This is a genomic window from Ruminococcus sp., from assembly GCF_024684275.1.
On record NZ_JAIKXF010000029.1, the window covers coordinates 1 to 57,671 of the forward strand.

At 45.7% G+C, this 57,671-nt stretch carries 47 protein-coding genes (1 of these 47 running past the window's edge); 29 read left to right on the forward strand and 18 right to left on the reverse strand.

The window, feature by feature from the left end:
- Positions 1–94: 94 nt before the first annotated feature.
- Complete coding sequence (locus K5677_RS03525; RefSeq protein ID WP_296724839.1) at positions 95–427, reverse strand: phage integrase SAM-like domain-containing protein; 333 nt, start codon at positions 425–427, stop codon at positions 95–97.
- 94 nt (positions 428–521) lie between these two features.
- Between K5677_RS03525 and K5677_RS03530 the strand changes: the two genes are divergently transcribed.
- The 5 genes from K5677_RS03530 to K5677_RS03550 all read left to right on the forward strand — a co-directional run bounded on the left by K5677_RS03530 (position 522) and on the right by K5677_RS03550 (position 4,237).
- Positions 522–944 carry a hypothetical protein gene (locus tag K5677_RS03530; protein ID WP_296724720.1) on the forward strand — a complete coding sequence of 141 codons (423 nt, stop codon included), beginning with the start codon at positions 522–524 and terminating at the stop codon, positions 942–944.
- A gap of 751 nt (positions 945–1,695) precedes the next feature.
- The gene (locus tag K5677_RS03535) at positions 1,696–2,478 is read left to right on the forward strand and encodes an alpha/beta hydrolase (protein ID WP_296724721.1); all 783 of its coding nucleotides are present in this window, start codon (positions 1,696–1,698) and stop codon (positions 2,476–2,478) included.
- A 171-nt stretch (positions 2,479–2,649) separates the two neighbouring features.
- Positions 2,650–2,814 (forward strand): hypothetical protein, encoded by a 165-nt coding sequence (locus K5677_RS03540; RefSeq protein WP_296724723.1) that lies wholly within the window; start codon positions 2,650–2,652, stop codon positions 2,812–2,814.
- 54 nt (positions 2,815–2,868) lie between these two features.
- Complete coding sequence (locus K5677_RS03545; protein ID WP_296724725.1) at positions 2,869–3,129, forward strand: hypothetical protein; 261 nt, start codon at positions 2,869–2,871, stop codon at positions 3,127–3,129.
- Positions 3,130–3,310: 181 nt separating this feature from the next.
- Entirely contained in the window at positions 3,311–4,237 is a 927-nt protein-coding gene (locus tag K5677_RS03550; RefSeq protein WP_296724728.1) for a hypothetical protein, read from the forward strand.
- A 613-nt stretch (positions 4,238–4,850) separates the two neighbouring features.
- On the opposite strand, the gene K5677_RS03555 is transcribed toward K5677_RS03550, so the two are convergent.
- The 3 genes from K5677_RS03555 to K5677_RS14420 all read right to left on the reverse strand — a co-directional run bounded on the left by K5677_RS03555 (position 4,851) and on the right by K5677_RS14420 (position 7,988).
- On the reverse strand, positions 4,851–6,272 hold the full coding sequence (locus K5677_RS03555; protein WP_296724730.1) for a sodium:alanine symporter family protein: 1,422 nt from the start codon (positions 6,270–6,272) through the stop codon (positions 4,851–4,853).
- 535 nt (positions 6,273–6,807) lie between these two features.
- On the reverse strand, positions 6,808–7,563 hold the full coding sequence (locus tag K5677_RS03560) for a carboxymuconolactone decarboxylase family protein (RefSeq protein WP_296724732.1): 756 nt from the start codon (positions 7,561–7,563) through the stop codon (positions 6,808–6,810).
- A gap of 17 nt (positions 7,564–7,580) precedes the next feature.
- Positions 7,581–7,988 carry a hypothetical protein gene (locus tag K5677_RS14420; RefSeq protein WP_366848844.1) on the reverse strand — a complete coding sequence of 136 codons (408 nt, stop codon included), beginning with the start codon at positions 7,986–7,988 and terminating at the stop codon, positions 7,581–7,583.
- A gap of 372 nt (positions 7,989–8,360) precedes the next feature.
- On the opposite strand from K5677_RS14420, the gene K5677_RS03570 reads away from it, so the two are divergent.
- From K5677_RS03570 to K5677_RS03615, 10 genes are all read left to right on the forward strand, one after another.
- Positions 8,361–10,424 carry an EAL domain-containing protein gene (locus K5677_RS03570; protein ID WP_296724734.1) on the forward strand — a complete coding sequence of 688 codons (2,064 nt, stop codon included), beginning with the start codon at positions 8,361–8,363 and terminating at the stop codon, positions 10,422–10,424.
- 542 nt (positions 10,425–10,966) lie between these two features.
- Positions 10,967–11,542, forward strand: a complete 576-nt coding sequence (locus tag K5677_RS03575) for a sigma-70 family RNA polymerase sigma factor (protein ID WP_296724737.1) — start codon at positions 10,967–10,969, stop codon at positions 11,540–11,542.
- Positions 11,539–12,654, forward strand: a complete 1,116-nt coding sequence (locus K5677_RS03580) for a PASTA domain-containing protein (protein ID WP_296724739.1) — start codon at positions 11,539–11,541, stop codon at positions 12,652–12,654. Before K5677_RS03575 ends, K5677_RS03580 begins: the two co-directional genes overlap by 4 nt.
- A gap of 415 nt (positions 12,655–13,069) precedes the next feature.
- Positions 13,070–13,402, forward strand: coding sequence for a PadR family transcriptional regulator (locus K5677_RS03585; protein WP_024860438.1), 333 nt, complete (start codon positions 13,070–13,072; stop codon positions 13,400–13,402).
- Positions 13,389–14,009, forward strand: coding sequence for a DUF1700 domain-containing protein (locus K5677_RS03590; RefSeq protein WP_296724742.1), 621 nt, complete (start codon positions 13,389–13,391; stop codon positions 14,007–14,009). Before K5677_RS03585 ends, K5677_RS03590 begins: the two co-directional genes overlap by 14 nt.
- Positions 14,002–14,874 carry a DUF4097 family beta strand repeat-containing protein gene (locus tag K5677_RS03595; protein ID WP_296724744.1) on the forward strand — a complete coding sequence of 291 codons (873 nt, stop codon included), beginning with the start codon at positions 14,002–14,004 and terminating at the stop codon, positions 14,872–14,874. The genes K5677_RS03590 and K5677_RS03595 overlap by 8 nt, the downstream gene beginning before the upstream one ends.
- A 5-nt stretch (positions 14,875–14,879) precedes the next feature.
- Positions 14,880–15,086 (forward strand): hypothetical protein, encoded by a 207-nt coding sequence (locus tag K5677_RS03600; protein WP_296724751.1) that lies wholly within the window; start codon positions 14,880–14,882, stop codon positions 15,084–15,086.
- A gap of 361 nt (positions 15,087–15,447) precedes the next feature.
- Positions 15,448–15,588 (forward strand): hypothetical protein, encoded by a 141-nt coding sequence (locus K5677_RS03605; RefSeq protein WP_296724754.1) that lies wholly within the window; start codon positions 15,448–15,450, stop codon positions 15,586–15,588.
- A complete protein-coding gene (locus tag K5677_RS03610) occupies positions 15,588–15,896 on the forward strand; it encodes a hypothetical protein (RefSeq protein WP_296724756.1) in 309 nt (102 codons plus the stop codon). The genes K5677_RS03605 and K5677_RS03610 overlap by 1 nt, the downstream gene beginning before the upstream one ends.
- Before the next feature lie 2 nt (positions 15,897–15,898).
- Complete coding sequence (locus K5677_RS03615) at positions 15,899–16,585, forward strand: hypothetical protein (RefSeq protein ID WP_296724759.1); 687 nt, start codon at positions 15,899–15,901, stop codon at positions 16,583–16,585.
- A gap of 148 nt (positions 16,586–16,733) precedes the next feature.
- Here K5677_RS03615 and K5677_RS03620 read toward each other — a convergent pair whose 3' ends face one another.
- Positions 16,734–18,710 (reverse strand): serpin family protein, encoded by a 1,977-nt coding sequence (locus tag K5677_RS03620; protein ID WP_296724763.1) that lies wholly within the window; start codon positions 18,708–18,710, stop codon positions 16,734–16,736.
- A gap of 319 nt (positions 18,711–19,029) precedes the next feature.
- Between K5677_RS03620 and K5677_RS03625 the strand changes: the two genes are divergently transcribed.
- The gene (locus K5677_RS03625; RefSeq protein ID WP_296724766.1) at positions 19,030–23,001 is read left to right on the forward strand and encodes a leucine-rich repeat protein; all 3,972 of its coding nucleotides are present in this window, start codon (positions 19,030–19,032) and stop codon (positions 22,999–23,001) included.
- Positions 23,002–23,102: 101 nt separating this feature from the next.
- Here the strand turns inward: K5677_RS03625 and K5677_RS03630 are convergent, their stop codons facing one another.
- A complete protein-coding gene (locus K5677_RS03630; protein ID WP_296724768.1) occupies positions 23,103–23,981 on the reverse strand; it encodes a M15 family metallopeptidase in 879 nt (292 codons plus the stop codon).
- Positions 23,982–24,217: 236 nt separating this feature from the next.
- Between K5677_RS03630 and K5677_RS03635 the strand changes: the two genes are divergently transcribed.
- Entirely contained in the window at positions 24,218–24,640 is a 423-nt protein-coding gene (locus K5677_RS03635) for a GNAT family N-acetyltransferase (protein ID WP_296724771.1), read from the forward strand.
- Between the two features lie 4 nt (positions 24,641–24,644).
- A complete protein-coding gene (locus K5677_RS03640; protein ID WP_296724773.1) occupies positions 24,645–25,121 on the forward strand; it encodes an ATP-binding protein in 477 nt (158 codons plus the stop codon).
- Positions 25,122–25,157: 36 nt separating this feature from the next.
- On the opposite strand, the gene K5677_RS03645 is transcribed toward K5677_RS03640, so the two are convergent.
- From K5677_RS03645 to K5677_RS03665, 5 genes are read right to left on the reverse strand one after another with little or no spacing between them, the layout of a single operon-like run.
- Complete coding sequence (locus tag K5677_RS03645; RefSeq protein ID WP_296724781.1) at positions 25,158–26,459, reverse strand: HAMP domain-containing sensor histidine kinase; 1,302 nt, start codon at positions 26,457–26,459, stop codon at positions 25,158–25,160.
- Positions 26,456–27,136 (reverse strand): response regulator transcription factor, encoded by a 681-nt coding sequence (locus tag K5677_RS03650; protein WP_296724783.1) that lies wholly within the window; start codon positions 27,134–27,136, stop codon positions 26,456–26,458. Before K5677_RS03650 ends, K5677_RS03645 begins: the two co-directional genes overlap by 4 nt.
- Before the next feature lie 25 nt (positions 27,137–27,161).
- Positions 27,162–28,607, reverse strand: coding sequence for a C45 family autoproteolytic acyltransferase/hydolase (locus K5677_RS03655; RefSeq protein WP_296724787.1), 1,446 nt, complete (start codon positions 28,605–28,607; stop codon positions 27,162–27,164).
- Between the two features lie 10 nt (positions 28,608–28,617).
- The gene (locus K5677_RS03660) at positions 28,618–29,376 is read right to left on the reverse strand and encodes an ABC transporter ATP-binding protein (protein ID WP_296724790.1); all 759 of its coding nucleotides are present in this window, start codon (positions 29,374–29,376) and stop codon (positions 28,618–28,620) included.
- A 13-nt stretch (positions 29,377–29,389) separates the two neighbouring features.
- Positions 29,390–31,807 (reverse strand): ABC transporter permease, encoded by a 2,418-nt coding sequence (locus K5677_RS03665; protein WP_296724792.1) that lies wholly within the window; start codon positions 31,805–31,807, stop codon positions 29,390–29,392.
- Positions 31,808–32,008: 201 nt separating this feature from the next.
- Between K5677_RS03665 and K5677_RS03670 the strand changes: the two genes are divergently transcribed.
- Positions 32,009–33,304 (forward strand): hypothetical protein, encoded by a 1,296-nt coding sequence (locus tag K5677_RS03670; RefSeq protein ID WP_296724795.1) that lies wholly within the window; start codon positions 32,009–32,011, stop codon positions 33,302–33,304.
- A 107-nt stretch (positions 33,305–33,411) separates the two neighbouring features.
- Here K5677_RS03670 and K5677_RS03675 read toward each other — a convergent pair whose 3' ends face one another.
- Positions 33,412–34,845: an efflux RND transporter periplasmic adaptor subunit gene (locus tag K5677_RS03675; RefSeq protein ID WP_296724798.1), complete on the reverse strand. Its 1,434-nt coding sequence runs from the start codon at positions 34,843–34,845 to the stop codon at positions 33,412–33,414.
- A 547-nt stretch (positions 34,846–35,392) separates the two neighbouring features.
- On the opposite strand from K5677_RS03675, the gene K5677_RS03680 reads away from it, so the two are divergent.
- The 3 genes from K5677_RS03680 to K5677_RS03690 all read left to right on the forward strand — a co-directional run bounded on the left by K5677_RS03680 (position 35,393) and on the right by K5677_RS03690 (position 37,391).
- Complete coding sequence (locus K5677_RS03680; protein WP_296724799.1) at positions 35,393–35,752, forward strand: YccF domain-containing protein; 360 nt, start codon at positions 35,393–35,395, stop codon at positions 35,750–35,752.
- A gap of 25 nt (positions 35,753–35,777) precedes the next feature.
- Positions 35,778–36,293 (forward strand): putative ABC transporter permease, encoded by a 516-nt coding sequence (locus tag K5677_RS03685; protein WP_296724801.1) that lies wholly within the window; start codon positions 35,778–35,780, stop codon positions 36,291–36,293.
- Positions 36,294–36,509: 216 nt separating this feature from the next.
- Positions 36,510–37,391 carry a DegV family protein gene (locus K5677_RS03690; protein ID WP_296724804.1) on the forward strand — a complete coding sequence of 294 codons (882 nt, stop codon included), beginning with the start codon at positions 36,510–36,512 and terminating at the stop codon, positions 37,389–37,391.
- A 123-nt stretch (positions 37,392–37,514) separates the two neighbouring features.
- Here K5677_RS03690 and K5677_RS03695 read toward each other — a convergent pair whose 3' ends face one another.
- Both K5677_RS03695 and K5677_RS03700 read right to left on the reverse strand, forming a co-directional pair.
- On the reverse strand, positions 37,515–38,441 hold the full coding sequence (locus K5677_RS03695; protein ID WP_296724806.1) for a SufD family Fe-S cluster assembly protein: 927 nt from the start codon (positions 38,439–38,441) through the stop codon (positions 37,515–37,517).
- Positions 38,442–38,452: 11 nt separating this feature from the next.
- Positions 38,453–39,181, reverse strand: a complete 729-nt coding sequence (locus K5677_RS03700) for an ATP-binding cassette domain-containing protein (RefSeq protein WP_296724809.1) — start codon at positions 39,179–39,181, stop codon at positions 38,453–38,455.
- A gap of 454 nt (positions 39,182–39,635) precedes the next feature.
- Here K5677_RS03700 and K5677_RS03705 point away from each other — a divergent pair, with 454 nt between their 5' ends.
- Positions 39,636–39,899 carry a hypothetical protein gene (locus K5677_RS03705; protein ID WP_296724811.1) on the forward strand — a complete coding sequence of 88 codons (264 nt, stop codon included), beginning with the start codon at positions 39,636–39,638 and terminating at the stop codon, positions 39,897–39,899.
- A 45-nt stretch (positions 39,900–39,944) separates the two neighbouring features.
- On the opposite strand, the gene K5677_RS03710 is transcribed toward K5677_RS03705, so the two are convergent.
- The gene (locus K5677_RS03710) at positions 39,945–40,451 is read right to left on the reverse strand and encodes a GNAT family N-acetyltransferase (RefSeq protein ID WP_296724812.1); all 507 of its coding nucleotides are present in this window, start codon (positions 40,449–40,451) and stop codon (positions 39,945–39,947) included.
- A 249-nt stretch (positions 40,452–40,700) separates the two neighbouring features.
- Between K5677_RS03710 and K5677_RS03715 the strand changes: the two genes are divergently transcribed.
- The 6 genes from K5677_RS03715 to K5677_RS03740 are packed head-to-tail and all read left to right on the forward strand — an operon-like array spanning position 40,701 to position 51,463.
- Positions 40,701–42,044: an FHA domain-containing protein gene (locus K5677_RS03715; protein WP_296724814.1), complete on the forward strand. Its 1,344-nt coding sequence runs from the start codon at positions 40,701–40,703 to the stop codon at positions 42,042–42,044.
- A 12-nt stretch (positions 42,045–42,056) separates the two neighbouring features.
- On the forward strand, positions 42,057–42,836 hold the full coding sequence (locus K5677_RS03720) for a serine/threonine-protein phosphatase (protein ID WP_296724817.1): 780 nt from the start codon (positions 42,057–42,059) through the stop codon (positions 42,834–42,836).
- A gap of 16 nt (positions 42,837–42,852) precedes the next feature.
- Positions 42,853–44,556, forward strand: a complete 1,704-nt coding sequence (locus K5677_RS03725) for a serine/threonine-protein kinase (protein ID WP_296724820.1) — start codon at positions 42,853–42,855, stop codon at positions 44,554–44,556.
- A gap of 15 nt (positions 44,557–44,571) precedes the next feature.
- Positions 44,572–44,967, forward strand: a complete 396-nt coding sequence (locus K5677_RS03730) for a hypothetical protein (protein WP_296724822.1) — start codon at positions 44,572–44,574, stop codon at positions 44,965–44,967.
- Positions 44,964–45,902, forward strand: a complete 939-nt coding sequence (locus K5677_RS03735; RefSeq protein WP_296724825.1) for a hypothetical protein — start codon at positions 44,964–44,966, stop codon at positions 45,900–45,902. The genes K5677_RS03730 and K5677_RS03735 overlap by 4 nt, the downstream gene beginning before the upstream one ends.
- Entirely contained in the window at positions 45,899–51,463 is a 5,565-nt protein-coding gene (locus tag K5677_RS03740; protein WP_296724827.1) for a hypothetical protein, read from the forward strand. Before K5677_RS03735 ends, K5677_RS03740 begins: the two co-directional genes overlap by 4 nt.
- Positions 51,464–51,543: 80 nt before the next feature.
- On the opposite strand, the gene K5677_RS03745 is transcribed toward K5677_RS03740, so the two are convergent.
- From K5677_RS03745 to K5677_RS03755, 3 genes are all read right to left on the reverse strand, one after another.
- On the reverse strand, positions 51,544–54,147 hold the full coding sequence (locus K5677_RS03745; protein ID WP_296724829.1) for an EAL domain-containing protein: 2,604 nt from the start codon (positions 54,145–54,147) through the stop codon (positions 51,544–51,546).
- Between the two features lie 191 nt (positions 54,148–54,338).
- Positions 54,339–56,885 (reverse strand): alpha/beta hydrolase-fold protein, encoded by a 2,547-nt coding sequence (locus K5677_RS03750; protein WP_296724831.1) that lies wholly within the window; start codon positions 56,883–56,885, stop codon positions 54,339–54,341.
- A 171-nt stretch (positions 56,886–57,056) separates the two neighbouring features.
- Positions 57,057–57,671 carry the 3' portion of a metallophosphoesterase gene (locus tag K5677_RS03755; RefSeq protein ID WP_296724834.1) on the reverse strand. The gene runs 489 nt beyond the window's last position, so 615 of the gene's 1,104 nt are visible here — the last part of the coding sequence; its start codon lies off the right edge, out of view — the gene reads right to left on this strand; its stop codon occupies positions 57,057–57,059.

Below are 57,671 nucleotides of genomic sequence, written 5' to 3' on the forward strand. Positions count from 1 at the left end.
TCTGATTGGCTTCGCCGCACATTTTCGGCTTTTTGTCAATACCTTTTTGCAAAAATTTACATTATATTCATAAAAATAGTCACAGGATCTTTGTTCACCCTGTGACTATTTTGTTTTTCCTTAGCTTAATGACATTAGGCAGATTGCGGAACAGCTTTTTAACCTCGTCAAGAGTGTATATTTCCTTTTCCGATTGTTCAGTTTTCTGAACTACTACGCGCCTGCAAGGATTGTCCGTCATCATACCCATTCTGACAGCACAGTTGAACACATCGCTTATAAAATTCAGGTGATGCACAGCCGTTTTCCTTGAAAGTGCCTTACCATTGTTCAGGTTTTTCTCATTCACAAGCAGACCGGTGATGAATTTTTGTATGTCGCGTGACGTTATCTTGTCCAGTCGCTTGTGACCAAGCGCAGGATATATACGCTTGGGGACTTGAGTCTATGCCGAATGATATGAGAAGTATATTTTTCGATAAAAATGCTGTTCATAAATAAACTTTTGAAAAAGCAGGGCTATGCCTTCCGTACACGGTTATCAGAAGCAGAGCGTATATATAAGAGCTATTATAAGCAGTAAATACGGGAAGCTGTTCCTCTCGGAAAAAGAAACTGCGGAGTTGATCGACGATCTTGGTGATGTTCCTGATATACCGCTAAACGATTATCTTATATCAGTGCCTTCAAGAAATCATGAATACAATGACAAGTTCATAGCTGACATTCGACTGCTGCTTATAGCGATAAGAGAGGGGAAGGAAATAATCTACTCCAATAAAACGAGAACGGCAGTATATGAGAATATGCACGGCTATCCAATAAGAATAGAATACTCTGCATTATATGATCTGTTTCAGCTTTCGCTTGAGGGTTGGGAAACTTGCCATTCCAACCACTTGTTTACCACTTATTTGTACCAAAAACCGTCAAAATTCGCTTGAAGTCACTAAAATTCAAATCGCAGAAATCCGCTAAACACAGCCATTTTCGCATTTTACTGAAAGTTGCAGAAAGGCTCTTGCTCAATTCAAGTCCCCTATGCTCCACCAGAATAAATGGCTGTATTTCGGGAAATTGGAGTGCAGCCATTTTTGCTGCATAAAGCACTACGACACTTACTACGACACTTGTACCGTTTTTAGAGTCGTGAAAGTATTATGAGATATGCTTTGACCTTAATCTTATTATACAAATCTTTACATTTTTATATAGTGAAGTGTAACAAGGTATATTTCGCTAAGTAAAAAAGGCTCTAAAGCAATCGCTTTAGAGCTTTTTCAAAATACGTTATTCAGTTGTTTTCTCCACCGGCTTGGCTGTTACTCTCTTCAAGTAAACCACTATACTTATGATTGTCGTACTCAAGTGCCAACTATTCACGGCATATAAAATTAGAGGACTGTCAATACAATCCTCTTTTATTTTTACTGGCGACTGGGAATGGTTGGCGCTTACCGATTAAAAGGCAGTATAACGATATTAAAGAAGACAGCTCCCTTACGGGAGCTTTAAATATTTCTAAAAGTTGATTATACTTTATGTATTATATCTACAGAGCCATATTACCTGTTATCAAAACCTGAATAATTTTTGAATATTGAAAATAAGCTATTGACAGGCAAAATGATTGATGCTATAATGTTTGCAAGGGGAATACATTATGTATATTAAATATGTGGGAGGGGTATATAAATGTTGCATAATACATTTTATCCTGCTGAGGACGGCAATACGGAGACAATCGTTCTTCTACATGGTTTCGGAGGTAACTCACGTATTTGGAAATATCAGCTGCCTCTGCTCTCAAAACATTACAATGTTCTTACTATTGATCTTCCAAGTCATAATGAAGGTAATTTGCAGCTTTCACAGCTTGAGGTAAGTTTGGACGCGATAAGCAGGGAAATACTTGCTGTATGCGATCAGTATTCTATACGCCATGCTATATTTATGGGAGTATCACTTGGTACGATTTTTGTGAAATATATTCAAGCGTTTTATCCTGAATATGTTGACTTCGGAATCTTGGTCGGTGCAGTGGCTACAGTAAATGCATTGCTTTACGGATGTGCTCATCTTTTTTCAAAAATAGGTGACAAGCTTCCGTTTGCGGCAATTTACCATGTTTTCAGTTGGATCATTATGCCTGGTAAGCGTAATGAGGAGAGCAGAAGTATTTTTCGTAAATGTGCTATCGCTTTGAATAAAAAGGAATTCAGGTTATATATGCATATTTTCAATCAGGCTTTTCGTTTCAGCAAGGTATTTGAAAAGGAACATCATCCAGAAAATATATATATTTCCGGTAAGCTTGACTCCTGTTTTCTGCGTCGAACAGTACGTGAAGCTAAGAGCACCTGCGGTAGGATGATACGGATGGCTTCATGTGGTCATGTATGTAATATTGTACAGAAAGAACGCTTTAATGAGCTTATGTTAAAGGTACTTGATAGGGATTTTACTGTCCCGGGCTGATGCAAATTCGTCAATAGATTCCAGAGCAGCTTCCTCATCTACAGCGGTATAGGCCTTTTTCAGGTCAATCAAGACAACAGATCCTGTTATCTTCACAGAAAGTTTTTCCCTCAGATCTTCAGTTCAACCGCTATGGAGAACTATACAGAGTCTCAGGAGAGCTATGAATCCTTGTTCAAAGATAAGAACAAGTATAACGCTATCATGAGAGCTATTGCAGGAGTATATATCGTGAGATGCGTACATAAAACACAGATAACCATAATCAATGATTTATCCATGAGGACCGCCTACTGGCGGTCCTTCTGTTATCTTGAAAAATGTATCTTCATATGATACAACAAAACAGAACGTATTTTCTGCTTTGCCGCGATTTGAGGTGAGCTTCATGTGTACGTCATTGCGCATAGAGGCAAGAGAAATGGCAGAGGTTCTTATAAAGATAAGAAAATGTCCTTAGCTCAGGAGATTGCGGTTAAGCTCGGAAAGAGCCTTATCATGTCCGGAGAACTTTATCCAGCTGATATAGCACCTGTTCTGGCACCGAATAAGTACAGAAAAATGACTGTATTTCCTATGGCATGGGGATTCACACATAAGGCTATGTACTGGCATCTGCAACTTTCTCTGCAGATTAAGAAAATACCATAAATTTTATAGTCTAAAAATTTTTTTGAGTTTTTTGTCCTATTTGAGATCTTGTGTGCGAGTGTATATTATGAAAGCGATGATACGTATCAAAAACAAAGCGATCAACAGGGGCGATGAGTATGGTGCATAAAGCAGCCAGCGTCCTAAATTTAAAAATTATGAAAAAGAGAGGATGTTTTCTATGAATATCAATAAGTATAATGCAAATTACAATAACCAGAATGGCAAAGAGGCAAGAGGTACAGACAAGTACACAAGTCATAAACACCACAGATATGCAGCAATTGCAGCAGCATTCGCAATCATTGTTGGAGGAATTGGCGGAAGCGTTGCTCTTGGTAAAAAGATGGACAAGAACAGCCAGCATTTTGCTGCTGTTGCTGCGGAAATCACCACCACAGCAGCATCAACATCAGCTATAGAGACTGCTGCGGTTCATACCACTACAGCAACTACGACAACAAGCCTTATAACAACAAATGTTGCATCAGCTGCAACAGAGCCGGCTACAGCTGAAATGACTGCTTTCGTTGAGACAACAGCACCCGAGGAGATCACAACAGCAGCTTCTGATAAAGGACATGGGCCTGCTGATATGGATGCATTCGCACAGGAGTGGCTCGACAATTACAATGAATGGTTAAAGATACCTAACGGATATGTTGAGCACGAAGAGGAGAGTGTAAGCTTTAAAATTGCTGAAGGTTCTTATGTACCTGCAATTGATGCATGGAAAATAACAGACGAAGAATACTGTTCAGCTGATGCAATAAATAAGCATCTGCACGCTTTCTGGGCTCCCGGAAGCAAAGACGATATAGTTCCAGCTGAGCTCACAGAGAAAATAGACAACGGAACTGTTTCATATAACGATTTCTTAAGCGGCATATATTTCACTTATAAGAATGATCTTTACAGCAGAAAATGTAATTCATGGGTAGAAGGAAGAAGAACTTGTCCATCTGCTGAAAAACTGAATGATAATGAAATACTCGTTCGTTTTACTCTTGGTTATGAGGGCGTGACCGAGCAGCAGACTATGCATCTTGTATGGGTCGATGAGCTCAATGACTGGCGTGTTGACGATATATTCTTTGAAGGTGAATAATACAGTAAATCAATAGAAAAAAGCTTCAAAAACAGCTAAAGAAATATTGAAGCAGCCACCATAATACTTTTTATCATGGATTTTCGAATGAGTTTGTAACAGAATAGAAAAACTACTCTGAAATTTTCTAATACTTTTCGAGTCTATCCTAAAATTTGTGTAAACCTCCAAAGTAGTGTATAATAGAAGAAACACTGCTTCGGAGGTTTTATTTACCGAAATAATAACAAAAGGTGTATTTTACACAGCGATAACTCGCACAAAGAAAAAACTAATGATTTACTGGAGTTCCGAAACGATGGAAGCAATTATTTCTGGCTTTCCATCTGAACATAGTGGATTTAAGAGCTTACAAATAATAAAAGATAAACTGTCTCTGACATAAGAACTTGTATAGGGTCAAGATACGATGTAAGCTCTATATAAATACTCAAATCTCATAAAAAATAAGGACGATACCTGACAGAAGTCAGATTTGCTGTCGAGTGCCCTTCGCTGAAGAACATTTATCGCCTTTTCATGTTTTTAGATTCATCAGGCTTTGTGTCATCAACAACAAGAAGAACCGAATCATTCAGCAGATTGCTTGCACGTTAGATATGAAGACTCGTTTTTATTCCTTTACTTTTCCTGCTTTTAGCCTTATTAGATAATCCTTTGTCTCAGAGGTTATAACTCCCGAGAGAAGAATTATCGCTATAACATTAGGTATCGCCATAAGTCCGTTGAATATGTCCGCAAGATTCCAGACAGCTTCAACTGCAAGGTATGGTCCTATGAAAACTGCGGCAATGTATACCCAACGATATACCACTGTTACCTTCATGTTAGCGCCTGTAAGATAAGAAAGACAGCGCTCTGAATAATAGTTCCAGCCAAGTATGGTGGTGAATGCAAACACCGTAAGACACGACATGAGTATGAACGAGGATATCCTCTCGCTGAACGGCAGACCGTAGTCGAATGCGTCCATAGTTATCATAACACCTTTAAGCTCAGAGGTGTTGTGGCTTCCTGACATGATTATGGCAAGTCCTGTCATAGTACAGACGATAATAGTGTCGATGAATGTTCCTGTCATTGTTACAAGCCCCTGACGTACAGGCTCTTTGGTTTTAGCGGCTGCGGCTGCAATCGGGGCAGAGCCGAGGCCTGCTTCGTTTGAGAAGATACCTCTTGCAACACCGCTTTTCATAGCGTACATCATGACAGTTCCTGCCGCACCGCCTACAGCGGCTTTAAGGCTGAAAGCACCTTTGATTATCGATGATACTGCCATGGGTATCTCTGATATATGACAGAAAATTATGGTAAGACAGCAGCCTGCATATGCAATTATCATTACGGGAACTACTATCTCTGAAACTGTTGCGATACGCTTGATTCCGCCAATAACGATAAGTGCGGTCAGAAGAGTTATGACAGCTCCTGCTATTACGGTAGTCCATGTGTATTCCATTCCCAATACTGAAACTGTATGGATTTTCTGTGGATCAAAGAAATTATTTGCTGCTGATGTGATACCATTTATCTGGGTTATAGTGCCTATTCCCATGATACCTGCAAGAAGTCCGAAAACCGCAAACATCTTACCAAGCCATTTCCAGCTCTTTCCAAGTCCGTTTTCAATATAATAGAAAGGTCCGCCGAGAATATTGCCGTTCTCATCCTTTATACGGTACTTTACCGCCAACAGTCCCTCTGCGTATTTTGTAGCCATACCGAAAAATGCGGCAAGCTCCATCCAGAACAGTGCTCCTGCACCGCCTGCCGAAATAGCAGTTGCTACTCCGACTATATTGCCCGTTCCGACAGTAGCCGAGAGAGCTGTGCAAAGTGCCGCAAAGCTCGATACTTCTCCGTTTCCGTCTTCTTCATTCTTCACCATGTACTTCAATGCCTTGCCAAGTTTGTGTACCTGCAGAAACCTTAGCCTGAATGTAAGTAATATTCCGCAAGCCATGATGAGGATAATAAGCGGGAGTCCCCACACATAGCTGTCAATCTGACTGATTATATCGTTGATCTTATCCATTGACACATCTCCTATTTCAAACTTCGTTAAAATTATATCATACTTTTGTGTGAAAGTCAATCGAATATATGTACATATTTGGATTTTGTCCGTGGTATTTCCATATGCCATGATATATAAATGCAGCCTGTAAGAACAGCGTCAGAAAAGACGATATACTGAAAAGCTCCCACAGCCGAAACTGCGGGATATCTGTCAGCATAGGCTTTGGGTTTCGAAGAACGTAAATCATACAAAATCAATTATTTAACTGTGAGAACCGCCCTTTGCGCGCTATCCTTAATGCGAATTAAAAAAATTGCCGGCATCGCATTTGGCAGTCCGCCAAACGCTTACTGGTCGGGGAATCCCCTATTTGGGTGTTGATAACACCGATATGAAATGCGACCACTGAGAATGTTTCTCAGTGGTCGCTGCTTTTAATGTCATTTCTAAAAATCTATTTGGTCACGGGAAAATCAGATAGGTGCGGCAGAGGCAAAAAAGCCTCCGAAGCATTGAAAGTCTGCTACCGATACCGCAGTAGGAGCGTTTGTTATTTCAGACTTCCGTAATCCTCGTCAGAAACAGGCTCACACCATTCTGTGCTGCCGTCTGCGCCCTCTATCTCAATAGCCAGATGTGAGAACCAGCTGTCGGGAGCTGCACCGTGCCAGTGCTTGACCTCCGCAGGGATATTAACTATATCCCCGGGGTGAAGCTCTCTTGCCTCCTTGCCCCATTCCTGATAATATCCTCTGCCGCCTATGCAGATGAGCATCTGACCGCCGCCGCTCGTAGCGTGGTGTATATGCCAGTTATTGCGGCACTTAGGCTCGAAAGTCACATTGAACATAGAAATTTGCTTATCCGATACGGGAGCAAGATAGCTTTGTCCCACAAAGTATTTGCCATAAGGGTTCGGCTCGCCGATAGGGAAGAATATCTCATTCTGAAACCTGTCCTTGTCGGTCTGAACTGGTATATTTTCGTTCCAGACCTCCTTTGCAAGTCCGAATACAGCCCATGCAAAAGCCCAGCTTGTGTAAAATGCAGCGTGAGTGATTATTGCGGCTATCTCCTTTTGGGATACACCGTGATTTTTTGCATTCGTCAGGTGGTATTTCATGGAGCTGTCTGTCACTCCCTGAGACATCAGTGCAACTATGGTAATGATACAGCGTGTTTTCACGTCAATGTCGTTATTGTTCCAGTTTTCACCGAAAAGCACATCATCATTGAAGCGGGCAAAATCGGGAGCAAACTTTCCGAGCTGTTCTCTGCCTGCGGTCTGTACTATCTTTTCAGCCATTTTATTTTCCTCCTATGTCACATACTTGCTTTCAGTATCTTTACTATTTCGTCACGGTCAAGTACCTTATATCCGCCATTTAGGATAAGTGTAGCGTCGGCAATGCCTTCTATCATTTCATCAGCTGCACCCAGCTCTGAGATCTTCATTACAAGCCCGAGCTCTTTCATCCAGCCTTCCATAGCCGCAAGACCGGCTTCTGCAAGCTGTTCATCGGTCTTGCCCTCAGGAGAGATGCCCCATACATTCACAGCGAAACGTGCAAATTTTTTCAGACTATAAATACCATTTTTCCTGACAGAGCCTCCGCCGTAGACCAGCAGAACGTTTTTGCCGTAATTTGCAAGCTCGTCCTTCAGATAACAGAGGGAGTCTTCGCCGAAATAGAGCTTTGTGGGGTTGTGATATGAAAAGTTGCCTAACATGGTTATACCTCCTTGATTATATTATTTAATGTTTGATCATTTTTATATTGATGTGGCAAATAAATCTTGAAGTTCAGACATATCAGATTCATGATTTAGTTGGTACATAAATATTATACCATAGAAACACAGCTATGCCAAATACTTATTTGGCATAGACGGTTATTACAAATAGGCATATCACTGAGCACAGTAAATACTTTTTTGACATTGGAGATTAAATTCAATTTTTTATGAATCACAGGATAATGACCATGAAAATTTTAAGCGATTGTAAATTTTAGATGATTTTGTTTAAATGACTTGAAAATTAAAAGGAAAAATGATATAATATGTGCAAAGCTGTATTCTGTAAGTAAAGGGGGGAGTACCATGTCGGAAAAGAGCAATGACTGCCTGTGGATACATGAGCTGCTGTGCAGACTTAAAGATATTTCAACGGACAGCGAAAGAACGGCGCTTATTGAGCAGTATCGCCGTGATCATGCCGACGATGCAGGAAAGCTCATAATTGACGACGCGGATACTCTCGCTGAGATGCTCATAGGTCTGAAAAACAGCAGCACAGGACATAAGCTTGCTAATCTTTCAGAGACCGAACGTGCTGAATTGCAGGAAACAGAGCATATTATCGACGAAAACCTCTTCGATTACTATTTCCAGCCTATTGTAAGTGCAAAGGACGGCGAAATATTCTCCTATGAGGCTCTTATGAGACCTAAGAGCAGTATGAAGCTCACCCCCTACCATATATTGAAGTATGCGACACTTGTCAACAGACTTCCCGATATTGAGCGCGGAACATTCCTCAATGTACTCGGCATAATAGACCTGCGAAAGGAGGATTTCCTCGGCAGGTCGGTATTTATAAACAGTATCCCTGAAGCCAGACTGGGTATGGACGATTTCAGGCGCGTAACGAAAATGCTTCTGAAGCATTCTGATACTGCGGTTGTCGAGATGACCGAGCAGACAGAGATAGACGACGAGAGACTTGAGGCTCTTAAAGAGAGATACCGGAATATGGGCGTAAAAATGGCTATCGACGATTACGGCTCAGGATATTCAAATGCAGGCAATCTCCTTCGCTATATGCCAAACTTCGTAAAGATAGACCGCTCGCTGCTTACTGATATTCAGAACAGCTCGAAAAAGCGCCATTTCGTAAGAGAAATAATCCATTTCTGCCACGAAAATGACATTCTTGCGTTGGCAGAGGGTGTTGAGACCGAGAAAGAGCTCCATACCGTAATACTTCTTGGAGCAGACCTGATACAAGGTTATTTTACGGCAAGACCTGCACCTGAGATAATCAGTTCTATCCCCGAGGACATCAAGCAGATGATAAAGCGCTATCATCAGGAGCGTGAGGACGGTATCGGACAGCAGGTATATATTGCCGATATATCCGAGCGCATAATCCTCGAAAGACTTATGAAAACAGGTATGAAATGCGTCATAGTCGGTTCTAACGGCAGCGGCGACATCAGTGTCGAGGGCAGTACAGAGCTTGACAGCCAGATACGCATTGAAACGCGAAAGGGCTACAGAGGCAGGATAACTCTTGAAAACGCATGGCTCAGCACTATAAAGAACAAGCCCTGCATAGATATCGGTGAGGACAACGAGGTAACACTTGTGCTCAGCGGCGATAACAAGCTGGATATGGGCGGAATACGTGTTCCCCAGTCATCTAAGCTCACCATAGCAGGTGAGGGCAGGCTTGAAATAAATGTAACAGGCAAGGAATTCTACGGCATAGGCAACGGAGCAGGACTGTGGCACGGCGATATAACCTTTGAGCAGTCGGGCAGAATAACCGTTAATGCAGACGGCGAAAAGGGAGTTGCCATAGGTTCGGGAAACGGCGGCGTTATCAACATCAACACAGGTCAGTACCGACTGAATGTACAGGGCGACGTCAACGTAGGTATCGGAGCTCTTTATGCCGAGAGCGACATGGTGATACACGACTGTGACATCGGTATGGAGATGAATTCTGCAAGAGGAACGGCTATCGGCTCTATCGGCAAGAGCGATTTTATCACTATTTTCAAGACCTCAATAAAGGTATTCATGACGGGTATCGAGCTTGTGGGCATAGGAACTCTTGACGGCGAAAAGACCGAGTTTGCTATCAGAGAAGCCAGCTGCTTCATAACCATAAAGGGGGAGCGCTGCTCGGCTATCGCGGCACTTGAAGGCATCACAGATACTTCTATCGACAGAGCAGCCTTCGGTCTCACCGTATCGGGCAGGCAGGCTCTTGGCATAGGCGGCTTTACGAAGGATACCACTATCCACCATAACGAAGCCGAGGTACATATAAAGGTAGATACGCCCATAGATATAAACAATTATATCGACCGCCAGCGTATAAGCATAGATAAAACTTCCTTTGATATAATGTATAACGGAAAAGAGTTTACACTTTAAAAAGGGACGGCGTTTAGTCGGATATAATATATAGCAGATATTGCCCCGAGGCGTTTAATAATGCTTCGGGGTATTATATCTTTATTTTGCCACTTAGATAAATCATAATATAACGCTAGAACTTGCTGAGCCCATGAACGGGATTCCAAAGGGACTGTGTTCCTTTGGCAGAGTCCAGAGACAGCGTCTCTGGTGGGGGGGCAAGCTTAACAAGCCCGTCCCCTTTGTCGCCGTGCGACATCTCCCCACACTGTGGGGAGTAACCCCGCAGTTACGAAGGCGCTTCGCAAGGGTGAATCCCGAAAACAATCCAGTGAATTGTTTTCGGGAGAGGGACGCCTTGCAAGTGAAGGCGTCCCTTAACGGGGGGGGGCGAGGACACCAGCCCTACACTTTTTCAACGGGCGGATATTATCCGCTCTCTTTTATTGTAAAAACAAAAAAATATATCCCGAAATGTTACGCAGCCCCTGCTGCTGATGAATAGATATTATGAAAGCCAACACAATGCATTGCTAAAGCTTTACAAGAGGTGATGAACTATGACAAATGAAGAAATACAGAATGCAGCGGAAAAATCAAAGGAAAATGCTCAGAGAGCCATCTTTGATCGTTATTTCAGCTATGTATACACTATTATTTTCAGCAAGCTCCGAAGCTGTGCAAGCCGCGAGGATATTGAGGAATGTGTGGGAGATGTTTTCTCTGACATATACATATACTATGAGGAGAGCAAGGCTGTAAACGGCGATATATCAGGCTTTGTGGGAACTGTAGCGCGGCGTAAGGCTATTAATGTCTTTAACCGCATTACACGTAGAACTGTACCTGCGGTCTCAGTTGACAGCGAAGAAGCTGCGGCTATAGAGGCTCCAGACAATACAGTTGAGACCGTGGAGCGCAGAGAGCTCCGCAGTACACTGCTCAGGTGCATAGAGGAACTGGGCGAGCCTGATTCCACCATAATCATGCAGAAGTATTTTTTCGACCGCAGCTCAAAGGAAATAGGCGAGCTTGTTTCAATGACGCCCGAAAACGTCCGTGTGCGCAGCGGCAGGGCACTTGACAGGCTCAGAAAGCAGCTGGAAAATCTTGGGATAAAGGAGTGTAATATATGAACGATAAGGAACTCGGTTTTGATGCTCTTGAAACAGCAGACGACGAGGAGATAAGACGCATTGCTGCTGACTGTCCTGCTTCACCCGAAGAAAAGGAAAGGATGTTCAAGTTGAGCAGAAAGATATATAATGAAAGAACAAACGAAAGTAATGAAGCTCATGCCGATGAAGTATCGGGCGTTGAGCAGTATAAAAAGCCCATATGGCAAAAGATAGTGTCCTTAGCCGCCGCCCTTGCGCTGGTTGCAGGACTTGGTACGGGAGGCTATATGCTTCTCAGACATGAGAAATGGGAGCCGCTGATTGATGTAAGTGAAGAACGACTCCCGGAAAGCAATTACACTTTCGGAGACCTTAATAACGGCACCGAAGCTGATAATGCTGAGGCAGAGAAAATAGAAATGCTCGACTTCACGGCTATGAATGCAGAGCTTGCAAAGGAACAGCTTAAAATTCGCGGACTTAACTGTGAAGTTATAAAGCAGTCAAGCAGCGAAGTGCTGCCAAACTATGTAATAAGAACAGAGCCCGAAGCAGGCACCGAGCTAAAACAGGGCGATACTGTGATATTATATGTAAGCATGGGTTCAGAGGGTGAGAACGTCACAGTAGATGATTATATCGGAAAAATGGCTGAGGACGCTTCCATTATGGCAGGCTACAAGAACTTTAAGGTATACACTTATGAGATACCTTCCAACGAACCGCAGGGCACAGTAGTTGAACAGTATCCTGCGGCAGGAAATGAGGCGGTTTCGGGAGGAAATGTAACCCTATTTACTTCTAAGGGCGGCTATACCGCAGGTGAGATAACCTACAAATTTATAGTTCCCGATGACATAAACGGAAGATATGCCGTAGATTTTATATGGACTGACGGAGATGGAATAACAAAGGTAGAGTCAAGCGGTAATTTTGTGCTGCCTGAGTATGGGAATGTGGTTCTTACAGAGATAAGTGGAAAGGGGAATGGATGCGAAGCAACAGCGTATTTAACAAACCTTGAAAATAATAAAAAAGCAGAGCTGGGACATTATATCCTTGACTTTGATAAGGGAGACTATACTGTAATTGATGAGGATATAGAGGGAGCATTTGAAGCAATAAAGTAAATACACAGAAAAAAGGAAGCGAAAGCTTCCTTTTTTCATTATAGGGGCGCCGATGAAATAACCCCATTGTAGGGGACGGTGACTCCCTACAGTGTAGGGAGATGTCCGAAGGACAGAGGGTCGCGGCTTCTGTTGGAAGTCCTCGACGTCCCACAAATAAAGTGAGACTAACGGGCTGTCGGGGACGCCAGCCCCTACATTTTTACTGCTTTTTGTTAATATTTACCATGCAAAGCACAGCAAAATCAGCTTCTCACTGTGCAACTCTACAATGTTACTAAAAAATCACAATATTGTATTGACAAACAATATTATACGCCGTATAATATTGTCAGAGCTTGAATATTGGAACTGATAAAATATTACAGACAAAACAAGTTCAAGCATAATAACTGAATACGAAAGGAGAAGGACTATGGGTTTTTCTATCAATGCAGGGCTTCTCGACGCTATGGTGCTATCGATAGTTCAGAACAACGACACCTACGGCTATGAGATAACCCAGTATCTGCGAAAGGCTGTGGACATCTCGGAATCAACATTGTATCCCGTCCTCAGACGCTTGCAGAAAGGCGAGCTCCTTGAAACTTATGATAAGGAGTTCATGGGCAGGAACAGGCGGTACTACCGAATAACGCCGCAGGGAAACGATTCACTGGAGGAATACCGTGAGGAATGGCGGAGCCACAAAAAGAAGATAGATAGTATTTTATTGAATGAGGGAGCTGAAAGCAATGAACAAACTTGAATTTCTGACGAGATTAAGGAACAGCCTTGAAAGAGGCGGTATGCCTGTTGAGGATATAAACGACGCGCTTACATATTATGAGGAAGTATTCATGGACGCTGGTTTCGGCAAGGAGGAGGAAACTGCTGCTTCTATGGGAATGCCCGAGGACGTAGCAGTGAATATTCTCCGCGAGAGCGGTATCACACCGCCTCCGCCGCCTGTACCGCAGAATATTGCCGCAGCACCTCAGCCGAAGAAGAAAAAGCCATCGGGCGGTGCAATTGCAGCAAGCATCATTATCGGAGTTCTGACATTCCCAATATGGCTGCCTTTGCTTATCGTAGCAGTAGTAATGCTTTTCGTTATCATAGTGGTGCTTTTTTCACTGGTAATTGCGTTCATCGCAGCAGGCATTGGTCTTATCTTTGGCGGCATTGCATTGCTCTTTGAGCTTCCGTCGATAGCTCTTATGGCATTGGGTGCAGGCTTCATCATCACAGGTCTTGTGATACTTATCTGCAAGCCTGTTTTCGGAGCAGCTATACCTGCCTGCGGCAGAGGCATAAAGAAGCTTTTTACATGGGTAGGCGGATTATTCAAAAAGGGAGGAAAAGAAAATGTATGAGAATAATAATGGGATAACACAGGAGATACAGACAGCTCCTCAGAAAAAGAGCAGCGGAAACTGGGTATGGATAACATTTCTGATTTTAGGCGTGGTATTGCTGGTTACCGGAATTATCCTTTTCAACAATACCGATTTCAAGAGACACGGCAAGATAAAGGACTTCAGCGAGAGCTTCAGTGCAGCTGATGTAGAGAGAGTGAACCTTGAAATAGGCTGGGCAGACCTTACCGTAAGCAAGAGCAATGACGATAAGATATATGTTGAGGCTAAGAATGTGCCCGAGGGGTTTACAGCGGATGTAAAGGGCGACACATTCTCGACAGATTTTGACAATGAGAAGATACATATCGGTATGCTCCCTGCGTGGCTCAAAAATGATGATAACGAAACAGTTGTTGATATAAAGCTCCCTGATAAGGAGTACGCAAGCTTTGTTCTTGATCTTGGGGCAGGCGAGACGAGCGCTGCAGGCTTCAGCTGCGGCAAATTCAGGATAGAATGCGGAGCAGGAGAGGTGACATTTGAGGACATCGAATGTGAGACAGGAAGCTTTGACTGCGGAGCAGGCGAAGTGAATATTAAGGGTATCAAGTGCGATGAAAAGCTGTATATCAACGGCGGAGCAGGCGAGGTAAATATTTCAAGTGCGGTTCTCGGCGGAATAGAGGCTGACCAGGGGGTAGGTGAGCTGAACTTCACAGGAACCGTAAACGGCGACATTGACATTGACGGCGGAGTAGGTGAGATAATCGTAAATCTTACCAATCCCGAGAGTGACTTTGTTGGCAGCGGCAGCAAGTACAAGCTGGATATAGATACAGGTGTTGGCTCAAAGACAGTAAACTATAATGTTTCGCGCTGAAGGCCATGCTTGACCACACAAAAATAAAAAAAGGCGACCGTGTCCGACACCGACTTTTCGGAGTTGGAACGGTCACCGATACACTGCCGCTGGGAGGCGACACAGTAGTTACCATAGAATTTGACAATGGAACTACAAGAAAGCTCTGCGCTGAGATAGCCAATCTGGAAAGTGCGGAAGCTCCCGAACATGATATAGATGATATAGATTAAAAATCAGCCCGTATAAATCAAAATTTAATGATGTAGGGGCGCACAATGTGCGCCCGCAAACATACACATCAATTTTGACACGGGCGAACAATGTTCGCCCCTACAATACAAATTTTTCGGGACGCCAAAGGCGTTAAATTATGATTTATAAAATAAAAACCTGTGTCAATTGCGGCACAGGTTTTTTGGTTTTATGATACAAAAATCGACAGCGTGTTTTGTGCAGGTATACAATGCTGAAAATTATTTTTTTGAAATTCAACGTGTTTGCATTGAAAAAATGCGCTTTTGGAAGCATATATGAAAGCGTTTCCAAAGCTTCATATTCAAACCACACCCTTGACTCAGGAAAGGAGTATCAATGAAAGGTCTTTATGAAACATTCAAGCTGGTCAGGCTGATGACCGACTGCGCCTGTATTCGCAGGTGCTATTTTACCACAGAAAACAAGAGGTACTGCACAAGCAGCACCGAGATGTACCTATTAAAGGAGGGAACATAATGGCAGTTTATCGCGGAGCCTACAGCGGACCTGAAATCGACAGGCTCCTTGCAAAGGCTGACCTTTCCGATGTTTTTTCGGAGCAGCGCCTCAACGGTCTGTCCTTTGAGCAGATAAGCAAGGAGGACTTTGATTCTCTTTCCGAAAAGGACGCTGACAAGGTCTACTTTGTCTATGATGAAAAAGGCAAGGTAAAACAGTATATCGGAGAAGCCGAGCTTGGCGGACCGGCTTTTACCGCAGGAAAAATGTCCGCCGTTTCAAATAATTACGTGAGTATGCTCACAGGTATCATTGAGGAGGAATAAAAATGTCAACAGTAGTTTTAGATAAGGCTTACGCAAATTCATCAAGCCGGTACTCGGACATTGTATCCGATGTGACAGATTTATGGGATTGGGCGGATATTTCGACTGTCTATGACGGAACAATGTTCAAGCTTCATGTTGAAGATAATTTTGGATTGATGGTATATAACGGCAATTCCAATTTTACTACTATAGCTGTTAGATTTGGCTCAAGTAGTTACCATATCGCAGGTCCGTCAAGTACAGCTGCAAAGCTTCTTATTAAGGCTGAGAGAGTGGGGGAGGATACCCTGATACTTAGTGTATGGAGAGTCAGCGATAGCCCAAATATTGTTTCAGCTAATCTCTGCGATAAGTACATCATCTGCCGTGGAGTGAATACCATTACAGAGGAAGAAGAAACGGTGCTGGTATATCTTGGCTCAAACTCGACATCAGGTACAAATAAGTGTATGCTGCTTGCCGGTGATGTTATGCAAGCAACTGATATAGCAGCACAGAATGCAAACGCTAACGTCAATGCCAAAAACACCAATATCATACCATTTTTCAGTCCTGCTTCTGTATATATCACAAAGGACGTCTATCAGTCTCTTTGTTCGAATGTGTCCTCGTGGTATTTCAGCGATGTAATTCTGAACGATAAGCCATACCGCATGAGCGGCTCTGTCTTTGTACTTGACGAGTGATAATACCGCGTTAAAAAACAATAACGTCCCGAATTCAGGCAGCTCCCTTCAGCGGAAAATATGGTTACCGAGCCTGAAAAATAGTCTCGTAAATATAACCTGAGATCCGCCGGAGGGGACTCCCTTTTTCGGGACGTTATAATATTGCTTACTTTTCCTCTAACTGAGTAGCTGCGCCTATAAACAGCGGAACGTTGTTCTCGTCAACTATCATATAGACGAAAGGCTTATCAAGATAAATATTGATCTCCTTCTTTGGTATAGGCATACTGGCGCCTGCTGCCATCATAACAGCTGTTACCGCAGCTGCCTTTGTGCCCTTTTCTGTCACCTCTATCTTGGTCTTGTGGAGAACTTTGTCGATGTAAAGCTGATCGGCGTCCTCAACGGAAAGGTCGTTTATCTTTGAAAAATCAGCCTTTTTTAGATCAAATGCAGAAGGCATACCCATATTCTTGAGCACCTTGCTCAGTGACTTACTGTACTGATACTTGAACTTTGGTATCATAACGTTGAGCTCTATACTTTCGGGATCTTCATATTCCTTGAGCCCTTCAAAGAGCTTTTCTGCGTCGAGGTCTTTTACATAGCTTACGATATCCTTTTCCTTAGGCATTATGCCTACGAAGCTGTATTTGCCGCCTGCATACGGCTTCTTGAAGGCATCGGCATCTCCGAGGTCATAGTAGTATCTCTCATGACTGTACATTGCCTGTATAGGGTGCTTATCACCGTTGAGATCGGTAAATATGCTGTCTCTTGAACTTTTATATGGTATATCCCATTCAGCCTCAAAGTAAAGGGTATTGATGAGCATCATCAGTATTTCCTTTTCGTCTGTAGGCGTAAGGTCGCCTTTTTTAAGCAGAGATGGTATCATACCCTGAGTATTCTTGTTTACCCAGCTATTTACGTCTTTGACTGTAGAATCGTCAAAGACAGCCTTATAAAGCTCTGCATTATAGAACTTCTTATTCTTTTCAAGGAACTCATCATAGACCTTGAATGAGGGCTTATCCTTGAACCAGATAGAATCTGCAAGGAAAACCTTCTGCTTTTTCTCATTTGGAAGCTTGCTGATGTAGTAAGCCATATACTCATTGAGCTGGTCTAAGGTAAGACCGCTGCCGAGGACCTTTTCCATTTCAGCCTTTGTCTCGCCGTCAGCTCCGTTTGCTGTCATAGCAAGTGCAGCCGATACAGACATAGGCGAAATAAGCAGGTTCTCCTCGTCCTTCTCAGTAGGAGCAAAGCTGTTTTTCAGCAGATCAACGCCGAACTTCATTTCAGCGGAAGCAAATTCTTCGTCAGTAGTCTTTCCCTCGGAAGCCTTTACGTCAACAGTATTGTCAAGGCGTATGCTGCCGATAGTTCCGACGCCGTTGAATTCCTTGATCTTTCCAATCAGATAGTCCTGAACCATTTGCAGGTCTTCCTCGTCGATCTTGTCGTTCATATTTATATCGCCGTTGAGCAGCTGCACTTCTGTGAGCTTGGTCCCGATATTGCCTGCAAGCTGCTTTCTGTAGGTGATAGAGTCAAAGCTGTCTACAACTCCGTCATCGTTTATATCGCCGTAATAATGGATACCCAGACCTCTTACGCCCGAGATAAAGTCCATTCTGTATTCGTAGCTTGGTGATGAGCTTCCCCAGTAGCCGCCCTGCTTTTCGAGCTCAGCCTGAAGTGCGTCAGCCTGTTCCTTATCGTAGGTAGTGAACTTGAGTGTAACGATGTCATCACGGTCAAACATTTCGTAGTATTTAAGGGTGCTGTTCCATTTTTCGTAGAACTCCTCGTCAAGCTCCTCACGGACATATGCCCTGATGTCAGGAGATTCAAGAATAATATCTATTTTTGAATAGTAGTCGTAATAATCGTTTTTCTTAGGTATTATGCTAAGCTGTAAAGCCGGAGCCTGTGACAGATCATCATAGACAGAGACATTGCTTATATAAGCGTCAGGTATCTCGATCTCGTATGCAGTATCACCTGCGTATCCCTCCGCGATAGCCACAGCCCTGTTTCTGCTGACACACGGCGGAAATGTTCCCACAGCTCCTACAGCCAGTGCAAGGCTGAGAAATCCAGCTGTAAGCTTAGACAGTTTTTTCATTTTTCCCATAGTACATTACTCCTCCCATAATGAATTGGATAAACTATCCATAATATCAGTATAACACTAAATTCTGCATATGTCAATGGAAAATGGCTATATTGCACAGAAAAACAATAAATAATGATCTATTGTGCTTATTAAAATTTGTTTTGACTGCAAAAGCTCATATATTCTCTGTAAAAACAGTAATATTGCTGACTTATTGAATATTTGTGGGAGTATAATCACCTTGATTCATAACTTTTTGTACAAAAAGACGATTGACTATGTGTATATTGAAGTATATAATATACCTATAATAATTTTTAAGGAGGAGCGTTGAAAAATGCTGAAAAAATTTACTGCCGCTGCACTCAGTACAGTTATGTGTGTATCGGCAGCTCTGCCAGGTACTGCGGTGAGTGCCGCAGCTGTTCAGAGCACTGAACTAAACGACAGCAGCAAGACTGTCGATTATGATGCAAGGCTGCAAACAGCAGATACTCTCGGAGAAGTAATAGCAGACGCTGCGCAAAAAGACGATATGGCTAACGCTCAGTCTGCGTCCACGGTCTCTGTTGAGGCTGAAGAGACAGCAAAGGTACATGACAAAGAAAACGTAAAGAAGCTCCCGTCGGCAGAAAATCTGACCGCAGCCTACAGCACTGTTGCAGCGGAGGACGCAGATGCCCCTGTAACAGGAACTCTCGGCGATAATATCACATATCAGCATTTTGCGTCAGGAGCTGTTATAATCACAGGTCACGGTGCCATGAAGAGCTCCGGCAATCCCTTCAAGAAACCTGAGACTATCACAAGCGTGGTTATCGAAAATGACGGCTCTGCTGAGGGCGGCATCACAGACATCAGAGCAAATCTGTTCAATGGCTGTACGGCTTTGACAGGCATAACTATGCCAAAGACCATTGCATCTATAGGCACTGGTGCCTTTGACGGCTGTTCTTCACTTACTCAGATAACATACGACAAGGAAGATTCCGCAAAGGCAGGACAGCTTACTCTGCCTGCTTCCGTAACGACTATAGGCTCAGCTGCATTCAGGGACTGCGCAGCATTTACCGAGCTCCTTATCCCATCAAGCGTTACCTCTCTGGGAGAGAGTGCATTTGAGGGGTGTACAGGTATCACAGAGATAAATGTTCCTGCAAATGTCAAGACCATAGGCAAATGTGCATTCAAAAGGTGTTATGCCGCTAAAACTGCTGTAATTGCCGAGGGCGTTGAAACTATCGGAGATTTCTGCTTTGAGCAGTGTGCTTCTCTTGAAAGCCTTACTCTCCCGTATGCGGCAACCTCTGCTGCTTCGGCTGAAAAGATGAGTCAGAGCACCTGTGTTGCCGACCTGTTCGACAAAAACAGCACAGATGAGAAATATGCGGAAATGATGTATGAGACAAAGTGCAGTCACAACTATACACGCTATATCCCTAAGTCTCTCAAGACTATCACCGTTACGGGCGGAACTCTTGTACCGAATCATATATTTACGGGCTTGTCAGGTGTTGAGACTATAAATGTGCCCGAGACCGTTACAGTTATCGGAGCATATGCTTTCAATGGCTGTGCTTCACTGAAGGCTGCTCCCATACCCAAGAGCCTTGAATCCATAGGTGAAAAAGCTTTTGCAGGCTGTAAAACCTTTACGGAGATAACCCTTCCAAAGACAGTTGCCTCTGTAGGGAATAGCGCTTTTGAGTCATGTACGGGACTTAAAACTGCTGTTATCGAAAACTGTGAAAACGGTATCGGTTCTTTCTTGTTCAATAAGTGTGCCTCACTTGAGAGTATTACACTTCCGTTTGCAGGCTATAAGCTTGCTGATGTAAACAAGGCGAATTCTTCAGCTTATCTCCTTGACCTGTTTAACGAGGATTTCGGCGATGCCGCAGTTAAGTGCGTAAACGCTAACGGTTATGAGAGATATGTTCCGAAGTCGCTGAAAACTATTACGATAACAGGAGGTACAAGACTGCCGAATGGTGTATTTTCCGGCTATAAAGGAGTTGAGAGCTTCGTTATTGCTGACAGTGTAACATCTGTGGGAAATTATGCTTTTACGGACTGTCAGGGTATCAAGGATATATTCATGAACAAAAATGTTACAGCTGTTGGAAACTATGCATATTCAGGCTGTACAGGTCTTACAGATATAACTGTCCCGGAAAATGTACTTACTATAGGCGAACACGCTTTTGATTCCTGTACAGGAATTAAAAATGCAGTTATAGCAGGCGGAGAAAATGGTATAGGTGCATGGCTGTTCAATAAGTGTGTCTCACTTGAGAGCATTACGCTTCCGTTTGCAGGCTATAAGCTTGCAGACGTAAACAAGGAGAACTCAAATGCCTGCATTATAGACCTTTTCAATGACGACTGCGGCGATGAGACCTACAAATCAGTGAACGCAAGCGGATATGAAAGATATGTTCCAAAGTCTCTGGAAACTATCACTATCACAGGCGGCGAAAGAATACCTAACAATGCATTCTACGGCTTCAGCGGCGTAAAGAAATTTGTTATTCCCGACAGCGTTGTTTCTTTCGGCAATGGCTCGTTCCAGAAGTGCGCAGCACTTACCGAGAATGTTATGACAGACAATATAACAGCTGTCGGAAATCGTGCCTTTGCAGAGTGTACAGGTCTGAAAAATGCTGTATTCGGCAAGAAGCTCACAGATGTGGGCGGTTACGCATTCGCTGGCTGTACATCTCTTGCAGATGTGACTGTTCCCGAAACAGTAGTCTCACTGGGTGAACACGCATTTGAGGACTGCTCTGCTCTGAAGACAGCTGAGATAAAGGGCAAGAACATAAAAATGGGCACATTTATCTTCAATAAGTGCAAGTCTCTTGAAAAGCTGACTCTGCCCTTTGCAGGTTATAATCTTACAGATGTAAACAAGGAGAATTCCAACGCATACGTTTTGGACCTTTTCAATGACGACTGCGGTGATGAGACCTACAAAGCCCTGAATGCAAGCGGGTATTCGAGGTATGTTCCGAAATCTCTGGAAACTATCGTTATTACAGGAGGAAACAGGATACCTAACTATGCATTCTACGGTTTCAGCGGCGTAAAGGAATTCGTTATCCCCGACAGCGTATCAAGCTTCGGTAATTCTTCATTCAAGGGCTGTGCTGCTCTCGAAGAAAACGTAATGACCGAAAAGGTAGCAACTATCGGCGAGCGCGCATTTGAAAACTGTACAGGCATGAAGGATATATACATCGGCGCAAACGTCAAGAGTATAGGAAACTATGCATTTGCAGGCTGTAAAGCTCTTACAGAAGTTACTATACCTTCAACTGTATCAACTCTGGGCACCTATGTTTTCTCAGACTGTACAAAGCTTAAAAATGCTGTGATAAGTGACGGAGTTGCCGAGATAAATGCTTTCATATTCAATAAGTGCGAGGCTCTCGAATCTATCACACTTCCCTTTGCAGGCTATAAGCTCACCGATGTAAATAAGGAAAACTCATCAGCATATCTTATCGAACTCTTTAATGAGGACGCAGGCGATACAACATACAAGGCTGCAAGTCCAAGCGGTTATACAAGATATGTTCCCAAGACACTAAAGTCCATTACTATCACAGGCGGCGAGAGAATACCTAACTATGCTTTCGCAAACATCTCAAAGGCAACAGATATAACTATCCCCAACAATATAACCTATATCGGAAACAGCGCTTTCAGCGGCTGTGAGGCTGTTGCAAATGTGTTCTTCCCCGATACAAAGGAGAATTGGGAGGCAGTATCCGTTGGCGACAAGAACGAGCTTATTGACGGCAAGGTAAGATGGCTGAACAGTGACGGTGCTTACGTTATGCCTGAGGGAACTATGACTACAACTACTACTGTAACTACTCAGCGTACCACAAAGGTGACAACTACTACAGAAAAAACTCCTGTATCAACTACAACAGAGGAGCCTACACTCACTACAAGCGCAACAAAAGCAACAGGCACTGCTACAGCCACAACAACAGCACCTGTGACTACAACGACTACAGTTCCGACAGTCAAGTACGCTCTCGGTGATATATCAGGCGACGGAGAGGTCAATGCGGTTGACGCTTCGATGGTCCTTTCATATTACGCAATAGCATCGACTACAAAGGACGCTGATGTAAAGCCCGAGGAGCTTGCGGCAGGTGATGTTGACGGAAACGGCACTCTGAATGCAACAGATGCTTCGTTTATCCTCAGCTATTATGCTTACGCGCAGACATCTAAGGAGGAAGTGAAGTCTATGGCTGATTACATGAAGGACTATATCAAATCTGACAAATAAGCCTCATGTACTCGGAACTCAGAGCTAAGTATGGGCGGTTTAACGCCGCTATGCGCATAAGAAAAACAGAGGGCGGCTTTAATGCCGCCCTCTTGATTTTATCAATGATAATAAGAATCTATCCCGAAGTATTCCTCAAGTGTGAGTCCGCTGGCGTGTATCTGAGTTGCAAGGTCTGTTCCTACATAGCGGATATGCCATGATTCGTACTGATAGCCTGTGATGTCCTGCTTGCCCTGTGGATAGCGGAGTATGAATCCGAACTCGTGACAGTGGTTTTCAAGCCATATAGCTTCAGGAGTTCCGATAAAGCTGTCGTCAATCTGGTTTACGTCGATAGCAAGTCCTGTCTGGTGCTCGGAGTATCCCGGACGTGCGGAATATGTATCTGCGGCAGCTTGTCCGTTTGGTTCCCTGGCAACGTAGTTGTTGTAAATCTGAGCCTGATCATTATATGAGCGGAATCCCGACGAAAGGTAGATGTTAAGTCCCTCCTGAGCGGCTGCGCTTGAAAGCTTGCAAAACTGATTATAACAGGTAGAGTCAAGTCCAGGATTGAAGTCTGCAGGGAGGCTGTAGCTCTTGTTGGCGATGAGAACTCCGTTTATATAGGTAAGCCCCGGTATATCGTACTGAACCGGTGCAGGACCATAGTTTGAGTCGGCAGAGGCAGCCGATGACTGTGACTGAGCGCTCTGCTGCTGAGCAGGTGCAGCGGCGGTGTTCTCAGCAGTGCTTGCAGCAGTAACATCTGCTTCTGTGCTTGTTGTGGTCACAGTTTCTGAGCCCTCTGCTGCTGCGGAAGTCGTTGTATCAGTGACAGTCGTGAGCTCCTCTGCTGCTGTTTCTGTAGCTGCTTCGGTGACAGCTGTTGCAGGCTGCTGCGGGATAGGGAGGCTTGAACGCTCGCCCACCTTGCCGCAGGCTGTCATTGAAGCGGCAGCCATTAATATTAGAGTTATCTTTGATATTCTTTTCATTTTTATTCTCCTTCTGTGCAGAGACACCCCACTGAGTGACTGCGCGTTTTTTGCTGTCATAAAAAACAATCGGGCAGAGACAGCCATGTGTTACATTCCGACAAATATTTTTTTATTTTGACAAAAAACTTTCTGTACCTTTATATTAGCACATTCTTTTCAGGCTGTCAACCTTTTGATGATCGCCTTGAAAAAACGGTCCGTATATGGTATACTTAGGAAAAAGGAGGCGGAATATGGAATACAGAATTGAACATAACACACTTACTCCCGATGAGCACATGGCTCTGTGGGAGTCGGCAGGGTGGGGAAGTCTTGACCGTGAGCTGGTGGAGAACTCTCTCCGCGGCAGCTACGCCACATTTGCAGTAAGGGACGGAGGACGTATCATCGCTATGGCTCGGCTCATCGGGGACGGCGGCATGGCATTTTTTCTGAAGGACCTCGTAGTTTCTCCTTATTATCAGGGAAAGGGCATTGGCAGGGAGCTTCTTGCGCATATTGAGGATTTCATCAGAGGTGAGCTCAAGGAGGGCTGGTGGTCGTACCTACAGCTTATGAGTGCTAAGGATAAGGAGGAGTTTTACCTTAAATGCGGCTATAAGGCTCACCCTCATGAGCACAGCGGAGCTGGCTTCACTAAGGTGATAGAAAGGTAATTAAATGGCAAAAGTTATAATGACCTGCGGAAAAATATGCAGCGGCAAAAGTACCTACGCAGAAAAGCTCAGAAAAGAGTCGGGAGCGGTGGTGCTGTCCATAGACGAGCTTATGACCGCCGTACTTGGCAGAGAGCTTGGAGATATGCACGATGAGTATGTCCGCCGCTGTGAGCAGTATCTGTATAAAAAAGCCGCGGAAATTGCCCTATCGGGCACAAATGTTATCCTTGACTGGGGCTTCTGGAAGAAGGCGCAGCGAGAGTACGCAAGGGAGTACTTCCGTCAGCAGGGAACAGACTGCGAATTCCATTATATCGCAGTCAGCGATGATGAGTGGAAAAAGCGGATAGCTTCCAGAAATGCGGAGGTAGTAAGTGGCAGGAGCGATGTTTATTTTATTGATGACGGATTGCTCAGTAAGTTCCTGACGTTGTTTGAAGAACCAGACAGACAGGAAATGGATATATGGATAGAATAGAGAAACAGCCATAAGGAAAAACCTTATGGCTGTTTTTTACTGTTCGATATATATCATGAATTCCATTTCCGAGGTCTCATCAATGCGTCTGACATAGGCGTTTCCGCCGAGAGCCTTTGCTGTTTCGTGTACTACGTACAGTCCTATGCCGCAGCCGCTTTTGTCGGCGGCATTTGAGCCTCGCCAGTAGCTTCTGAATACGTATGGCAGCTCGTTTTCGGGGAGCAGTCCGCCCTTGTCGCGTACGGATATGCAGAACGCCTCGTCCTGCTTCATCATATCAACGGATATGCCGCTTCCGTCGCCGTATTTCAGCGCATTTTCAAGAAGCTGGCTCACAGCGCGGTACAGTGCGTATTTGTCGCTTTCCATTATCGGAGCCCCCTCGCACTTTACGGTAAAGGGTATGCGCAGAAGCGCCATTCGGTCTGTATATTCACTGCGGATAAGGTCTGCAAGCTCTGACAGAGGGAAAAGGCTCTTTTCTATGTCATAGCCGTCATTTGTCACCTCAGAGGCAGTCATCAGCTCGGCAGCCATTGACTCTATTTTTGCAGTATTGCTGTCTATCTTATCGGCTATGTCTTCGGTCATGCCCTTGTCAGAGTAAAGCCCCGTCCTGACTGCATCGGTGTAGAGACGTATATTCGCCACGGGAGTCTTTACGCCGTGGGCAATAGAGCTTACCAGCTTCTGGTGTTGTCCCTCAAGCATATGTATCCTTTGACTGCTGGCGGCAAGAACGTCCGAAAGCATATTCATGCCCCAGATATACTTGCCGAAGTATCGGCTCCTGCTCTCGGGGAGCTTCTGTATATTGCGCAGCCGTGCAAGCCTTTCGGGATAATCGGAAAGCCTGCGGAAGGGCTTGAATACTGCAAAGTGAATGAACAGCACAGCTCCAACGATGAGGGCAAAGCAGACGGCGAGCATGATATTTACCGCAAGCCTTATGCGCTTAATGATACTGTCTGAATAGGTGTACTGCACAAAGCCCGAGAGCTCGTTATTTCTGCCGTAGATACTGCATACTGCACATCTTCTGTCAACGGCTGTATAGAATACGCTGCCATTATTATTCAGAGGGATATAGACTATGCTCTCGGGAGTATTGCTGCCGTAGGTCTTTTTCCATTCTGCTTTCCTTTCGGCTATAGTTTCATCGGGCGAAGCACCGTTTTCGGCAGCGTCTGATATTTCGCGGTTTATCCTGTTCACGGCAACATTACGGCTGCGGAGCTGATTCTTTACGGCAGAGCTGAAGCCCGAATTGAAGCCGATTATCAGCGCCGTGAATACCACGGCTATTATTATGAGTGAGTGTATCAGCTTCTTCATTGGCTGTCACCGAACTTGTAGCCCACCTTCCACACAGTCCGTATGAGCTGTGGGGAATTGGGATCGTTTTCAAGTTTTTCGCGGAGCCAGCGGATATGTACGCTGACTGTGCTGGGCTCGGTGAAGCAGTCTGTGCCCCATACCGCATTGAAAAGCTCGTCCTTGCTGACAGCCTCGCCCTTGTGCTCCATGAGATAGCGAAGCAGCTCAAATTCCTTTGCGTTGAGCCTGAGCTCTCTGCCTTCACGGGTGACTGTACGGGAATCAGGATCAAGGACTATGCCGCAGCAGGTGAGGGCGCTGCTCCCTGTCTCTGCGGATTTACGCTTTATAAGAGCCTTTATCTTAGCAGTGAGGACCTTGACTGAAAATGGCTTGTCGATGTAGTCGTCAGCACCTGTCTCATAGCCTAAAAGCTTGCTGTCCTCGTCGGTCATGGCACTCATCATGAGTATCGGTATATCGCGGCTGCTGCGAATGGCGGTGCAGGTCTCATAGCCGTTCATGCGCGGCAGCATAACATCAAGCAGCACCAGTCGGGATTCCTCCTCTTTAAGCAGCACAAGGGCTTCCTCGGCAGTTTCGCAAAGCCTTACCGAGAAGCCCTCTTTTTTTATGAAATCATGTACGAGCTGACCAAGCTCGGGATCGTCTTCAATAATAAGAATGTCGGTCATAATTTTTATATCCTTTGGTAATATATCATTTCCAGCTGCCTAAGTCTATGAACTCGGGTGAGTCCTCTACACCGTCTGCCCCTGTAAGTACAGCCTGCATGGTCTCTGTGGAATAGTCAGCGATAAACATATGCACCAGTCCGTCACTGCGTATGCGGTCAAGGTCGTTGTCGGTGCTCTCGCAGGTCATGAGCTCCTTGAAGCGGTCAAGGGTGATGTCCTTTTTGCCGCAGAACAGTTCTTTATAGCGCTGCCACCTGATGAGGTTGTTTGCCGCCTGAGATATATCCATGAGGTTCTGCTTTGTAACGAAGCAGTTTACTGCGCAGATATAATTGCTGTCCTCCCATGAATACTGTCTGTGGAGCTCAACAGAGCTGTCGCGTACTACAGGAGCGCCGGTGATAGTGATCTCCTCCTCGTCGGGATCGTCGCCTGGTTCAGGCAGCTGGTCCTCACGAACCGTAAAGAGCTCAGCCACAAGCGCTTCATTTTTGTCTGTGGCAAGAACATTGACACAGTAGGGATAGCTGTATGCGTTGGCAGCAAGGTACTCTGACGCTTCTCTTGCAGTGGTAAAGTTCTCAAGGGCGTATCTTATGCCATAGGTATAGCTGGTCTTGTTTTCACAGGTATATTTTACCATACTGCCGCTGCCCACGTCAAGCTCTCCAAGCATAACTCCGTCATTGTTCACGGCAGTGAGTATGGTCAGAAAGCCAAGATATGACAGAGAGGTGAAGCTTTTTTCGCCGTTCTTCATATGTACAAGGGTATGGGCGCGGCATATCTGATTATCGCTGCCAAGCTGCCATTCCAGCAGACGTGCTGTGATGCGCTCGCCTGTTGCAGTGGCTTTGCCGTCGGCTGAGAGTGCGCTGCAAGCCGTATTTCTGAGAACGTCGGGTATGAACTGCATCAGCAGAGCTTCGTCGCGGCTGATGATACCGTCCTCAATGAAGCCTTCGGAATCGCCCTTCAATGCCTCAGCAAAGCCGTTAAGCTCCTGTTTGTAGTCATCGGGGAGAGCATTGTAAAAGGCGTCGGTGCGCTTCTTTATCCCCGAATAATCACCGTGGAGATGAGAGAATACAGCCTTGATGTTTTCGTAGATGTAGCCCTCGCACATTTCGGCGTATCCTGTATAGGCAAGGGGGATAGTCCTGCCGTAGGCTGCGCCTACCTGTTCGGGAGTGCCCTTTTCGTAATCGAGAGTTACGTCAAAATAGCTGTCCATGCACTCGATAACGCAGAGCCCGTCGTCGCTTTTTATGGTTTTGTTAGCTTTTTCCTTTGTAGGAGCCGTGCCCTCATAGTGATTGTCGATATATATGTCGGATACAGGGCGGAGAGTGCTCGGTCCCTGCTCGGGGAAAACGAAGTTGTCGTAGCCCTTGCGTCCGCAGCCTGCGGCTGAAGCCAATACCACCGCGGAAGCAGCAAGGACGGGGAATAATCTGTTCTTTTTCATAGTACGCTCCTTACCAGCCGCGCTCCATGAGCCAGCTGCTCAGACGGCGTTCCCTGCCTGAAAGCTCTGCTTCTCCATCGAGCTTTCCAAGCTCTATCTCGCCCTGAATATCGCCGTCCATGAGATAGAGTACCTTGTCACTCATGGCTGCCACCTTTATGCTGTGAGTTACCATCATTATGCTTGTGCCTTCACGGTTTGCAGCCACAAGCTCGCGCATGACGTCTGCCGCAGCCTTTGAGTTGAGAGCGCCTGTAGGCTCGTCTGCGAATATCACCTTTGGTTCGTTGATAAGAGCTCTGCAAAGGCAGGCGCGCTGGAGCTGTCCGCCCGAGACCTCGTTTACCTCATGCTCGGCAGTTTCGATTATATCCAGCCTGCGCATGAGAGATTCGGCGCGTTTGTTGGCTTCGCTCCGCGGCATTCCCGACTGATAGGCGGGAAGTACGATATTATCGAACACGCAGAGCTTTTTCATCATGTACATCTGCTGAAAGATAAAGCCCATTTCTGTAAGGCGGAGCTTTGACATTTCCTTTTTGCTTAGTGAGCTTATATCACGTCCGTTGAAATCCACCTTTCCCGAGGTCATATTGTCCATGCCGCTGACGGTGTAGAGCAGAGTTGACTTGCCGCTTCCGCTGGGGCCCATGACGGTGACGAATTCGCCCTCGCCAAGCTCAAAGCTGATATTTCTCAGCACATTGTTGCTGTTTTTCTTGATTATATATGTTTTGCACAGGTCCTTTACCTGTAAGACTTTATTCATCTGAATTCCTCCGTTATTCCTCGGATATCTTCCAGATACCGATGTGTTTTATGTTTCTGAGGTTGATTATTGTTGTGAAAAGTACAGCCGCTGTGATTATTAGCGGTATCACTATGAAGCTTACAGGAAGCTCGAAATAGAGCTTCATACCTGTTACCTCATACTGTGTCATGAAGCTTCCGAAGAATACCGAGCCTGCTGTCCACAGATATATTTCGCCGAGGACTATCGAGACTGCAAGAAGTATCAGCATTCTCAGAAGATACCATGCCTTTATGGATATATTTCGGAATCCGAGGCTCTTGAGCAGAGCTGTCTCGGGTACCTCCTCGGCTACGAAAATGCTCATGTAAAGATAGGTTATCAGCATGAGTATCAGCACTATAGCTCCGCCTACCACGTATTCAAACAGCATGAAAAGCGTGTCGAACTGGGTTACCTGTTCTCTCAGTGCCTGCATACCGTCCAATATCTGCTTCTCACCGAAAAGCTCTCTCATCTGAGCTAAAACGGCAGGCTTATCTTTTTCCGGCGCATCTATTGCTAAGCCTGTGCAGTAATTCCACTGTGCAAAGCCCTCATCGTATTCATCGCCCATAATGATGATAGGATCGCCGTTTTCCATGTAGTCTGTCAGACCTGTTATTACTAACTCTCTTTCGTTCTCGACATAGTCTGTTCTGTCTTCGTTTTTCTCATTTATGCTCACCTTTATCACGTCGCCTACGTTTATACCAAGCTTTCCTGCGGTATAGGCACTCATTGCGGCTTCGTTTGCAAGCCTCGGAGCAGTTCCGCCCTTGCGGTATACCTGCTTTTCTGGCTCGCCCTTTTTCCAGAGCACATCAAAGTATTCATATTTGTCGTCTATCTTCATATATCCTCTGGCCGTATGCATGGAATTAACGTGGGCAGGTATATCTGCGTCAGCAAGCTTCTGATTTACGATGGTATAAAAGTCCTTACCTGTTTTTTCTTCCTCTTTGGCGATCTCATCCAACTGTTCAGAGGTGAAGTTAAAAGAAAAGTCATAGCTGCTGTACAGCCAGTACTGGGTATATTTAGGATTGATGACGCTGTTTCTTACGTTGAAGCCGAGAAGAACTATCACTGCTCCGAGTGAATAGGATATAAGCAGGAATATGTAGCGCTTGAAGCGCATGAGTATATCCGTAAGAGCAATGAAAAACGGCACGGACATTTTCTTTCTCCTGTGGAGAAACATGGGGAAGCGCTTGCTGAAGCGTTCGCCCCGGTTCTCGCCGTGAATGGCGTCGATAACGGATATTTTGTTTATCCTGCGCATTACGATGAGTGAGAACGCTATCATCATTATGATTATGGCAATAACGGATATTATGCCGATGAGTATCATCTGCCAGCGCTCGGGAAGTATGCAGTCGGGACCAAACATATTTATAAAGGCTCCTGCGACTGGCAGACCTGCGATTATTCCCACAATGCCGCCGATCACGGCAAAGGCGATGTACTTGGCGGCAAACAGCCAGCGGAAGCTGAATGAATCAACTCCCAGAGCCTTCATCATGCCTATTTCCTTTTCCTCATTCTTCAGATCGGCTATCATGGTGAAGCGGATAGTCATGAATATTATCAGTATGAGGAAAACACTGACTATTACAACGAATACCGAGATTATCTCCATGAATATCACATCGTCGCTCATGCCCGTGTTATATGAAATGCTGAGTACGGGAATATCCTGATCGTACATTTTTTCCTTGAACTCGCTTATCCTGTCCTCAGTGGCATTTTTCATGCATATATTGTATACGATGTATGAGCGGATATGTTTTTCGGTAAGCACCTCATAATCTGCGTCAGAAACGATGTACCTGACAATGCCGTTGTCCATGTTGTCCTTGAATATACAGCATATCTCAAGCTCATATACCTCGCCCGTTTCCTTTGTGTACTTTACCTTGTCGCCAACCTTTACTCCCAGTGTGGACTGCACCTCGATAGGTATGGCGATACAGCCGTTTGGCACGTAGAACGGGCGGTCATTGAGGTCGTATACAAGGTCATGTTCTCTGGGCATGGTAGTGAGCCCCTGTATCTTCATCATGTACATATACCTGTTCTCGTGCAGGTCGATATCGGGATATTCAATGGCAGTCTCGGATATCCTTGCAAGCTTTGTCCTGCTCCAGTCAGTGACGTCCTCTTCTTTTCCGAGAGCTTCGGATACCTTGTCGCCAAGATCTCCTTCGGTGAAGCGCTCAGACAGCACCCAGAACTGGGTGTCGGAGCTTTTGCAGAGCCGCTTTGCAGTGGCTTCACGGGTGAAATTGGAGAATATCTGCACTGAGCCTGAGAAAACAAGCATCGAAGCTACAGATATGAATATGAATAGTATCACATTCAGACCTTTTTTGCGTTTAAGGTCACTTTTCAGCATTTTAAAAAACATGGCTATCTCCTTTGCTGTGATCATCTGATACTATGATAACACATCATAGTTTAAAAAGTCTTTAAAAAATAAAGAAAAATGAAAAATTGACGAAAATCGCAATAAGTGTGATGACAAATAGCGGGATATGTGATATAATCAGATTGTACGATGTACAGAGACATCGGAAAATCAAGATAATCTCATTACGGAGGCAAGAGCATGAAAAGGTTCATGGCTATTCTTTGTATGACCGCACTTTTATGCGGCTGTTCATCAAAAAATACAAGCAGCAGTTCTTCTCAGCCTGCTGCTTCAGGTAATAATACAGGTTCGGAGGTGTCTACAGAGGCTGATACAGCCGGCGGCTCACAGGAGGGGACCACTGAGAATAACGCTCCTACTGATCCGAATCTGGAGAGCGATCCCTCAGAAATACTTGTAAACGGCGAAAAGACCGATATGAGCACAGTTTCAAACGTGAGCTGGGACAAGGTATACCGCTCTGCGCTGGAGGACTTCAAGAAGTCGGATAAATTCAGTGACGACGCGCGTTTTACCGTCTATGACATCAACGACGACCATGTACCTGAGCTAATAATATCATACGGCGGCTACGGTGACAAGACATTCTTAGTCAAGACTCTCAGCCAAAGCGTTTTCACTGAGTTTGAGCCGATGACAGGCTGTGACCAGCTCTCATACGTCATGGACAGAAGCCTTCTGACAGCTGTCCGTCTGCACGACAATATACAGGTACAGAACATTCAGCTTTACCGTATCAAGAGCGGTGTAATGGCAAATGTAGGTTCGTTCCAGCGTTCATCCAGCGCAGCAAAGGTTGACGGCGTTCCGGTCACCGACGATAAGTTCGATGAGGAATACACACATTATATATCAGGCGTTATCAAGAGCATGGGCTTGGATTTCGGCTTTGACGACGCCACCATTGATGCAGCCCTCGGCAGCGCCGACAGCTGGGAAAAGGGCTATGAGGCAGTACTTAACGATTACCTTAAATATAAGAAGGCAAACGACGATAATCACTTCTCACTTTACGATATAAACGGCGATGACGTCCCCGAGCTTTTTGTTTCCGGCGGATACCACTACGGTCCGTATGTTGACATATTCTCATGGAACGGATGTGTAGTCCCTGTAGGTTCATTTGGCACAGACGGTACTATCGGCTTTGCTCCCGACAGCAAGGAGCTCATTTCACTTGTTGATAACCCGAGCTATACCGCAGGCAGCGTTTACAGCTTCGATACAGAGGGCAATTATAAGTTCTCAGAGCTGTTCAGCTACGGAAATACAGAAAACAGCAAGCAGCAGGACGAAAATGCCGAGGTCATCTACAAGGTGAACGGTCAGCTCACAGATAAGAGCGACTACGAAAAGCAGGTCAAGGAAAAGGTCAAGAAGTCCTATTATGTTCTTGGTCAGGACAACGACATTACCGCAGACACTGTAAAGAGCGTAGGCGAGGGAAAGTACAAAGAGGCTTCCAAAAAATAACAGATCATCAGAATAAAAGGCTTGAAAGCACATGGATAACGGCTTTCGGGCCTTTTTTTGATATAAAAAGCAAGAGCTCCCGAAAGTCGGAAGCTCATATTTTTTGCTTATTTCTCCGGCGGAGTAAGATCAAGTGAGTCTCCGTCGGAAACGCCTCTTGGGTTTGTGAGTACGAGGTCGTTTTCATGGATATTATCTGAGGTGACCTCAAGATAATCATCTCCGTCAAAGCCCTTTTCGATCTTGCGCTTTGAGATTATGTATTCGCCCTTGCTGTTTCTGGAAGCGACGAATACGTAGTATCCGCCTTCGTTGCTGCTTATAACGGCATCATAGGGAATGCAGAGTGCGTTCTCGCGCTTGTCAAGAATTATCTTCACATTTGCAGTTTCTCCTATAGCAAGCTTGCTGTCGCTGTCGTCGATGCCGACATCTACTGTATAGCCCTCTTCACTCTGATTTTCGCCAGATGCAGACTTTCTTTCGATACGCTTTACCGTGCCGTTTACTGCCTTGTCGCCTGTAGAAGCTGTTTTGATCTCAGCAGACATATCCTCACTTATCTTGTTGATGTCAGCCTCGCCGACCTTGCCTGAGATAAGGAACTTTGAAGCGTTTGAGATAGTAAAGAGTTCAGCTGATGAGGGTATCTTGCCTGAAACGGCATTTACCTGTGTTACAACGCCGTCCTTCGGGGACTTGATGACACAGCGGTCGATCTTGTCCTGAAGAGCCTTGAGCTCCTTGTTTGAGTCAGCGGAAGTTGCAGTTGTTTTCTCGGCATCGAGAGCATCCTGAGCCTTTTTGATCTCAGCGTCAGCTTTTTTTACAGTCTCCGCATAAGCAGCTTTTGCCGCAGGGATAGCATTTTCAAAATCAGGGAGTTTTGCTTTGAGCTCGTCTGCTTCATTGCCTATTTTGCCTGCTCTTTCGAGGATAGACTCCCAATTGGCTTTTTTTGCATTTGCATCGTCGCCTGTAGCTGCAACCATTTCATCGTATGCGCGGTCAGCTTCGCCGATGAGAGCGTTGTACTGATCTACCATGTTGTTATAGTCAACATAAGCCTGATCGCGTCTTGATGTAGCGTTTTCGATCTCTTGCTGAGCTTTTTTGACGTTATCATCTTTTGCTTTTTTTGCGTCGCTGAGCTTTTTCTCGTTGGCGGCATGAGCGTTCTTTGCGTCGTTCTGAGCTTTTGTCTTCATGTCTTCGATCTGCTTTTTGAGATCGGAGGAATCAAATTCACAGAGAACGTCGCCTTTTTTTACCTTATCGCCAACCTTTACGCTGAGCTTTTTGACCTTGAGGTCAGTTTCACCTTTTACTGTGACCTTGTCGCTGCCGGCTACCGATCCGGTCATACTTACATTTTTTTCAAGATCACGGTATTTGATGTACTCGCAGCCGCTTGATTTTTCAGTGTCCTGAGTTTTCGTCTTGCCGTCGGCGAGACCTGCAAAGAAGAACACAGCTATGCCGATGATAGCGATTATCAGCACTGCTAAAAGGATCTTTAGTAGTTTACTCGATCTTTCCATATAAACATCTCCTTCAGAAATGACATTAAGTCTTCTATATAATACCATATTTTTCACATATCGTCAATGATTTTTTCCCTTAAATAAGCAATAAATAGAAAATTTACAATTTAATTGCATTTATTGACGGAATGTTCACTAAAGTATGAAAAAATTTTGAATTATGGAGAGTTTTTTATTGCTTTTTAAGCTTTTCGTGTTTGTTATATTTTTCATGATTTGCCCGCAAATCCTTTTTCGTGTCGCAGCTGAATAAAGCACAGATATTTCTTCGCGTCTGTTGCTATTTCTAAGCTTTTATGATATAAGCGGCGAGCCGCCGCAGCCTTTTTCGCGTAAAAGTATTGCAGAACAGGAAATCTGATTCCGCGCAGCTTGCTATTCCGAAACTTTTATGATATAAACGGCGAGCCGCCTCAGCCTTTTTCGCGTCGCAGCTGAATAAAGCACAGATATTTCTCCGCGTCTGTTGCTATTTCTTTGCTTTTATGATATAATAAACTGTGAAGTCATCATAAATGACAAATTAAATGAAAAGAGGATAATTATGGGGTGCTTGGGAAATATTTTATGGTTCATATTCGGCGGATTTGCCAGCGGAATGAGCTGGGTGCTGGCAGGACTGCTGTGGTGCATTACGATAATAGGTATACCCATTGGCAGACAGTGCTTCAAGCTGGCTAAGCTGTCATTTTTTCCATTCGGCAAGACGGTTGAGTACGGCGGCGGAGCAGTTTCACTTATCGCCAATATATTCTGGCTCATATTCAGCGGTATACCGCTGGCTGCAGGCTTTGCGGCGTGGGGAGCGGTCCTTTGCGTGACTATAATCGGGATACCATTCGGTATGCAGATGTTCAAGCTGGCAAAGCTGGCGCTCATGCCGTTCGGAGCTAAAGTTGACTGAGCATATCCATAAAGTAAGAGCAGAAATGAAAAAGGATTTTACGCGGATATTCTTCCGATATGTATTTGAGTTTACTGCGGCAGGCTTTGTCGGCTGGCTGTATGAGGTCGCTACTGTATGGATAATGTACCGATATTTCGACAACCGCGGAATGCTCCACCTTCCTGTGATACCCATTTATTCTGTGGGAGCATTTATACTTCTTGCCCTTCTGAGAAAAAAGCGCAGTCCGCTGTTCATATTCCTGTTTGCGACAGTGGTGACGACGATATTTGAGCTTGGAGCCTCATATCTTCTGGAATTCATTTTCCACGAGCAGTTCTGGACCTATGAAACATGGTATTTCTCCATACTTGACAGGTCGAGCCTTATATCCAGTGCTATTTTCGGTATCATGGCAGTTGCTTATTTCTATGGGCTTCACCCGTTGTCCGAAAAGCTCAGCGAGAAGCTCCCCGAGCCCGTATGCCTCGGTACAGGTGTCTTTATGGCAGGAGCTATACTCACGGACATAGTTATATCCTTCAGCGAACATCTGTAAATCAAAATTTAACGCCTTTGGCGTCCCGAAAAATTGGTATTGTAGGGGCGAACATTGTTCGCCCCTACATTATTAAATTATGATTCAGGGCTTCGTTTTTTGTGTATTCGCAGTGCCTCGCTATTGACAAAATGAGGGTATAATGATATAATCACCCTATGGGAAAGATGTTCCGCATCTGGCGGAAATGAAGCGGAAAATGAAATGAGGTATCTTATGAGAACTGCGGTAATGACCGATACAAACAGCGGCATAACTATAGATGAAGGCGAAAAGCACGGAGTTTATGTGCTGCCTATGCCTGTTATCATAGACGGAAAGGACTTTATGGAGGAGCTCACCCTCAAGCACGAGCAGCTCTACAAGGCTCTGAATGAAAACAAGGATATAGTGTCCTCACAGCCCTCCCCGGGAGCGCTTACTGCTATGTGGGACAGGATACTTGCCGACGGATATGACGAGCTGGTTTATATACCGATGTCAAGCGGCCTCAGCGGTTCGTGCAATACTGCAAAGGCACTTGCTGCGGACTATGATGGCAGGGTGGAGGTCATCGACAACCACCGTATCTCAATAACTCTGCTGGACGCGGTATATGACGCGAAATTCCTTGCTGAAAACGGCAGGTCAGCAGCGGAGATAAAGGCTCATCTTGAAGAAAATGCCTACCAGAACGATATATATATCACTCTCAATACTCTGAAGCTCATAAAAAAGTCGGGACGTATCACCGCCGCAGGAGCTGCTATCGCTACAGTGCTAAATCTGAAGCCTATCCTCAAGATACAGGGCGGCAAGCTGGACGCTTATGCGAGAGTCCGCGGAATGGCAGCTGCCGAGGAGAAAATGCTCGAAGCAGTTCACAAGGACTTGGAAAGCAAATACGCAGGTATACCAAAGGAGCACCTGAGCATAGGTGCGGCAGGTACTATGGAGACCGCCGAGGAGATAAAGCGCTGGGTGGACATAGTCAAGAATGAGTTCAAGGGCTATAAGGTCACATACAGACCGCTGTCATGCAGTATAGCCTGTCACGTAGGCACAGGAACACAGGGCGTAGCAGTCGGACTTACCGACCGTGCTCTGGAAATAGATTAATGCTGTTGTTTGACTTTACCTAACTATTCATAAACAGATAAATAAAGTCCTCACCGATCTGGTGAGGACTTTTGTGTATATGCAGGTACTGATGCCAACAAGTCTCCTACAAAGGCTAACGGCTTATTTGAGGAATCCGTTGATTATCTGCTCCTCAGCTTCCGCCTCTGTAAGTCCTAAAGTCATGAGCTTTATGAGCTGCTCGCCTGCGATCTTTCCGATAGCAGCCTCATGAACGAGAGCTGCATCGATATTGTTTGCTTCAAGAGAGGGAACAGCGAGGATACGGCCGTTATCCATGATGATAGAATCACACTCGGTATGACCGCTGCAGGCGGCGTCGCCTTTGATACAGAGGTCAAGCTTCTGATAGGAATCGTCCCTTGCAACTGAACGTGAAACAACGTCTGCGCTTGAACCGTCTCCGAGAAGGCTTACCTTATAGATACTTCCTGCGTACTGCTTACCGTGAGTCATGAGCCTTTCGCGGACGATGAGCTTTGCGTCGCCTTTAAGCTCTGCGACAGTAGTTCTGTCTGTGGAGTCAACGCCCTTTATCTGCACCATTTCCATTTCCATAGTGCTGCCCTCCTCCATGTAGACCTCAGTCACAGGGTTGAGGATACGCTTGCCGCTGCCGTCGCCGGAGCCGTAGTGCTTCTCGACGTACTTGATACGGGAATTTTTGCCGATATAGAAGCGGTGTATACCGTCGTGCTCAGAGTCCTGAGAGCCGCAGTTGTCGATACCGCAGCCTGCTACGATGAGTACATCGCAGTTTTCACCTACATAGAAATCATTGTAAACGTTCTCCTTGATACCGCTCTGACTGAGCACAACAGGGATATGAACGCTCTCGTTCTTAGTTCCGTCCTTGATGCGTATATCAATGCCGCTGACGTCTGTTTTTGAAGTTATATCGATATTTGCAGTAGTATTTCTGCCGATAGATTCACCGTTTGCACGTAGATTATATGCTCCCTCGGGGATATTATGGAGATCGGCGACCTCCTGAAAAAGTCTTTTCTGAACTGCGTCCATAGCTGCCATATTATCCCTCCTTATGCCATTTTGTGACAGATATTAGTTGCGTTTTCCGTGCCTGTTATCTCAGGGAGGATAATATCCCTGCTGCCCTGCTTGGCAATCTTGCCGTCAGCGATGACAACTATCTCGTCAGCGATATTGAGGATACGCTCCTGATGAGAGATAACGACGATGGACCTGCCGTGTCGGTCTTTGCGCATATTCTCAAAGATACGGATAAGATTATTGAAGCTCCACAGGTCGATACCTGCCTCGGGCTCGTCAAAGAGCGCCAGCTTTACGTCACGGGCGAGAACCGTAGCTATCTCGATGCGCTTCAATTCGCCGCCTGAGAGTGAAGCATTTATCTCACGGTCGATGTAGTCCTTTGCGCAGAGACCTACCTCTGAGAGGTAATCACAGGCTTCGGAAACGGAAAGGTTCTTGCCTGCGGCGATACGAAGCAGGTCGATAACGGTCATGCCCTTGAAGCGTACAGGCTGCTGAAACGCAAAGCCGATACCCATGCGGGCACGTTCGGTTATGGACTTTTCTGTGATGTCCTCGCCGTCGAAGAATATCTGACCTGAGGTGTTTTTGATTATACCTGCAACTATTTTGGCGAGGGTGGACTTACCTCCGCCGTTCGGACCTGTAATAACGACGAATTTGTTGTCCTCGACAGTGAGGCTGACGTCGCGTACTATGCCAATGCTCTGACCTTCGTCCTCGGCATTGAACGTAATATTCTTTAATTCGAGCATTTTTGACTCCCTTTCGCTGTAAATCAAAATTTAACGCCTTTGGCGTCCCGAAAAATTGGTATTGTAGGGGCGAACATTGTTCGCCCGTGTCAAAATTGATGTGTATGTTTGCGGGCGCACATTGTGCGCCCCTACAAATATAAATTATGATTTATTGACTTTGTTACTGCTTTATCAATTATAACACGGATACCTGTGCAAATCAACAGCGCTGATGATTTGTTGCACTGGTGTAACAGGGGTAAGCTCCGATATTTGCCGAAAAACAGGGATTTTCAAGTTATGAAATGCTAACAGCTTATAGTTTCAGCTTATAAGAAGTCTTATCTTCGGAAAATGAACTTTTGGTATAAGTTTTGCAGAATTCAATGTGTTTGCATTGAAAAAAGCAGCTTTTGGGAGTATATATGGAAACGCTTTTTACTGACACCAAATTATTGAAAGGAGAAATAACATGATCGTTATTCTGAAAGAAAAGTTTGTCAGCTTTGAAGAGGGAGTATCCGTTGTTATTGCGGAGCTCGCCGTAGACAGCAGGACAGAACTGCCCACAGAGGACGGTATCGAGGGCAGAAAGCTCTCGCCTGCGTCGCTTGCGTGGGAGATAAGCACAGGTGAATTTTACGGCTTAGGCAGTGACGGAAAGTGGGTGAACCAGACCACAGGCGAGCCCTATGAGCCCACACCTGCCACAGAGCCCGCGCCTGATCCCGAATAAAAAATGGAGGCGTTATCAGCCTCCATTTACCGCACTTATTCTGGATCATATCTCCTTGCGGAACCGTACAAAATATGAGTTCTCGTCCTCATGGTGGATATAGCAGCCGTTTTTGAGCATTGCTCTGAGTGATGCGGTATTCTGCCGCTGGACACGCAGGTATATCTCCTCCTCGGGAACGGTTTCACAGGCTTTTTCAAGGAGCATTGCAAGTCCCTGAGTACCATAGCCCTTTCTGCGGTACTCGGGGGCTATGTAATAGCCGATATGCCCTGCGCCGTTCACAAGTGACTCACAGAGATGCTGGCGGAGCTGTAATTCGCCGATTATCTTGTCATCGTCCCAGAGAAAGTAAGTGGTTGCAGGTACATAACCCTCGGGAAGGCGCTCGCCTGCGGAATTTGCTATGATAATGTCAAGTGCGCTGTCGAAGTCCTCACGGCTGATACCGTGATATTCGTTGATGAAGCCGTTTTCGTCCTCGGGTATGTCACGGACGAAGAGGTATTCTTTTTCGATGTCGTCTGTATTGGCTGGTTTCAGGTAAAGCATAGGCAGCTCCTTTCGCGTTTTTGATGATACAATGCATTATACATCATAAATTCGTCAAAAACAAGGCAGACCTCTGTTTTTATGTGAACATTGTGTAAAATGTAACATATATTTTGGGAGGTCGGGCAAAAAAATATTCAAATTATTGACAAATCTTGCATAAGATGATATAATTAGCTTATATGCAGCGTATAGCTGTGCGTTCTGTTTTAACGGAATGTTTATGGGATTTTTTTTAGAGGTGAGGATATGGCAAGTGTTTCAATCAAGGTAGTTTATCAGAACGAGACCTTTATGCAGGCAGCGGTAAAAAAGAAGGTCCAGATCAGTGAGGATCAGCTCAAGTTTATCAACAGAAACAGAAATAAGGGCTTTCTCACAGTGAGCTGGGAAAAGACAGGTTCAAAGAACCTTCTTAAATATAAGGTAAGCAATATGACGTCACTGGCGGAGTACGTCAAGCAGAATCTTACTCAGGAGAAGTATTTCGAGCTTATACGCCAGATACAGAGGGTGATGGAGGTCGCCAACGATAATAATCTTGATTACGATCATCTTGTGCTGACAGATCCGAAACACGTATATTATGACGTGCAGAAGAAAAAGATAGGCGTTGCATTTCTTCCGATGCTGAGCAGGGATTACAAGTGCGCCAACGTGGTGAAGTTCCTTGCAAAGCTCCACAAATACGCAAATATCACGGTTACAGATCAGGGAGTCATGCAGAAGTATGTTTTCTTCCTCAATGACTATCTCAAGACAAAGAAGAGCAGCGTTCTTACACATAATCATCTGTACAATCTGCTCCATGAGGTGCTTGAAGTCACACTTGGCACTCCCTCGCAGATAGCTGCCGAGGAGGGCAAGCCCACTCCTGCCGACAGCAGCAAGACTGCGGCTGTGGGTGCCGAAGCTGACGCTGACCATACAATAGTTGTAAGCAGCGGCAAAAAAGCAGAGTGCCCTGCTTACCTTAAAGATGAGAATAACAGGGAATTTGCCATTGACCATTTCCCTTTCACTATAGGCAGAAAAGCCGACAACGACCTTGCTCTTACGGATAAGGGCACGGTGTCAAAGCTCCATGCGGTCATAACCTTTGAAAACGGCACATTCTACATCGAGGATAAGGATTCCTCAAACGGTACCTTCCTCAATAATTTTGCCGAGAACAGTCAGCGTGTCATCAAGGAGAAGCTGAACAGCGGCGATGTTATCTACATCTATAATATCCCCTATGTGTTCACTGTGAATTCAATTGACAGCGCCACTGTCGTCGTAGGGGAAAGCGCAAACCGCAAGAAGTCCGACAGCAAGAACAGCAAGTCAAAGAATATCGCATATCTCGTCAATTCCTCCAGCAACGAAAAGGTGCCGATCTTCGTTTATCCCTTTACCTGCTCGGAGATCTCGGGTATAGTTATCGGACGTGAAAACAGCCGCGACAGACACAGTATCTACATCGAGAATATCTCATGCAGTTCACTTTCCGTTGAGGGAAGCGATATTGCCGAGGGCAGCAGAGAAAGCATATTCTCGGGCTGTAATTTCCTGTATCACGGCATACCATTTACATTCTTTGAAGAAAATTAACGGTGATCTTTTATGAAATACGTTTTTTCCTATGTTACTACCGAGGGGGCGGTGAGAAAGATAAATCAGGACTCTCTGTTTATTGTCACCGCTAAGTATAAGGATGACGAGATATTCTTCGGAGCTGTATGTGACGGAGTGGGTGGACTCTCGGGCGGAGAAAAGGCAAGCGGCTATGTCTGCAAGCGCATAAATGAGTGGTTTACCAATGACTTTTCAGAGCTCATGAGCAGCGGCGCTTCCATACTGAAGATACGCAAGTCTCTTGATGACCGCCTTCACCAGCTCAGCGACAATATCAACGCCTATGCTGAGAAGAAAAACTCGGATATGGCTACTACCTTTACCTCACTGCTGGTCATTCCTCAGATGAGACATATCCTCATTGCTCATGTGGGAGACTCACGTCTGTACAGGATAGACTACGAGGAGATAAAGCTCATGACCTCTGACCATTCAATAGTTGCACAGGAGGTCAGAAACGGTGTTATCACCGAGGAAATGGCTGAGAACGATCCAAGACAGAACCAGCTTACAAACTGTATCGGAGCAGGTCTTGAGGATACCTCATATGACTACAGCATAGCAAATATTGATGAAGGCAGCTGTTATATGCTCTGCTCGGACGGCTTCCGCAAGAAGCTCTCTGCCGATGAGATACAGGAGTACCTCTCACCCTCAAACAACAAGGACGAGAAGAAGATAACCTATAATCTGGAATGTCTTAAAAATAAGGTCATGAAGCGCGGAGAAAAGGACAATATAACTGCCCTTATGGTCAAGCTCTGCTGAAAGCGAGGAGATTTGTTTGCTTAACGAAGGCTTTGTGCTTGAAAACAGGTACAAGATCGTTAATATTGCAGGAAAAGGCGGTACCTCAGTGGTTTATCGCGCACTTGACCTCAAAGCCAATAACGCCCAGCGAGCTGTGAAGGAGGTCAAAAAGACCAACGGCACAGACGCATACAATGCAAGGCAGGAGTCGCTGCTTATCAAGGAATTCTGCGAAAAGGACGTGAAGAATTCCTATTTTCCCAATATTATCGAGATAATCGACAATAAGCCCGACGCCCTCTATATCGTTCAGGATTATATAGACGGTGTCTCTATGGAAAAGCTTCTCGCTTACTATCCCTTCCGACACAATATGGTGCTGAAATACGCAAAGGATATATGTTCTGTTATTTCCTTTATCCATAAGTGCGGACTGATACACAGCGATATGAAGCCTGATAATATAATGGTCGTAAGGACAGAGGAGGACATGGAAAACTCCAAGCGTCCCGACAAATTCGGCAAGCTGAAATTCATTGACTTCGGCTCTGTTATTGAGAGGCGAGAGGGTACATTTGCGTATACCCCTGCTTACGCCGCTCCTGAGCAGTTCCGCAAGGAGGAGCTTGACGAAAAGACGGATATCTTCAATATCGGAGCTACAATGTTCCACATGATAACAGGCAGAAAGCCCATGAACGTTTCCGTTAAGGGCAAGCTTGTAAGCTCTGCTGAGCGCTTTGTGTTCGACAAGGGCACAAACGCAGGACTTGTGAGGATAATCCGCAAATGCGTACACGACGACAAGAACAAGCGATACCGCTCATGTGACGAGCTCTATGCAGACCTTGACAGGGCGGAGAATCATACATATATCAGAGTTACGGGCATACTTGCAGGTCTCGCCGCTCTTTCACTGGGAATATCCCTTTTCGCGGGCATAATGGCTCACAAAAAGGACAGCGAGGACTTCAATACACTCCTTGAGATAGCCGAGAGCTCCAATGAATACGAGGAGAGAGCTGCGGCTTTCGAGGACGTTATCCACGCCGACGGCTCATATGCGGACGCCTATATTGAGCTCATCGAGCTCTACAAGAGCGACCAGGTTTTTGCGGCTGACGAGGTGGAGCAGATACGCAGGCTCATCAACGAGAATGTAAATGTCCTGCAAAAGGCTCCGGGGTATGAGAATGTTGCCTTTGAACTTGGTATACTCTACTGGTATTATTATTTCTACGGCAGCAATGCCGAGGACCTTATGAACCAGAATACGGGAACATCAGGCAAGATAGCTGCCGTTAAGTGGTTCAAGGAGGCTCAGACAGAGAACTTCAAGGATAAATATCCAAAGAAGTATCAGATAGCACGGGTTTACTGCGCTATCGGTGATTTCTACTCACAGAGCCGCAAAAAGGAAAATGAGCTCCTCGGGAATGATATTTCCGCAGACCTCTGGAGCAGCATGAACGAGCTCAGCGAGCTTGTCGAGACGGAAAATGCAGATTCGGATATAATCGTGCTCGAGACCTACAAGACTCTTGCAAATCTCGAATACACCAATATTAACGAGTTTTTCAAGGCAGGCGTAAGCTATGCCGAGCAGAAGAAATTCATCAGGAATATCAAGGAAAAGACCGAAAAGATGAATCCCCAGAGCGGTACTGCCGCAGAAGCAAAGGATTATATCCTCGGCTCATATGATATGATAATACAGAGCATAGAGGGCTCTGAGTAAGGAGGAAGGTGCGGAATGGATTCATATGACTGGCAGATATTGTCACATATATTTCTCGGGATAGGCATAGTTCTTTTTATCGCCGCACTTATCCTGACCATAAGGTACAGAGTCATATCAAATCTGATCTCTGACATAAAGGTGAGAAAAATGTCGCCTGAGCCTTTAAAGGCTGCCTCGACCATAAACCTCAGTCTCAGAAGCACCGATCCTGAGCTGTCCGCTCCGCCCGAAAGTGACGAGGACGGTCCGTGGACAGTGGTAGTTGCTCCCGTACAAGATGAGGAGAATATCGACAGCACTGTGGTAGTCGGCAATAACAAAAACTCAGAGAGCGACTTTATCATTACAAGCAATATCGTAGTAATAAATGCAGATGTAGATGTAATAGACAACGGGAGAAGAAAATGAGAAAATGCGTCGTTTTCGGCGGTATATCCGCTGCACTCGCTTTTGCTCCTGTAGGAGCTGTTTATGCGGCGGGGGACTATGAAGCACCGTCGGGAATAGTGCTTTCCATAGGTGATACAGAGATAGACAGGGCTGACCTCACAGGCGGAAGGCTTATAGAGGTGCCTGTCAGTATTGGCAATAACAGCGGCTTTGTTTCCGTTGAGATGCTCATACAGCTTGACAGCAGGCTCAGCTATGCCGAGGATTATGAGGCAGTCACAAGAGCCGAGGAGATGTCGGGCGTTCATATCACGGATAAGGAGGATATGGAGAATACGCGCAAGGTGGGCTTTGTTACCAAGACAAAGTCGCGCTTTACAGGTGACGGAGAGATAGGCTGTGTGAGAGTGATGCTTGCCGAGGATACTCCTGTGGGAAGATACGATATTTCACTCTATCCATATACCGACGGACCTATGATACTGACATACAACAACTTTGACGCATATTTCGGCGCTGAATGCTTCTCTGAGCTGAGAGGCGGCACAATAACCGTAAAGGACGGGGATACAGTGCCTCAGCAGGAGCAGGCTCCGCCGCGGCATGATGATGAAGCGGACAGAAATGCACCGCAGGAGAAAGAAAGCTCATCTGATGAAAACGAAAGTAAAATTGAAACCACTACAGCTTTGACAGTGACCACAACCGCTGTTACTACAGCAAGGACAACGGTCACATCATCATCGGCTTCTACAGCTTCCGCAAAGGTAACCTCAGGAGTGACAGCTTCGACAGAGACCACTGCTGTTTCGGCTGTGACCGCTGAGCCTTCAGCTGAGACCGATACATCAAAACACAAGAATAATCATCTGCTGATCCCTGCTATCGCCGCAGCAGTCATCGCACTGGGAGCAGCCTGTTTTATAGTCAGAAAAGGAGGAAGGTCAAAGTGAATAACAGCAGATTTGATCTTAAAAGAAAGCTTGCTTTTGTGGCGGCACTTGCTTTTGCTGCAAATTCAGCAGGCAGTTTGTCTGCGTCAGGCGCTGAAGCAGCCATGACTGCGGCAGGCACCAAGCCTGCAAATGTAGGCATACCGGGCGATAATGCTCCGACTCCGCCTGATCACGGCGACAATGGATATGAGACCGTAACATATAACATATTCATAAACGGCACAGACTTTGATGATGATAGGTTCAAAAGTCTTCTCATGCAGGTATTCGGCACATTGGGCACAAATCCAAGCTTTAATCCTGAATCGGGCATGGGAAGCGTAACTATCAGCGGCTATCATCATATAAACAGGAACGATATATTCATTTCTGATGATACCAAGCTTGTGCTTGACTCTGATGCTGATGATACCTTTGTTTTCAATACCTATTACAAGGTGAATGGTTATTATAACGATGACAAGATAACCATGACAGGCAGAGAAGGCGACACCCATTATGAGCTCAGGGACGGCTTTGTCAGAAGCGGTACTGTACTTGAGATAGCTCCTACGGAATACTATAAGCTCGGTACGGGAGGACAGTCTATAGAAATAGACGCAGAGGCTCCTATTGATATAAGGACAGAAAATTATTACAATGACGGCTATGAGCTTGTCATAGACGAGACTCATTATACCGTATCGCCAAAGACCTTTGACCTCAGCATTGACAGAAATGTCTTTGAAGTCAGGTTTGACGGCGAGCCTACATCTCTCAGCAGGTTCAAATGGAAGGACATAAACAGGCTATCTGTCTATTGCCCGAATAAGCAGGCGCTCTTTGTGAACTGTGAATACGGCGGAGAGGTCATAGAGCTTTTTGATGAATGGTTCAACTGCTCAACACTGACGCTGAGCGATAAGTTCAGATACAGGCATGACTGCAGCATATCTATACAGGGCGTTGACCGCACTGTTTCTGCTGTAGCAGTATTCGGTGAGGGCGATGAACAGTATTCGAGGAGATACGAGATACCTGTTGTTCAGAAAGCGGACAGCCATGATTTTGAACTGAAAATACCCTACCTTGCAGGCGACGGCTGCTGCCTCAGCAGCTATACCTACGGAGGCGAGCCCGAGAAGTCGCTTACCGGTGTATATGACGACCTGACCAATGACATCAGAGAAAAGAAGCTGGACTACAAGTTTGACTGCGGAGAGATACAGCTTGTCTACAGGAAGCTTGCAGACAGCGAGAATATGTATATTTTCCAGCCCGAAGCAGACCTTTTCGAGAGGAATGACAGGTGCTATACCATAAGCTCTTCTGACGCTCTGGTAAAGCTTATGGACTTTACCTCGCTGTTTGACGGAAGTACGGTGCTTTATGACGTATACAGAAGAAATACGGATACTGTTGAGCACAAAAAGTTCGTTATCGGCGGCTCGTCAAGGGAGTTTTCGGAAAATCTTGCGAACAGCCCTAAGTCTGCCCTGTATATCGTAAAGAATATCATCAGCCAGACAGGCGACAACGTTTTAAGAGACGGTCTGGACGGGGTGATCTGCTTCTACAGCGACAAGACAGCTCCCAAAGTGGATTTTACAAGAGGAGAGAATTCCGACCGGTGGGCTGGCAGGGAAGGTATGTCCTTTGCCATGAGGATAACCGATAATGAAAAATGCCCCGTCGAGGAAAAGGATGACCTTACCTTTGAAGAGGGCGAGATATTAGACATCTACAATAATTACATAAATAAAGAGACCGAAAACAGCAGCGAGATATGCTCTGTTGTTGTGGGAGACTACAGATTCGACAGACCTGCAAGCGGCTGGGGAGATACAGCCAAGATAAAGGGCTATGTGGAAACTCCCGGCATGAGAGAGAAGTTTGATTCGGCTGTGTCTGTGCTTTCAAAGCTGAGACTTGCCGATTTCGACAGCAGATACAGTGACCAGCTCAACTGTGACAGCTATTACCGTCAGCTCCTCAGGGAGCACTCTGCGTCTCTTATTGAAGATATCAGCAAATATTACAATGCTGAGATAAACGCTGAGGAGGAAAAGGAAGAGCCCGACACCAACAGGATAGATGAGCTGAAAAGGCTGCGTGACAAGTATACAGGTGCCGTGGCTGAATATAAGTCTGCTCAGGAAGCTCCCATAAGGACTTCAAAGTGCGTCCCTGTGCTTACCTATGACAAGGAAAGCGGAGAATTTGTTGTTTCCGTAAAGGCAGAGGCTGCTCACGCAAGCGAGATGATAGACGAATGGCTCAGGGTATTTGCTCTTGACGACAGCAATAATTCAAGCTATGACAGCTCTGACAGAAAGCACGTAAGAGTAAAGATAGACGGCGCTCCGCCGGCTGTTGCGGATAACAAGATAACTATCACAGACGATGAGGTGATAACCGACGAAGACGGCAAGGAGGCTCACGTCCTGAAGGCAGGCAGCACTATAAGCGCGGTCCTCAGCGATGTACAGTCATCTGTTGACGGCTCGGGCATCAGCGATGTGAAGATATACTTGGGTGATGAGACCGGTGAAGGCGAAAATATGACGCTGAAAGACGGAAAATATATCTTCCGTATCGTTGAGAGCGCCATTAAAAACGTCAATATCAAGACCTGTATAACTATCTACGCTATAGACAGTGTAGGCAACCCTGTTACCATAAAGAGCAGCGACAGCAAGTACGGCGGCTTTAATATCATAATTGACGATACTGCTCCCACCTGCTCGGTAAAGAATGCTTCGGACAGCGAAAAACGCTATGTATTCGAGGGCGACGGCAGGGAATGGTACAAGGCTTATTCCGATGTGAGGATAGCTGTTGCCGCTGAAGACCCGAATACAGAAATATGCTCGGGTATCAAGGAACTGAAGTTCAGGATAAACGGCAGCGAGTGTACAGTAAATGCCGATATGAACAGCGGTATCGACCGCGGAGCTCTCAGCAGCGGAAAGTACGGGATCGTACTGGAGCCTGTACAGGATCAGGACAGATTCAGGGCAAGGCTTGTGAACAGCACGGATAATTCCGTTGCTGCCGAGCTGGGCGAATTCAGCAGGGATAATGGTGCTGTAAGAGTCGAGCTCAGAGCTGAGGACCTTGCGGGAAATGAAAGCTCCATAAGCGAGACTGAGGTCTGGATAGACCTTTCTGTGCCAAGTGTAAATGCCGCTGACGCAGAGGATACTTCTCTCAGACGTGACCAGCGATACGGCTATGTATATTTTGCAAGGGAGCAGGCGGTTGTCCGCGTTTCCGTAAACGAAAACGGTCCCGGCGCAGGTATCGGCAGTATCAAGGCTGTTCTTGTAAACAGCGATGGTACACCGAGTGCCGTTGTGCCCGAGATACGCAGAACAGGCGATACCGATCAGTGGGAGGTAGTTGTTCCTCAGATGTTCAGGGGCTATATGCGTCTGAGCGCTCTCAGCCGCATGGGCAGAGAATCGGAGGTATTCGAAACTGCACTGTTCATGGTTGAAAAGGACGAGGATCACAGGGCTAATGCAAGTGTAACACTGGAGCTTCCGCCCACAAGCTTCAAGGACGGAAAGGGCTTGCCGCTCTATTCCGACGATATAGACGCAGATATCCGCGTTAGGGAGAATTTCTCGGGTATCAGGGATATACGCATATCCGCATCAGGCGAATTTGACAGGCGTCTCACCGTAAACGATATGGGAGAAATATCAGGCAGCGGCATCGAAAGCTGGGAGGCTGACGACAGCAGCAGAGACCTGAATACCGTCAGGGAGATCGCTACAAAAGTCAAGCTTACAGGAAACTCCAACGGCGACAGCGTTTATGTGACCTTCAATGATAAAGCAGGCAATCCTGCGGAGGATAAGGCTGTATCAAGGAGCTACAGCATAGACAAGACCGATCCTGTTATGAATGTTGCCTTTACCGACGCAAGCGGCTCGGCAGACAATGAGTTCAAGCAGATATACAAGAGCACAAGAAGAGCTGTCATTACCATAAATGAGAGAAACTTCGACAAGGCGCTCGCTGATATAAGAGTAAACAACAGCAGAAGAGAGCTTGAATGGAGGCTGATAAACGGTACAGAGGGTACTGACAGCGCTGTATATCAGGCGAATATACCATTCGATGACGATGGCACCTACAGACTTACCGCAAGCTTCAAGGATATGGCAGGCAGAGAGGCTAAGTCCTATGATTCGGGCGAATTCGTCATCGACAGGACTGCTCCTGCTATGAATATAGGCTTTGATAAGAAGATAGCCAATGAGCACTTCTATAACGAGCCTACTATGGCTACATTCAGAATATCAGACCAGAATTTCGAGCCCTCACGAGTTGTCATGACGGGTACTTACAACAACAGCGCTGAGGAATTCCCGAAGGCTTCAGAGTGGGTAAAGTCGGGAAACGATTATGTATCCACTGTAAAGTTTGAAAAGGACGGCGAGTATACCGTAAATATCACGGGTAAGGACAAGGCTGGAAATACTCTTGAAGCCTATAATGCCAAGTTCTGTATCGACAGTCAGTCGCCGAAGATCTCTGTAAGCGATGTGAATGCGGCTAATAACAAAAAGGAAATAAGACCGCATATCCAGTTCAACGATGTGAATCTTGACAAGGACAGCATAAAGATAAAGCTCGAAGGCGCTAACAGAGGACGCTCTCTTGATTTTGAGGGAGAGCTCCGCGAAAGTGCTGACGGCTATGAGTATGTATTCAATAATATCCCCGATAAGGCGGACTTTGATGACATCTACACCATTAAGGCAAGTGCGAAGGACAATGCTTCAAATAAGGTGGAGAAGGACTTCCGCTTCTCGGTAAACAGATACGGCTCAACATTTATGCTGGACGAGGGAACAGGAAGCATCGTCGGAAAGTATATCTCAAAGGCTCAGGACATCGTTATCTCTGAGGTCAACGCTAATAAGCACTCAGAGCCATACAGCGTCTATATCACTAAGGACTCGGAAATGGCTGTTCTGAAGGACAATGTTGACTATAAGGTTGAGTACACAGGCGGTGATGATGAGTGGTCTGAGTACAAGTACATAATCTATGCAAAGAATTTTGAGAATGACGGAAGATATACCGTTTCCATTCACTCTGTTGATGAGGCAGGAAATATCAACGTCAGCACTTCTGAAAAGAAGAATTCCTATCTTGAATTCTGCGTGGATACTACGCAGCCTCTGTGCATACCGCTGAATCTCTCTGAAAACAGTGCATACAGGGGTGAAAGACTTGATGCCAAGATGTCAGTATCAGACAATATCATGCTAAAGGGTGCAAAGGTGTTTGTTGACGATAAGGAGATAAGGTCGAGATATATCGACGATGAGTATCTTGAATTTACCGTCAGAAATGCTAAACACGCCCAGAATGTAAAGGTCGTTCTCACAGATATGGCAGGCAATGAGATAGAATATTCCTACAAGAATATTCTTGTTACCACAAACGCTGTGCGAATCCTTGCTCATAAGACATGGTTCAAGTTTGTTTGCGGCGGTATCGTGCTTCTCGGAGGTGCAGCTGCGTTCCTTATCAGAAAGCGTAAACACAGACTTCTGTAAATAATAAAAACAGCCGCAGGGATAATCCCTGCGGCACTTTTTTATGCAGATAATGAAGCTTTTGGTCATCAGCTGACCGATTAAGCATCAAATTTGTCTAAGAAATCATCTATTGGTATAGGCTTTGAATAATAATAACCCTGTAAGCAGTCTACCTGATAATTGAGCAGTATATTCCTCATTTCTGCGGTCTCTATACCCTCTACACATACGGTGGTACTGAAGCTGCGCATCATATTGGAAAGAGCCGATACCAGCTGACGCTCCTTTGGACTTTCCTCTATATTCATAACGAGACTGCGGTCAAGCTTTATTATGTCGAATGGCAGGCTCTTTACCAAGCCGACAGATGAGAAGCCTGTTCCGAAGTCGTCAAGAGCCATTTTTATGCCTCTGCCGCGGAGATTTACTATGACGTTTTTAAGCAGGTCCATGTCGAGAAGCCTGCACCGCTCGGTTATCTCAAGGCAGAGAGCCTCGGGCGGATAATTGGTATCGGCAAGAGCTGAAAGCACCATGTCAACGAAGTTGGGCTTTTCAAGCTGATTGTAGGAAAGGTTGACGTTTATGATGAAGCTGGGGTATTTTTCCCTCAGCCTCTTTGCGCCTATGAGAGCAGTTCTGAGTATCCACTGTCCCAGCTCGAAGAAGATAGGATCCTTTTCAAGGACGGGTATGAAGCTGTCAGGCGGTACCATGCCGTATTCCTCGTTTTTCCACCTGAGAAGAGCTTCGGCGCCTGTGACCTTTTCGGTGAGCGCGTCAACTACAGGCTGATACAGCAGGAAGAAGCCATGAAAATCCTGCATGATCGAGGAGCGGATAACGTGGAGAACTTCTGTGCGGTGCTTCTTGTCCTCGTTTGCTCTGCTGCCGAATTCCACCATGTCGCCCTGCCTGCGGAGCTTTGACTCACCGTAGGCATAATTCAGACAGGCATAGACGGTCTGAGGATCGATATTGAAGTTATCAACGTTGAGAAGTCCTGCATTGGTGTCAAGTATGATAAGCTCGTCGTCAATGAAAAAATCGTTGCGGAAATAGTGCCGCATTTCATTGTACTTGAACTTTATCTCATCTAAGCTGCGCAGAGATGTAAGGATAGCGAATTTTGTGCCGTCAAGGCGGTATACTGTGCCGTAGTTGCCTACGTTCTCATAGAGATATCTGCCGTATTTCTGCAATACAAGGTTGCCGAAATGATAGCCGTATACGTCGTTTATCTCTGAGAATTTTGCAAGACCAACCATTACTACCTTGAAGGGCTCGTTTTTCAGTATCTTTGCTTCGATATCCTCAAAGAAGCCGTACTGGTTCTGGAGTCCTGTAAGGGTGTCGATGTGTCCCTGTATGCTGTGGTTGCGGATAGTTCCGCAGAAATATTCTGGTATACCCTTGGGACTGTAAAGAACTGTGCCGCGGCAGGTGCATACGTCGTATTCGCCGTTTATCTTGCGGGCTCTGTACTGCATATCGTGGGAATTTGTTTTGCCCGAAAAGATAGCCTCGATACCCTCGCGGTATGTATCGACGTCCTCGGGGTGGATATGGCTGTCCCATATCTTTGCCGCATTGACCATGTATTCGCTTGGCAGACCAAAGAGGTCAACTGCCTTCTTTGACCAGCGTGAATAATCATAGCGCATATCGCAGAGATATACAAAGGTGCCCTCTGCGAATATTGAAATAGCATTGAACAGCCTTTCGAGCTTTTCCTTGCGGTCAAGGGGAATAGATATGTCACCGTTAATGTATTCGATTGAAGACTTGCCTGCTTCACCGCTCTTTATTGCTTTTTTGTCCTTGTACATCAGATTCTCGGCACGTTCAAAAACAGATGTGAAGCTATTGTCCTCATCGCTGTTGAAAACCGCCATGCCTGCTGCGAGAACAGGACCGTCCTTGCATTTGATATTGTCAACCACCTGCTCATGCAGATCCTCAAAGAGGGCGTTTCTGTTCTCGTAGTCTATTCCTCTGAGTAAAACAGCGAATTTGTCGCCATCGATCCTGAAAACAGGGCTGTGGGTGAAGATATTGCAGATGAGCTTGCAGGAGGCGATGATATGACCGTCGCCTGCCGCAGACGAAAAGCTCTCGTTAAGCTGTGTTATACCGCCGACGTCGCAGATTATAAGGGCAAAGGGAAGATACACAAGACCGTTGTTGATGTTTTCCTGTATGGCCTTGGCAAGCTCGTCAAAGGCTGTCTTGTTCTTGATGCCTGTCAGCTCGTCGCGCCTTGTGACCTCGTTTGCAAGACTGAGCACGTTGGTAAGTGCAGTTTCGCGGCGTATTTCCTCAACGGTATCCTCTACGCCGACTATAAGGTGCAGTCTGTCTCGTGCCCATGACACGGTTGCTCGTGCAAAACGCGGTTCACCGTCAATGAGCAGGGTATAATCAAATGAGTAGAGCTTTTTTATTTCAAGGGCAGAAATAATGCTTTCCTTTTTCAGCTTGAATTTTACTCTTTCAATGTCCTTTGGAGCGATTATCTTTTCGGCGTTTCTCTGGGCATCGCTGAAAAAGTTCTTTCCGTCCTCTTTTATGTGGTCGTCACCGTATATTTTTGCGCTGGTGAAGCGAGTGTAACTGCCGTTCTCAGCGTTGATATAGTAGATGATATCGTAGCTTCGAGCCAGACTTTCGGCTATGTTGTCAAAGATTCCCTGTTTATCCATTATACATATCCCCCCTTTGGGTTTGAATAGGAAGATTAACTATATTTATTATAACATTATTGCTCTATTTTGTCAATGAATTATATATTAAATGTGCATTATGACGAACAAAAATCGCGTTCCACATAATGCGGAACGCGATGCTGCCGATGCCGTTTGATCATCGGCGATTATAAAGGGGAACGAAGAGTTCACTCAGTTGCCTGGAATATGCCTCTTACAAAGCAGTAGAGGTGAGAGTGGATAGAGTCGTCGCCGTGGTGACCGTTCTGGACAACGTGCCATACGTGAGGTACGCTGTTTTTGTTAAAGTTGTTATGGTAGCCCTCGGGAGTATTAAGTCCTACAACGTCGTCCTGAGTACCGCCTGTTATCATTACGAGATAAGGTGTCTCAGAGGCGCTGTTCCACTTCCATGAGCCTGATGCGCCCGGTGCCGGGCAGATAGCTCCCACATAGCCGAACTTGCTGCCGTATTTCATGCCTATCTGGAGAGATTCGCGTCCGCCCATTGAGAATCCTGTTACAGCAGTATTCTCTCTGCCTGTGGCTACGCTGTACTTGCTTTCGATATGTGGCATAAGGCTGTCAACGATGTCGTCAACGAAGTTGTCATAGCCCTGATTTGAGCCCTGGTCTGCAAAGCCTGTGGCGTCATTCATGGTTGCACTGGTGAATACGAATGGAACTACTACTATCATATCCTTAGCTGCACCCTCGGCGATAGCATTGCCGATTATCTGCTGTGTGTACATCTGTCCGTTGCCCTGTGTTATCATGCGGTTCTCGTTCTCGAAGAAGCCGTGGAGCAGATAGAGGACAGGGTACTTCTTGCTCTCGTCATAGTTTGCAGGGAGCAGGATATTGTAGGGCTTGTTCTTGTTAGCCTTTTTGGAGAAGTAGGTCTCTTTCTTGATAGTTCCGTACTGAACGCCCTGCTTCTTGTTGTGCGAATCGCTTGGTTCGTTGTTTACAAGTGCGTTCTGAACTATCTTTGTGAGCTCCTCCATTGTGTACTTCTGCTGACCTGTGGGGGCAGAAGTTTTTGTTGTGGTAGTTGCGATTGAAGTTGGATTAGAACGTGTTGTGGTTGTCTGATTAGTCGGATTGGTTGAAGCTGTTCCGCCGTCAGTTGCCTGGAATACGCCTCTTACGAAGCTGTAGAGGTGAGAGTGGATAGAGTCGTCGCCGTGGTGACCGCCCTGAACAACGTGCCATACGTGAGGTACGCTGTTCTTGTTGAAGTTATTGTGGTAGCCCTCGGGAGTATTAAGTCCTACAACGTCGTCCTGAGTACCGCCTGTTATCATCAGGAGATATGGCTGTTCGTCGGGTGAGTTCCACTTGAATGCGCCCGAACCGCCCGGTGCAGGGCAGATAGCGCCTACATAGCCGAACTTGTCGCCGTGCTTCATGCCTATCATGAGGGATTCCATACCGCCCATTGAGAAGCCTGTTACGGCTGTGTTCTCTCTGCCTGTTGCAACGCTGTACTTCTCCTCGATATGAGGCATGAGGCTGTCAACGATGTCATCGACAAAGTTATTGTAGCCCTGTACAGAGCCTGCGTCACCGAAGCCTGTAGCGTCGTTCATTGTGGGACTTGTGAATATGAACGGGCATACTACAATCATGTCCTTGGCTGCGCCCTCAGCGATAGCATTGCCCACTATCTGACGGGTGTACATTGTGCCGTTGCCCTTGGTTATCATACGGTCCTCGTTCTCGAAGAAGCCGTGGAGAACGTAGAGAACCGGATATTTCTTGCTCTCGTCATAGTCGGCAGGAAGCAGGATATTGTATGGCTTCTGCTTGTTTGCCTTCTTGGAGAAGTAGTTCTCCTTCTTGATAGTACCGTACTTGACGCCCTGCTTCTCCTGATGTGAGCTTGAAGGCTCATTGTTTACAAGCTCGCCCTGTATCTTTTCGGTGAGCTCCTCGGTGGTGTATTTCTGCTGTCCGGGTACAACAACAGGCTCAACAACAGGAAATTCGGTTATCTTGCCGCATACGAACCTCATAATGAGGACTGCATCTGCAAGCTCGTAAACGCCGTTGCTGTCGGCGTCGGCAGCCTTGAGAGCTTTTTTATCGGTGATTCCGTTGATGAGTCCCTTGCGGGCAAGGATAACATCAAAGGAGTCGATGCGTCCGTCGTAGTTGATGTCGCCCTTGTTCATCTTTACGGGAGCAGAGGGCTCGTCAAATGTGGTGCCGCTTGGAGCTGCTGCGACCTCGTCAACATAGAAGCTGCATTTGCTTTCCTCGGTCTCGATGTAAAGCTGTATGTCGGTAGCACCTGATGGAATTGTGAAGCTGCTTGCTTCAAGGTGAGCCCATTCTCCTTTTTTGGCGGTGACTTCGGTGATTTTTGGATAGCTGGCAGTTCCCCCGTCATTGCACTGTAACGTCAGATAGAATGTCACTGAATCCTCTGCTTCGGTCATGACATAGGCGCTGAATGCATAGTCCTGACCTGCCTTGAAGTCGGAGCCGAGAGCGACTGTAGCACCGTTCCATGAGCTTTCGCGTCCGCTGGTGAAGAGAGAGTATTCACCTGAGCGTGAAACGCCAGAGACGGTCTTTACTGATGCAGAGCCTCTGCCGCTCCATTTGTCGGTGCCTTCTTCAAAGGTGCTGTGGAGCATGTAGTCGGATTCTGCGGCTGAGAGGGGCAGGGCACTCGCAGATGAGAGGGCGAGCATGGCTGCCATAAGTGTGGGTATGGATTTTTTCATTTACATTCCTCCTTGCAAATATATCTATATGTATAATTTGTACCATATTTTACAGCACTTGTCAACTCAAATCTTGCGGAGTTTACTAATTATGAACAGTAGATTAATTTTTGCACTGATAAAAAATCCACCCGAGGTATAAAAATGGCCTTTTGTTTGCAAAAAAGGTCATTAAAATCGCTCAATATCTATTATTACGTATTCGGATTTTGTGCCCGTTTTAAATAGAATTTCCCAGTCGGAAATGCCTGAGGTTACAATAAAATCGGTGTTTTTTCGCCGTTCATGACCATATGTTGCGTCGTTGATGCTGAACCACTCTCCCACATAGGTGACGGGAAACAGCTGTCCGCCGTGGGTGTGTCCCGAGACTACAAGGTCGGCATTTGCTGCGGCTTCGTTATCATAGTCGGTGGGCTGATGGTCAAGGACTATGGTGTAGCTTTCCGCAGGGACGGCTTTCATGAGCTCGGATATTTCCTTGCGTTTTCCTTCACCGTTGTCGCGTCTGCCGATAAGGGTGATATTTCCGTCGGAGTAAACCGAATCCTCAAGCACACGGACTCCGTTTTTTTCAAGCTCTGCGGCAAGGTCTTCCGCCGAGAAGCCGCGGTGCTCGCTGCCGTAGTAGCTCTTGTCGTGGTTGCCGTAGCAGTAAAAGGCGCCGCGGTCAAGCTTTAGCTTTCCGAGAGCACTGCAGGCGGTGAGCATATCCTCGCGGTTCGTGCTGTCGTCCACAAAGTCTCCTGCAATGAGCAGCATATCGGGTTTTTGTTCCATAATGCG

Excerpts from the sequence above, each read along its gene's own strand:
- K5677_RS03600 (WP_296724751.1), top strand. The coding sequence starts at position 14,880 with ATGCTTGACCACACAAAAATAAAAAAAGGCGACCGTGTCCGACACCGA.
- K5677_RS03595 (WP_296724744.1), top strand. The coding sequence starts at position 14,002 with ATGTATGAGAATAATAATGGGATAACACAGGAGATACAGACAGCTCCT.
- K5677_RS03580 (WP_296724739.1), top strand. The coding sequence starts at position 11,539 with ATGAACGATAAGGAACTCGGTTTTGATGCTCTTGAAACAGCAGACGAC.
- K5677_RS03615 (WP_296724759.1), top strand. The coding sequence starts at position 15,899 with ATGTCAACAGTAGTTTTAGATAAGGCTTACGCAAATTCATCAAGCCGG.
- K5677_RS03535 (WP_296724721.1), top strand. The coding sequence starts at position 1,696 with ATGTTGCATAATACATTTTATCCTGCTGAGGACGGCAATACGGAGACA.
- K5677_RS03605 (WP_296724754.1), top strand. The coding sequence starts at position 15,448 with ATGAAAGGTCTTTATGAAACATTCAAGCTGGTCAGGCTGATGACCGAC.
- K5677_RS03715 (WP_296724814.1), top strand. The coding sequence starts at position 40,701 with ATGGCAAGTGTTTCAATCAAGGTAGTTTATCAGAACGAGACCTTTATG.
- K5677_RS03640 (WP_296724773.1), top strand. The coding sequence starts at position 24,645 with ATGGCAAAAGTTATAATGACCTGCGGAAAAATATGCAGCGGCAAAAGT.
- K5677_RS03590 (WP_296724742.1), top strand. The coding sequence starts at position 13,389 with ATGAACAAACTTGAATTTCTGACGAGATTAAGGAACAGCCTTGAAAGA.
- K5677_RS03695 (WP_296724806.1), bottom strand. The coding sequence starts at position 38,441 with ATGGCAGCTATGGACGCAGTTCAGAAAAGACTTTTTCAGGAGGTCGCC.
- K5677_RS03635 (WP_296724771.1), top strand. The coding sequence starts at position 24,218 with ATGGAATACAGAATTGAACATAACACACTTACTCCCGATGAGCACATG.
- K5677_RS03610 (WP_296724756.1), top strand. The coding sequence starts at position 15,588 with ATGGCAGTTTATCGCGGAGCCTACAGCGGACCTGAAATCGACAGGCTC.
- K5677_RS03570 (WP_296724734.1), top strand. The coding sequence starts at position 8,361 with ATGTCGGAAAAGAGCAATGACTGCCTGTGGATACATGAGCTGCTGTGC.
- K5677_RS03680 (WP_296724799.1), top strand. The coding sequence starts at position 35,393 with ATGGGGTGCTTGGGAAATATTTTATGGTTCATATTCGGCGGATTTGCC.
- K5677_RS03745 (WP_296724829.1), bottom strand. The coding sequence starts at position 54,147 with ATGGATAAACAGGGAATCTTTGACAACATAGCCGAAAGTCTGGCTCGA.
- K5677_RS03630 (WP_296724768.1), bottom strand. The coding sequence starts at position 23,981 with ATGAAAAGAATATCAAAGATAACTCTAATATTAATGGCTGCCGCTTCA.
- K5677_RS03655 (WP_296724787.1), bottom strand. The coding sequence starts at position 28,607 with ATGAAAAAGAACAGATTATTCCCCGTCCTTGCTGCTTCCGCGGTGGTA.
- K5677_RS03585 (WP_024860438.1), top strand. The coding sequence starts at position 13,070 with ATGGGTTTTTCTATCAATGCAGGGCTTCTCGACGCTATGGTGCTATCG.
- K5677_RS03530 (WP_296724720.1), top strand. The coding sequence starts at position 522 with ATGCCTTCCGTACACGGTTATCAGAAGCAGAGCGTATATATAAGAGCT.
- K5677_RS03660 (WP_296724790.1), bottom strand. The coding sequence starts at position 29,376 with ATGAATAAAGTCTTACAGGTAAAGGACCTGTGCAAAACATATATAATC.
- K5677_RS03690 (WP_296724804.1), top strand. The coding sequence starts at position 36,510 with ATGAGAACTGCGGTAATGACCGATACAAACAGCGGCATAACTATAGAT.
- K5677_RS03685 (WP_296724801.1), top strand. The coding sequence starts at position 35,778 with ATGAAAAAGGATTTTACGCGGATATTCTTCCGATATGTATTTGAGTTT.
- K5677_RS03675 (WP_296724798.1), bottom strand. The coding sequence starts at position 34,845 with ATGGAAAGATCGAGTAAACTACTAAAGATCCTTTTAGCAGTGCTGATA.
- K5677_RS03705 (WP_296724811.1), top strand. The coding sequence starts at position 39,636 with ATGATCGTTATTCTGAAAGAAAAGTTTGTCAGCTTTGAAGAGGGAGTA.
- K5677_RS03735 (WP_296724825.1), top strand. The coding sequence starts at position 44,964 with ATGAGAAAATGCGTCGTTTTCGGCGGTATATCCGCTGCACTCGCTTTT.
- K5677_RS03575 (WP_296724737.1), top strand. The coding sequence starts at position 10,967 with ATGACAAATGAAGAAATACAGAATGCAGCGGAAAAATCAAAGGAAAAT.
- K5677_RS03700 (WP_296724809.1), bottom strand. The coding sequence starts at position 39,181 with ATGCTCGAATTAAAGAATATTACGTTCAATGCCGAGGACGAAGGTCAG.
- K5677_RS03720 (WP_296724817.1), top strand. The coding sequence starts at position 42,057 with ATGAAATACGTTTTTTCCTATGTTACTACCGAGGGGGCGGTGAGAAAG.
- K5677_RS03750 (WP_296724831.1), bottom strand. The coding sequence starts at position 56,885 with ATGAAAAAATCCATACCCACACTTATGGCAGCCATGCTCGCCCTCTCA.
- K5677_RS03665 (WP_296724792.1), bottom strand. The coding sequence starts at position 31,807 with ATGTTTTTTAAAATGCTGAAAAGTGACCTTAAACGCAAAAAAGGTCTG.
- K5677_RS03560 (WP_296724732.1), bottom strand. The coding sequence starts at position 7,563 with ATGGCTGAAAAGATAGTACAGACCGCAGGCAGAGAACAGCTCGGAAAG.
- K5677_RS14420 (WP_366848844.1), bottom strand. The coding sequence starts at position 7,988 with ATGTTAGGCAACTTTTCATATCACAACCCCACAAAGCTCTATTTCGGC.
- K5677_RS03620 (WP_296724763.1), bottom strand. The coding sequence starts at position 18,710 with ATGGGAAAAATGAAAAAACTGTCTAAGCTTACAGCTGGATTTCTCAGC.
- K5677_RS03670 (WP_296724795.1), top strand. The coding sequence starts at position 32,009 with ATGAAAAGGTTCATGGCTATTCTTTGTATGACCGCACTTTTATGCGGC.
- K5677_RS03710 (WP_296724812.1), bottom strand. The coding sequence starts at position 40,451 with ATGCTTTACCTGAAACCAGCCAATACAGACGACATCGAAAAAGAATAC.
- K5677_RS03625 (WP_296724766.1), top strand. The coding sequence starts at position 19,030 with ATGCTGAAAAAATTTACTGCCGCTGCACTCAGTACAGTTATGTGTGTA.
- K5677_RS03650 (WP_296724783.1), bottom strand. The coding sequence starts at position 27,136 with ATGACCGACATTCTTATTATTGAAGACGATCCCGAGCTTGGTCAGCTC.
- K5677_RS03550 (WP_296724728.1), top strand. The coding sequence starts at position 3,311 with ATGAATATCAATAAGTATAATGCAAATTACAATAACCAGAATGGCAAA.
- K5677_RS03645 (WP_296724781.1), bottom strand. The coding sequence starts at position 26,459 with ATGAAGAAGCTGATACACTCACTCATAATAATAGCCGTGGTATTCACG.
- K5677_RS03730 (WP_296724822.1), top strand. The coding sequence starts at position 44,572 with ATGGATTCATATGACTGGCAGATATTGTCACATATATTTCTCGGGATA.
- K5677_RS03555 (WP_296724730.1), bottom strand. The coding sequence starts at position 6,272 with ATGGATAAGATCAACGATATAATCAGTCAGATTGACAGCTATGTGTGG.